Raw genomic sequence first — 57,671 nt, forward strand, 5'->3', positions numbered from 1 at the left:
GTTGAACCTGTCGTCGTGCGCGATCAGCTAAGCAATGAGCAACGCGAGTTACTGCTCTCACAAAAACAATCGAACCTTGCCGTGAACGACCTGTATAAATTGTGGGGCTACCGAGCTTCGGTACGCGATAACCTCTGCTTATCTGAGGCCCAATCGACCATGGTTTGTGAGAGGAAAATGGCGACTTGGCCGCTGTTGATGAAGCAAAATAGACCCGTGATCTTGGAGCTGAATTATCAAGGCGATATTGGTTATGTGATTCTCTACGCGGTAGGGAACGATAAAGTCGAAGTACTTAACGGTAAGCAGCGTTTGCGCCTCCCTCTCTCCTGGTTAAAACCGATGTGGCAGGGAAATATTATCGAGCTGTGGCAATCGCCGCTTAAAGAAACCTTGCGGTTAGATATGGAAGGGCCTGCTATAGAAGTTTTAGACCAGCTACTTGCTGAGGCGGTAAGCGAATTACCTTTAGGCACCTCCATTTTTGATTCAGAAATGAAAGAACGCGTCGAACTGTTTCAACGCTGGCAAGGCATTGGTGTTGACGGTATCGCGGGTCAGCGCACGCTAGAGCGATTACAGCAAAATGTGCAGCCTAACGCGCCAACTCTGGCAAGCATAGATAAGGAGGATGCGTAATGTCTTTAGCCAAGCATGCAAGCTTGCTGCTTTTGCCTATAGGTATTTCTGCCCTTGGCACTGCCTGGTATCTGGAAAAGCTGACTCCTAAAACTCAAGCTGCGACGCCTGTGGCTGTTGCCGTAGCGGAGGTTGTACAGCCGTTTGAGGTATTGGACTATCCAGATGTCAGCCAACTGGCGCAACTGCCAAGAGAGTGGCCTAGTGCGGAATTATCAGGTGATACGGGAAGCTACATGCCATCAGAAGAGTATGTCAGCAGCAATCAGGGCACTTCATCCCCGGTGGCACAAAATCAAGCCAGCGATGACGATTTAGACTTCACTTTGGATGATATCGATTTATCGTCACTGTCGCCGGATTTGGCAATGAAGGTGGAGAACGCACTGTCTAAGAGCGGAAGTTCAACGTCGCAGCGCTCAACGCCAGTTAACGATTTGGAGGGGAATGCCCAGCAGTGGCAGGGTCGTCTTCCAGCACTCAACTTACAAACGCACATGTACGCCAGTGATTCCCAACGGCGTTGGGTGAAAATCAATAATGTGGAATATCACCAAGGTGATGTGGTGGATGGTCAGGTCACACTGAAAGAGATTCAGCCACAAGCGGTGATTGTTGAGTTTCAGGGAGAACAGATCCGTATTCCGGCACTTTATGAGTGGGAAGGGTAACTCAGTCCAAATAAGCAAAAGGCCACAATCATGTGGCCTTTTTAGTATTCAATACGAGGGAGCGATTATGCCCAACCTGCTGGAGAACGCTTTTTGCGTGGCATTAGATGAGGCAAGACCAAACCAAACAGCAGGCCAAGACCTGCAACACCACCACCGTAGGTGAAGTACTTCAGCAGCATGTCATCTTTTTGCGTATCAAGTTTAGCGCGCAGCTCACGATTTTCTGTTTCAATCGAAGTCAGTTGGTCGCTGATCTCTGAATACTTGTTCTCAAGATCAGAGATTTGTTGATTACGTGTTTCTAGTGAGGTCACAAGGCCCGCTTTTTCTGTGTCTGAAGTCTGGCGAGCATTGGCCAGTTGTTCTTTCACTTCAGCAAGCTCTTTTTCAATACGAGGTAGGCGAATTGCCATGCTTTCTTTGTTAGTGACAAATTTGCTTTGCACCCAGCCAGTACGGCCGCGGGAGTCACGAACTTGTGTATAGCCGGTCTCTTTATTCGCGCTTAGTAGTTGTACTTGCGAACCTGCGTCGACACTACCAATAATTCGGTAAGTGTTGTTTGGACCTGAGTGCATAAAAGTGAATAGGTCATCAGAAATATAACGGTTTGCAGCTAGGGCCGTTGGCGCTGCTAGCAAAGTAAACAAAACCGTGATGATTAGTTTTTTCACAGTAAATCCCTTAACGATTTTTCTTGGATACAGCGTTGGCACCGAATTATTGGAGCCGGAATTAGACGAATAGTATGCAGTTTCAAACTTTGGTGCAACAAAGAAGGGAGGCAAAGCCTCCCTTTCTGTGCGTTTGGGTCAATAATGACAAAGCGCTTACATTCTATTGACGGATGTCTTAATTACGAAAACATTGCTTGAATGCCGTAGAAGAAGACCACTGCCAATAGTGCACCAGCTGGTAGAGTAACAATCCATGAAGCAACGATGTTACGAACCACACCTAGGTTTAGTGCTGCAATACCGCGAGCAAAACCTACACCCAGAACCGCACCAACCAGTGTTTGAGTGGTTGAAATTGGCAGACCTGTACCAGATGCCAGAACAACGGTACATGCCGTCGCTAGCTGCGCTGCAAAGCCACGGCTTGGTGTTAGTTCAGTAATACCTGTACCAACGGTTGCCATTACTTTGTGGCCCAGAGTCGCAAGGCCCACAACGATACCTATACCACCTAGTGGAAGAATCCACCATGCGATTGTGCTCTTAGATGTGATTTCACCCATGTGCTCAACAGTTGATACTACCGCTGAAAGAGGGCCAATCGCGTTTGCTACGTCGTTAGAACCGTGTGCAAATGCCATCGCACAAGCTGTGATAACCATTAGCACACTGAAGATGCCTTCAACACCTGAGAAGCTGTGGTCATCTTCGCGGTTAGCAAATTTCTTCTGAATGTAGAAGTAGCCGCCAGCCATTACAATTGCCGATACCGCAGCCGCCCACATCCAGGCTTCACCGTTGCTCAGGTGAAGACCAACGTGCTTAAGACCTTTTTTGATAGTAACCAGTGCAATCACCATTGTGGTGATAAACATGTAAACAGGCACAAAGCGTTTTGCATTAAATAGCGGATTTTCTGTATCAAAAATCAGGCGTTGTGCGCTGACAAAAATCACGTATGCAAAGAAGCCGGAGATAACTGGAGTAATGATCCAACTACCCACAATGCCCTGAACGCTGCCCCAGTCCACGGCTTCTGTACCTACAGATACGCACGCAAAACCGATGATCGCACCGATGATAGAGTGAGTGGTTGATACTGGCCAGCCCATGTAAGACGCTAGCAGTAGCCATGTGCCGGCAGCAAGTAGCGCAGACATCATACCGAAGACAAGAACGTCAGGCTGGTGAGCAAATAGAGATGTTTCGATAACACCTTTACGGATAGTGTCGGTTACTTCACCGCCTGCAAGATATGCACCCGCAAATTCAAAGATCATCGCAATGATGATAGCTTGTTTTACGGTTAGCGCTTTTGAACCTACCGATGTACCCATCGCATTGGCAACGTCGTTCGCGCCAATACCAATCGCCATCATGAAACCAAAAATCGCTGCAACAATAATCAGGACAGTGCCGTAGTTCGCAAGGATATCCATCGTAATACCTAGTTGTTTTATAACAAGCGGAACAAAATTTTACGCGCGCCAAATCGAAAGACGATGAAAACAGTCATCGTCCTTATGACACGTGTGTATTATGCTCTTCGTTATGTCGTTAACTTATGTTTTAAGATCGAGATAGCATGACTTCCAAACGAGCACCTACGCGCTGCGCTTGGTCGGCAATACCACCTACCCATTCAAGAATCTTATACAAGAACATGACATCGATAGGGTTCATGTCAGATTCAATCGCCATCAATTGTTGACGAAGTTCAATCTGCATAGCATCGGTATCATCTTCGATGACGTCTAACTGATGAATCATTTCAGCAACGAGTGTTACTTCACGGCCTTTAAAGCCTGTTTCTAATAGTTCATCAAGTTCATTAATTACCTTTTGCGCCTGATTAGCCGCGTCAAGACAACGTTGAACGTAAGCGAGGAAATTTGGCTGGAGAGCCTCAGGAATGACAAGTTGACGACCATATACACGGCCAGCAATGTCTTTCGCCAAGTTGGCAAGTTTGTCTTGTTGAGTCAGAAGCTCAAGCATGTCAGTACGGTCTACTGGCATAAACAAACCGCGAGGCAGTTTTAGACGGATTTCACGTTTCAGAACATCCGCTTCTTTCTCAAGGTGAGAAATTTGAGCACGGATCTCTGCTGCTTTTTCCCAGTCTCCCTTTGAAGAAACTTCAAAGAACTTCACCAGGTGTGAACAACATTCGTTGACACACACAACGTGGCGTTGCAAAGGCTTAATAGGGGACTTTGCAAATAACCCCATAATTGTATTTACTGGCATGGTCATTCAACCTAATAACTATAACCTAAAAAAAACATACACCATTTCTTTGGTCTTGGCGAAATGTTGAGCGATGGCTATAAAGGCGCGCATGTTAACGCATTAAATCGCTCTTTAAAACTGTTTTAGATCATCATTCGAGTGATATTTCTTTCTTGCCGTGTAAGAAAATACGCAATATCCTGTTTCTATCTGCTTTGAAAGGTATAGCTATGGAAACCGAAATAGAACTGAAGTTTTTTGTTTCTCCTGAATTTTCAGAAACTTTAAAGGGAAAAATTTCTGAGACAAAAGTACTTCAGCATAGTTGTCGTGACTTGGGTAACACCTACTTTGATACTGCCGATAAATGGTTAAGAAAGCATGACATTGGTTTAAGAATTCGCCGTTTTGATGATGTATTTGTTCAAACAGTGAAAACCGCAGGACGCGTCGTCGCTGGTTTACACCAAAGACCAGAATACAATGCTGAGCACACGAGCGATGAGCCCGATCTCACACTTCATCCTTCTGATATCTGGCCTGCTGGCAAAGATGTCGAGACCTTACAATCCGAACTCACTCCGTTATTTTCGACTAATTTCACTCGCGAGCAGTGGCTAATTGGTATGCCTGATGGCAGCCAGGTTGAAGTCGCCTTTGACCAAGGTATGGTTATCGCGAAAGGTGATGATGGAGAAGACAGACAAGAGCCGATTTGCGAAGTAGAACTGGAACTCAAATCTGGACAAACCGATGCTCTGTTTACATTGGCGCGTAGCTTTTGCGAGCAAGGTGGCATGCGTCTCGGGAATTTAAGCAAAGCGGCCAAAGGTTATCGCTTGGCAACCGGATATACGGGTGATGAGGTAAAACCGCTGGCTTTAGTCGACAGCAGCAGCACAGACACCGTGGAATATTGTCTGATCAACTCGTTAGAGCACGCGTTGTCCCACTGGCACTACCATGAGCAAATCTATTCTGAACGTGATTGTGTCGAAGCACTTCGCGAAATCAGCAATGCGCTTCGATTTATTCGCCAGACCTTAACCATATTTGGTGGCATTGTCCCACGTCGAGCCAGTGCGATTCTGCGTCAGGAACTAAAATGGTTGGAAGAAGAGCTTACATGGTTAGACGAACATGCTCACCTTGAAGAGTTACTGGATGACAAAGGTAACGTGTTGCGTAAGCTTGATGCCCGCAAGTTCTTGGTTTCGGAGCTAACCCAGCAACTGCAAGAACTCCCAAGCCGTGAAGAAGTGCTAGAGCTGTTAAGTTCGGCTCGTTACACCGGCTTATTGCTTGATCTGAGCCGTTGGATCCTTGCTCGCGGCTGGCAGCCATTTTTGGATGAAAAAGCACGAGAAAAAATGGCGAGCAACATCTTGCCATTTTCTGTCACGCAACTGGATCGTACTTGGGCTGAGCTGATGGAAGCGTTCCCCGCAGAGCGTGATTTGTCTGCACAGGATTATGTTGACCAGCGTTATCGCTTACTTCGCAATCTCTACACCGGAATCGGATTCGCGAGCCTGTACAACAGCGACGAGCGTAATAGCTTCCGTCTTCCATGGGCGGATCTGGTTCATGGTATCGATGATTTGTTGATGCTGAATCATTTGTTGCCGCTGGTGGACATGCTACAAGCCGATGAAAAAGAGCAGCTAGAACGATGGCTGCACCGTCAAGAGCGCTCTATCCTACATGCTATGGATCAAACCCGAGCCATCAGCGTTGAGACACAGCCTTACTGGCGAGAGTGATAGCACCTCATCAACTGCGTATTGCATGCAATTAGGGCCTCCAGGCCCTATTTTTCTTTTTGGCTCTGTTGCTCTTGTTGTCGCAGTTCAAGCTCATTTATCCGATTAAGGATCGTTTCCTGCTGTTCAACGAGTTTGTTCAACATATGCTCTGTATGCTTGGTTCGATGATCTTCTTTCTTCGTTGGAGCCGTCACGATTGACGTGACCAAACCAGAGATCATGCCGAAGATCCCCACACCACAAACAATGATCACTACGGCGAGAAATTTGCCACCACTGGTTACCGGATAATGGTCCCCATATCCTACGGTAGAGATAGTGACAAACACCCACCACAAAGCGTCGGCCCCTGTCCGAATATTGGCTGCAGGATCTTTAGCTTCAATGAACAGCATCGTGCTGGAGCCCAGAGTTATTAAAATCACCATTAGTAACAGAATGGAAGCAACGGTTGTTTCTCGGCGATTCTCCTTGAGTTGATGGAGAATGAATCTAGAAGAGCGCAGTACCAGTACCATGCGCAAAATATGGAAAACTCTGGCAAAGCGTAGTGGCTCGATCATTGGGATACTGGCCACAAAATCTATCCAGTGTAGTTTAAGGAAGTTCCACCGATTTGTGGCGCGGATCAAATCAATGGTCAGTTGTAAGAGAAAAATACTACAGATTATGAAGTCGAGACCGATAAGTACTTGACGGGTTTCGCGATCGATCGAAAAAAATAACAGACCTGAGGTTACAAATAATGCCAGAAAGGACAGGACTAATGACAAAAGTCCCATTGGGCGGGTGCTGTCTTTGATATCGTTGTTTTTCATACAAATCTCGAATTAATTCGCGTAACAGAATGACAAAAACTATATAAGACTCGGTGGAGAACTGACAATGGAAAAACTGGCATTTAAGCCGTGGGAAAGAGTCATATCCGACATTCGACTAGTACCAAAGATGGTCATGTTGATGGTCTTCAGTACTATTTTGATTGTGGCAAAGCAACTTTGGGATGCCAACACGTTTTACGATTCATTGTTGGCTGCGACGCAGAATACGGATATTGCTCAGCAGCATTATGAGGCCTACCTGACTCAGGTTGTTTGGCAGACAGCGTTGCTCATCATTGTCTTTGTTGTTTTGTTGTTAGCCGCAGCACGTGTCATGTTACGTCAAACTCAATACCTGAATGATGCGATAAAACTGATGGCGAGCAAAAACTTATCGGTACCATTTGGTATGGATTGTAAGGATGAATACGGAGACGTGGCACGCGAGCTGGAAAAAACACGTCGCCAATTACATGACGTAATCCAAATGCAAATCAACGCCTCAGATGAGCTCTCAGCGCTGACTGAAGTGATGACAATAAGCATGTCAGAAACCAAAGAGTCGGCTCAGGAAGAGTTCAATGAAATAGACCAGCTTGCGACCGCCATGAGTGAAATGTCTTCTACTGTTCAAACGGTGGCAGAACATGCCCAGCAGGCATCGATTCTCACTGAACAGGCGTCGTCTCAAGCGGTTTCTGGTCAACAATTCTTACAGAGCACTGTCGATAAGATGAGTGAACTTTCTAAGGATATTGCCTCTTCTGCTCAGGCTGTTAATCAGGTGGAAGAACGCGTGGAAGCGATTGGCAGTGTTGTAGGAACCATTCAGGGCATTTCTGAACAGACCAACCTATTGGCACTTAACGCCGCGATTGAAGCCGCACGAGCGGGTGAAGCGGGACGCGGTTTTGCGGTAGTCGCAGACGAAGTTCGCAACTTAGCACAGCGCACGCAACAGGCGACGATAGAGATTCAGGAAATGATTACTCACCTGCAAACCAGCGCAGAATCAGCCGTTGAACTGATGGAGAAAAGCGTGGTTGAGGCCGCGGAAGGCAATGAACTGGTCTCAAATGCTGGCACAGAGTTGGATGGCATTGTTACTCAAGTTACTCAAATCAATGACATGAACTTCCAAATCGCCACGGCTTCTGGTCAGCAAAGCAGTGTCGCAGAGGAAATGAGCCAAAACCTGACTAACGTAAGAGAGCTGGTTGAAGCATCTGTGATTGTGGTGACCGAGTTGCTGGAAACGTCTGAAACCATGCAAAATAACGCTGGAGAATTAGACAAGAAAATCAAGTCATTCAGTGTTTAATGCATATAGCTTTTGATAATACGCCCACAAACCTTTTGTGGGCGTTTTTATTTGCTGCAACTCTGGTATAACTTAAAGCTCATTCATCGTGCTTTTCACAAGGAAGAAAAATGCAGCTGCCTTCGTCTTTGATTTCTGTCGCTGAATCTGCCGTTCAAAATGCTCAGCAAGCTGGCTACTTTCAATTGTGGCCAAGTGAAATCGCAGAGCAATTTTACTATGTATCTGGCCTGAGCCAGTTCATAACCGAAACTATTCATCGAGATGAAAAGCTCGCTCAGGACTTGCCTGAGATGGTGGCGGAGCCAAGCCGACAAGCGTCTTACCGAACAAGACTCGCGGAGTTATTGGCAGATTGTCAGGATGAAGTGTCAGGCCATCGTGTATTACGTCAGTTCCGTAATCGTGAGATGGTTTATATTGCGTGGAAAGATTTCCTTCATGCCTGGACACTGGAAGAGTCACTGAGTCACCTTTCTCAACTGGCAGAGGCGCTGATCTTCGAAACTTACCAATGGCAATATCAGGCTTGTTGTAAAGAGTGGGGGACACCAACCAATGCTGAAGGTGAAGCTCAACCGATGCTAGTCATTGGTATGGGTAAGCTTGGTGGTGGCGAGCTGAACTTCTCTTCCGATATTGATCTTATTTTTACCTATCCAGATAACGGTGAAACTCAGGGTGCGCGCCGCAGCATTGCCAATGCGCAATTCTTTACCCGCCTTGGCCAGCGCATTATTAAAGCATTAGACCAGCAAACCTTTGATGGCTTCTGCTACCGCGTTGACATGCGTTTACGTCCATTTGGTGAAAGTGGTCCCTTGGTGATGAGCTATGCGGCGCTGGAAGACTATTATCAGGAACAAGGACGCGACTGGGAACGCTATGCAATGGTTAAAGCTCGTGTGATGGGATGCGAAATGTACCCACAGTATCAAGAGCTGCGTAAGATGTTGCGTCCATTTGTGTTCCGACGTTACATCGACTTCAGTGCGATTCAGTCCTTACGCCGTATGAAGTCGATGATAAGCAGCGAAGTGCGTCGTCGTGGGCTGAATAACAACATCAAGCTGGGTGCGGGCGGTATTCGTGAAATTGAATTTATCGCTCAGGTGTTCCAGCTTATCCGAGGCGGACGCGAGCCTTCTCTGCGCAATCGAGGCTTGCTGGAAACCCTGCGAGGGATTGAAGAACTTGCCTTGCTAACACCACAAGACGTACAAAGTCTGGAAGCTGCGTATAAGTATTTGCGTCAACTAGAGAACTTACTGCAAGCCATGGCGGATAAGCAAACGCAGACATTGCCAGATTGCGAGATTGAGCGCATGAAGCTGGCGACTGCAATGCGATTTGACTCCTGGGATGAGTTGATCACTCAGACTCAGCTGCACATGGGCAAGGTTCATCAGGTATTCGATTCTTTGATTGGCGATGACGAGGAAGATGAAGGCAGTAATGTTGCGCGCCATTTCCATGAGCTATGGGATATGGCGAAAAAGCAAGATGTACTAGAGCATATCCTGCAACAAGATATTCAGGTGGAAGATTTTTCCTCCTGCGCAAAAACCATTATCGATTTCAAGCAAGACATTGCCAAGAAAACACTGGGTCCACGCGGTCGAGAAGTGCTCAATAGACTGATGCCTAAAGTCTTCGATGCGGTTTTCGCGCATCCAGACGCTCAATTTGGTTTACCTCGAGTGCTGCATTTATTGCACAAAATCTGTACCCGAACCACGTACTTAGAGTTATTGGATGAACACCCGGCTGCTCTGGTGCAACTCGTGAGGTTGTGTACGGCAAGTCCGATGATTTCGGAGCAGTTATCGCGTTACCCAATCCTGCTTGATGAGCTGATTGATCCGCAGCAACTGTACAATCCTATTCCTTTAGACAGTTACCGAACCGAGCTGCGTGATTTTCTGGCGCGAATTCCAGAAGATGACATGGAGCAGCAGATGGAAGCACTGCGTCAATTCAAGCAAATTTGTATTCTGCGTATTGCAGCGGCAGACATTGCGGGTGCTTTGCCTGTCATGAAAGTGAGTGACCACTTAACTTATCTGGCAGAAGCCATCGTGGAAGCGGTTGTCAGTCAGGCCTGGTTGCAGGTGTCAGAAAAGTATGGTGAACCTACCCATGTTAAAGACCGTGAAGGCCGAGGGTTTGCGGTTATTGGCTATGGCAAAGTTGGCGGCTGGGAGCTGGGTTACAACTCTGATTTGGACATCGTATTTATGCATGACTGTCCGGTCAGTGTATACACTGATGGTAAGAAAGAAATCGATGGTCGCCAGTTCTATCTTCGTTTAGCACAGCGCATTATCCATATTTTCTCAACCCGCACCGCATCAGGGATTCTGTACGAAGTGGACACTCGCTTACGTCCGTCTGGAGCCTCGGGTTTACTGGTGAGTCCTACTGACGCATTTGACGAATATCAGCATCAGGAAGCCTGGACATGGGAACACCAAGCTTTGGTTCGTGCCCGAATGATCTATGGAGACGAACCTTTGGCTATCGCTTTCCATAACACTCGACATGATGTGCTGTGTAAATCGCGCGACCAAGCGACGCTCAAAAAAGAAGTCGTCGAGATGCGTGAAAAAATGCGTGATCATCTCGGAGGAAAGAAAGCCGGGCGTTTTATGCTTAAACAAGATGTTGGCGGCATCACCGACATTGAATTCCTGGCTCAGTATCTGGTGCTCAACTACAGCCATGATAAACCTAAACTCACGCGCTGGTGCGATAACGTACGAATTTTTGAAACGCTAATTGCACAACAGGTGATGGACGAAGACCAAGCGATGCAGCTGATAAACGCCTATACCTCCATGCGTAATGAGATACACCATAGAAACTTGCTCAATCTGGACGCTGATGTTGCCGAGAATAAATTTGTTGCGGAAAGAGAGTGGGTGAAACAGGCATGGAATCAGTGGTTCAGTTAAGGCGAGTTATTTAGCCACGCCAAGCGCTGTGGTAAACTCTGCACGATTTAATTTTTGGAGACCAATAATGAAACCAATTCTACCTGATTACAACAACGCTGGTGTGCTTATCATCGGTGATGTCATGCTAGATCGTTACTGGTATGGCCCAACTGGACGTATCTCACCGGAAGCGCCAGTTCCTGTTGTAAAAGTAGAAAACAATGAAGAGCGTCCGGGTGGTGCTGCAAACGTTGCGATGAACATCGCGTCATTGGGTGGTCACGCTCACATTGTTGGTCTGACAGGAATGGATGAACCTGCAAAAGTTCTGACAGAAAAACTCAGCTCGCTCAAAGTAAAATGTGACTTTGTGCCGCTGCCAGAGTACCCAACGATCACTAAGTTACGTGTAATGAGCCGCGGTCAGCAGTTGATTCGTCTGGACTTCGAAGACAAGTTCGAAAATACAGACCCAGAACCTGTGCTTACGCGCATGGATTCTGCTCTGCCAACTGTCAAAGCCGTGATCATGTCAGATTACGCAAAAGGCTCTCTTGAACATGTACAGGCGTACATTCAGAAAGCGCGCGCTGCCAACGTTCCTGTTTTCATCGATCCAAAAGGTGCCGACTTTGAACGCTACCGTGGTGCGACCCTTCTGACGCCAAATATGAAAGAGTTCGAAGATGTGGTTGGCAAAGTGAAATCTGATCAGGAGCTGGTGGAAAAAGCACTGGCGCTTGTGGAAGAGTTTGACTTTGATGCGCTGTTGGTTACCCGAAGTGAACATGGTATGACGTTAATTCGCCGAGGTGCGGAACCGTTCCATCTGCCAACACAAGCAAAAGAAGTGTATGACGTAACGGGTGCAGGCGACACCGTTATTTCTGTACTGGCGGCTTCAGTTGCTGCGGGTAAATCATTTGAAGAAGCGTGTGCTCTAGCGAATGCGGCTGCTGGCGTTGTGGTTGGTAAACTAGGAACATCAACCTTGTCTGAAATTGAACTGGCTGAAGCGGTACATGGTAGTAAAGATACCGACTTTGGTGTGATTTCAGAAAAAGCTTTGATCGAAGCGGTGAAGAAAGCACGTGCTAAAGGCGAGAAGGTTGTGATGACCAATGGCTGTTTTGACATTCTTCACGCAGGCCATGTGTCTTACTTAAACCATGCGGCTGAATTGGGCGATCGCCTTATTGTTGCTGTGAATACTGACGAGTCCGTTAAGCGTCTTAAAGGTCCTGGCCGTCCGGTAAACCCAACTGATCGTCGTATGGCAGTATTGGCTGGCTTAGGTGCGGTAGATTGGGTGGTGCCATTTAGTGAAGATACGCCGCAACGCTTGATCTCAGAAGTGCTGCCAAGCTTATTGGTCAAAGGCGGAGACTACAAACCAGAAGAGATTGCAGGTGGCAAAGAGGTGATTGCTGCTGGCGGTGAAGTTCGTGTACTGAACTTTGAAGATGGTTGTTCAACCAGTGAAATTATTAATGCGATTAAAGGTGGCAAAGGGTAAACCCTTTAACATCTAAATTAAATCGTAATGGAAAGGCTGCCTAGGGTGGCCTTTTTTGCATCTGCCTGCGATACCTAATCTTCCGCTTTTTTTACAGGCAAGAAAAACGCCAGTTGTTTAGCAACTGGCGTTTTGCTTGTCTTGTTTACTGATTAGTTTACAGCTTTCAGACCCGCATCGATATTCAGAATGTCTTGCTCATTCAGTGTGCCTACCGCCTGACGCAGTTGCAGACCACTGATGATGTAGTCGTAACGAGCATTAGATAGGTTGCGGTTTGCATCGTATAAACGGCGAGTCGCGTCCAGTACGTCAACAATCGTACGAGTACCTACATCAAAACCTGCTTCTGTCGCCTCTAGTGCAGAGCGAGCAGAAACTACAGATTGCTCGTAAGCTTTCAATGCACCGATTGATGCGTTGATGTTGTTGTTTTGCGCGCGAACATCTTTCACTACGCTACGGTACTGAGCTTCGAGATCTTCACTTGCAGCAACATAAGCGTACTCAGCTTGTTTAGTTTGCGAAGTTACGTTACCGCCTGTGTATAGAGGAACTGATAGGTTAATACCCACGCTCAATGCGTCAAGATCATAGTCTGCTGAACTCTGTCCACGGTCAGAATAGTTGTAACCACCGTCCAAGCTCAACGTTGGTAAGTGACCAGAACTAGCCAGGGAAATGTTGTCACGAGCGATATCCTGTGAAATGCGAGAAGACAGCAAACTTAGGTTTTGCTCTTTTGCAATTTCAATTAGGTCTTCAGCAGGGCTATCCGAGCGGCTTGCAGAGAAGCGAGCTGTATCAAGCACGTTCAGATTTTTGTGTTCCTGACCGGTGATTTCACGCAATGATTCGTAGCTGTTGATCAGATCGTTTTCTGCCAATACTTCATCAGCAAGTACTGCATCGTATTGAGCTTGTGCATCATGTACGTCGGTGATAGCAGAAAGGCCCACTTCAAAACGTTGTTTAGTTTGCTCAAGTTGGCGGCCAACAGCGGCTTTTTCGGCACGGACAAACACTAGGTTATCCTGAGCACGTAGTACTTCAAAGTAAGCTTGCGACACTCGAAGGATCAAACTTTGTTGTGTTGCCGCATAAGTTACGTCTGCCTGACGGGCTGTTTTCTCTGCCGTGTCTAACGTAATCCAAGATGCGCGGTTGTAAAGTTCTTGAGTGAAGTTGATACCAGCGGTCAGGTCATTCTTATCATAAGTCGTTTTACCCGCCGAATCGTAATCGATATCACCGCGGATCACATCGTAACCTGCTGTTAAGTTGATTTGTGGTAGAAGGGCACTACGGCTTGAGGTGATTGCTTCGAAAGCTTGGTCACGCTGTGCTGCTACGCTAAGCAATTGTGGATCGTTTTGTTTTGCTAAGTCGTAGATGTCAGCTAATGAGTCCGCATAAGCCGATACGCTTATGCTACCTAGCGCTGCACTGATAAAAAGTGGAAGCAATTTTTTCATTTTCTATTCCCGCGGTCAATAGATTGGTTAATTCTCAGTAGTTTAACTCAATTTGGACGATATTTACTCTAAACTTTGCATTTTTTTACACGTAATTATCCAGTTGTGCAATAAAAATTTGCACAATACTTAAAATAAATTATAACTATTATACAAAAAGTTGAGCCAAGTCCTTTGAGCAAGTGATTAACAATGAGTACACTACAAGATTCACTCAGAGAGGTGTTTAATGCAACAGTGTGACAAGCGACAAGACGAGTTTACTTCACAAGATGTGGAAATCATCTCGAAAGAGACCCTCTTCAAGGGCTTCTTTAAAATGGTGAAGTACCGTTTCAAACATCGGCTCTTTGCTGGTGGTTGGAGTGATGTTGTCGAGCGAGAAATGTTCGAACGTGGACACGCTGCGGCGATGTTGCCTTATGATCCAATAAAGGATCAGGTTGTTATCATTGAACAGATACGAGTTGGTGCATTAGAACACGATCATCCTTGGCAGCTTGAAATTGTTGCCGGCATGATTGATCGAGATGAGTCCGTTGAAGATGTGATCCGCCGCGAAGCTCACGAAGAGGCGGGGCTTGAGGTGGGGCGAGTGATTCCGATGACGTCTTACTATCCCTCTTCAGGCGGATGCTCAGAAAAGTTGGATATTTTTGTCGGAGAAGTCGATGCTTCTAAAGCGGAAGGCATTCATGGTTTAGACTATGAAGATGAAGATATTCGAGTTCACGTCATCAGCCGTGAAGAAGCATATCAATGGGTGAAAGATGGAAAACTTGAAAATGCTGCTTCAATTATTGCAGTGCAATGGTTGCAATTAAACCATCTTGAGTTGAAATCACAGTGGGTAAGCCCCCATAACGGTGGAGAGTAAGTAATGGCGCAGATAGCTGAAAAACAGCGATATCATGTTGATTTAGCGGGTCTAATGAGAACCTATGAGACCAATTACGCTAAATTAAATGCCCTGCTGCCTGTCTCTGCTGAGGTTGGTGACGTGCGCTGTTATCAAGCCGCGCATATGGTTTATCAATTGACCGTGAATGAAGTCACAAAATACACCACAGTTGTTGAGATATGTCAGAGTGATGAAACACCAGTGTTTCCTTTACCGACAATGTCTGTCAGGCTTTACCACGATGCGAGAGTAGCGGAAGTATGCTCAAGCGGAGACTTCTCTCGTATCAAAGCTAAATATGATTATCCCAACGACAAATTGATGCAACGAGATGAAAAGCATCAACTAAACACGTTCCTTGGTGAATGGCTGACGTTTTGTTTAAGAAGTGGAATCAGTAGAACACCACTTGCCTTCAATTGCTCGTCACGTCGCTAAAGGAAAATAACAAATAACAATATAGTGGACGAATCAGGTTTTCATTTTGCAATCATCTAGTGACAGCATCAAACTTTTACAAATCACGGATACTCATCTGTTTGAGGCAGATGAGGGAAGTTTGCTGAGCGTAAAAACGGCCGACAGCTTTTCTGCTGTGGTTGGTGAGGTTTTGCGCCGTGAAGTGGGGTTTGATTACATTTTAGCAACCGGGGATATTTCGCAAGATCACAGCGCGGGATCTTATCAACGATTCGCCGCAGGTATTGCGCCGCTCGAGAAAGATTGTTTCTGGCTGCCGGGCAATCATGACTACAAACCCAATATGGGCAGTGTACTTCCATCACAGCAGATCAAAGCGACGGAGCATGTGTTGCTTGGTGATAAGTGGCAAGTGATCCTGCTTGATTCTCAAGTAGTCGGCGTTCCGCACGGTCGTTTAAGCGATAAGCAGCTGACATTGCTTGAAGAAAAATTAGCCGAGTACCCTGAGCGTTATACGCTGGTATTATTGCATCACCACCCAATTCTTGTTGGTAGCGCGTGGCTAGACCAACACACTCTGAAAGATGCAGAAGCATTCTGGCAGATTGTCGAACGTTTTGATGGTGTTAAAGGGATTTTGTGCGGGCATGTTCATCAAGATATGAATGTGCTACATCAAGGTATTCGAGTCATGGCGACACCTTCTACGTGTGTGCAATTCAAGCCTAACTCAGATGACTTTGCATTAGATACCACTTCGCCAGGCTGGCGAGAATTAGAGCTGCATGCGACTGGCGAGATTACGACCCAGGTTAATCGATTGCCGGAAGGTCAGTTCCAACCAGATTTCTCCTCGAACGGATACTAATCCTGCCCGAACATTATGTTCGGGCTTTCTTTTTATGTGAGACTTTTATGATGAAACCTTCATTATTGCTGTACATCCACGGTTTTAATAGCTCACCACTCTCAATGAAAGCGAATCTGATGAGAGAGTATTGTCAGCAGCATCGCCCGGACATCAAAGTGATCATTCCGCAGTTGCCGTGTTTTCCGCAACTAGCCGCTCAACTGTTACTGGACATCGTCGAGCAATATCAAAATGATTACCGAATTGGATTAGTAGGCAGTTCGTTAGGAGGCTTTATGTCCACTTGGTTGAACAGCCAATTTGGATTCAAAGCTGTGGTGGTCAATCCGGCCGTCAAACCTTATGAGTTGCTAGTCGACTATTTAGGCGAACAAACTAACCCCTACACGAATGAAACTTATACACTTGAGACTTGCCATATTGACGAGTTGAAAGCTCTTGATGTACAAAGCATCGCATCGCCAGACGCGTTTTGGCTACTGCAGCAAACCGAAGACGAGGTTCTGGACTATCGCCAGGCGGTAAATAAGTTTGCGCAATCCAAGCAAACGGTAGAACAAGGCGGTGATCACAGTTTTGTAGGCTTTGAGCGTTATCCTGCAAAGATTATCGAATTTCTAGAACTGTAATGGATAGGAACGATTGGAATACGCTCATAGTTTTTGCTGATATATCCAACCGTTGCTTGACATAGGCGGTTTGCTTTCCGACTATATTTTGCTGAAAGATCTTAAGGGTCATAGACTCTGGCTGCTTTGTTATGTATCAGATTTACAAACATTTAAAGATACTAACAGGGTGGCTTTTTCGTTTCCTGAGAAAACACATTCTGAACTGTGTTTTGCAGGTAACAAATAAACTTTGAGAACAATTCCGTATTATGACTGAACAATATAATGCTGGGGCCATTGAAGTACTGAATGGCTTAGAGCCAGTACGTCGCCGACCAGGGATGTATACGGATACAGCGCGCCCGAACCACCTGGGCCAAGAAGTTATCGATAACAGTGTCGATGAAGCGCTAGCCGGACATGCCTCAAAAGTACAAGTCATCCTACATGCTGACCAATCACTTGAAGTGATCGATGATGGTCGAGGCATGCCTGTTGATATCCACCCAGAAGAGAAAGTCTCTGGTGTTGAGCTGATCTTATGTAAGCTTCACGCGGGTGGTAAATTCTCGAACAAAAACTACCAATTCTCCGGTGGTCTCCACGGGGTAGGTATTTCGGTAGTAAACGCGTTGTCTAAGCGTGTTGAAGTGACCGTTCGCCGTGATGGTCAGGTCTATGAGATTGCCTTTGAGCACGGTGATAAAGTTTCGGATCTAACCGTAACCGGCACATGTGGCCGCCGTAATCGTGGTACTAGTGTGCACTTCTGGCCAGAAGCGAAGTACTTTGACTCTGCAAACTTTTCTGTGACGCGCCTGGTCAATAACCTACGTGCGAAAGCGGTTCTTTGTCCGGGATTAGAAATCACGTTCACAGACAAAGTGAACAACAAAGACTACAAGTGGCACTACGAGGATGGTTTAAAAGACTATCTGGCTGAAGGCGTTAAAGGATACACCGTTCTGCCAGAAGAACCGTTTACTGGTGAATTCTCTGCAGAAACTGAAGCCGCAAACTGGGCTGTGATCTGGCAGCCAGAAGGCGGCGAGATGATCACAGAAAGTTACGTCAACCTGATCCCTACTGCTCAGGGCGGTACACACGTAAATGGCCTGCGCCAAGGTTTGCTGGACGCAATGCGTGAGTTCTGTGAATTCCGTAACTTGCTTCCACGTGGCGTCAAACTGACCGGTGATGATGTCTTTGACCGTTGTTCATACGTGCTATCGGTGAAAATCCAAGACCCACAATTTGCTGGCCAGACGAAAGAACGTCTTTCATCTCGTCAAACGGCGGCATTTGTTTCAGGCGTGGTGAAAGATGCCTTCAGTTTATGGCTGAACGAAAAGCCGCAACTGGCAGAGCAACTTGCTGAAGTTTGTATCGCTAACGCGCACCGTCGTATGCGTGCGAGCAAAAAAGTAGTGCGTAAGAAAGTTGCGTCAGGCCCTGCCTTGCCAGGTAAGTTAACCGACTGTTCTGTGCAAGACCTAAATCGTACCGAAATCTTCTTCGTGGAGGGTGACTCGGCGGGGGGCTCGGCAAAACAAGCACGTGATCGTGAGTTCCAGGCAGTGATGCCACTGCGCGGTAAAATCCTGAATACCTGGGAAGTGTCTGCTGACCAAGTTCTGGCGTCACAAGAAGTGCACGATATTTCCGTCGCTTTAGGGATCGATCCTGACAACGATAACCTCGACGGTCTTCGTTACGGCAAGATCTGTATTCTTGCCGATGCGGACTCGGATGGACTACACATCGCAACACTACTTTGTGCTTTGTTCACACGTCACTTCCGCGCACTGGTTGAAGCAGGCCATATCTATGTTGCCATGCCGCCACTGTACCGTATCGACTGCGGTAAAGAAGTGTTCTACGCGCTTGATGACGATGAAAAAGATGGCGTACTAGAGCGCTTGTCGAAGAAGAAAGCCAAAATCAACGTACAGCGATTCAAAGGTCTGGGTGAGATGAACCCATTACAGCTGCGTGAAACCACCATGGATCCGAATACGCGTCGTCTGGTTCAGTTAACCATTGACGACTCTGCGGCGACCATGGAAATGATGGACATGTTGCTTGGTAAGAAGCGTGCAGATGACCGTCGTTCTTGGTTACAAAACAACGGCGATTTGGCAGAGGTTTAACGAATGTCTACAGAAATTACTTACGATGGCGTTGAACAGTTGCCGATGCGCAAGTTCACCGAAGACGCTTATCTGAATTACTCGATGTACGTAATTATGGACCGCGCATTGCCATACATTGGCGATGGTTTGAAGCCGGTTCAACGACGTATCATCTACGCAATGTCGGAGCTAGGTCTCTCGGCATCTGCAAAATACAAGAAATCAGCACGTACCGTCGGTGACGTGTTGGGTAAATACCATCCGCACGGTGACTCTGCGTGTTACGAAGCGATGGTATTGATGGCGCAGCCGTTTTCTTACCGTTATCCACTGGTTGACGGTCAGGGTAACTGGGGTGCGCCGGACGATCCGAAATCCTTCGCAGCGATGCGTTATACCGAAGCGAAATTGTCTAAGTTTGCTGAAGTATTACTGGGTGAACTAGGTCAGGGCACGGTTGAATGGCAGCCTAACTTTGACGGCACGATGAAAGAGCCGCAAATGCTGCCAGCACGTCTGCCTCATATCCTGCTTAACGGCGTAACGGGTATCGCGGTTGGTATGGCGACGGATATTCCTCCGCATAACGTACGTGAGGTAGCTGACGCAACAATCCATCTGATTGATAACCCTAAAGCGGAACTGCCGGACGTAATGCAGTACGTGAAAGGCCCGGATTACCCAACGGAAGCTGAGATCATTTCCCCGCAAGCGGAAATTGAAAAGATCTATCGTAACGGACGCGGCAGTATCAAGATGCGTGCTGTCTGGCATAAAGAAGGTTCGGACATCGTCATCACGTCGATTCCGCACCAAGTGTCAGGCTCTAAGCTACTTGAGCAAATCGCAAACCAAATGCGTGCGAAGAAGCTACCAATGGTCGAAGATCTTCGTGATGAATCGGATCATGAGAACCCAACTCGTATCGTTATCGTTCCTCGTTCTAACCGAGTCGATTGCGATATGTTGATGAATCACTTGTTCGCTTCTACTGATCTAGAACGTAGCTACCGCGTTAACCTGAACATGATTGGCCTGGATAACCGTCCTCAGGTTAAAGGTCTGGTTCAGATTCTATCGGAGTGGATTGAGTTCCGTCGCACGACGGTTCGCCGACGTTTGCAATATCGCTTAGACAAAGTGATGGCTCGCCTGCACATCTTAGAAGGTTTGTTGGTTGCGTACCTGAACCTTGATGAAGTGATTGAGATCATCCGTACTGAAGACGATCCAAAAGCGGTGCTGATGGAGCGTTTTGGTATCACTGATATCCAAGCCGATGCGATTCTGGATACCAAACTTCGTCATCTTGCCAAACTGGAAGAGATGAAGATCCGTGGTGAGCAAGAAGAGCTGGAAAAAGAACGTGAGAAGCTAGAGCTGCTATTAGGTTCTGAGCGCCGTCTGAATACATTGCTGAAGAAAGAAATCAAAGCAGATGCAGAGAAATACGGCGATGATCGTCGCTCGCCACTAGTAGAGCGTGCAGAAGCTAAAGCGCTAACTGAACGTGACCTAGTGCCGAGTGAACCAATTACGGTTGTTCTGTCTGAAAAAGGCTGGATTCGTCACGCGAAAGGCCACGAAGTTGAAGCAGAAGGTCTGAATTACAAGTCTGGTGATAAATACTTGGCGCATGCCCGAGGTAAGAGTAACCAACCTGCCGTTTTCCTTGGTAGTGATGGTCGCAGCTACTCGCTTGAATCGCACTCTTTACCGTCTGCTCGTAGCCAGGGTGAGCCAATTACTGGTCGCCTGAACATCACCGCCGGTAGCAGCATTCGCCAAGTTATTATGGGTGAAGAAGATCAGCTATGGCTGGTGGGTTCTGACGCGGGTTACGGCTTTGTATGTAAAGGTTCCGATCTGTTGTCGAAGAACCGCAGCGGTAAAGCTCTGGTCACCTTACCTGCGAACTCTGAAGTGATGACGCCTAAAGAAGTTGAAGATTTAGACTCTGATGAAATTCTGGCGATCACTAACCAGGGACGTATGTTGTTGTTCCCAATTAAAGACCTGCCGCAATTAGCAAAAGGTAAAGGGAATAAGATCATCAACATTCCTGCGGCGAAAGCGAAAGATCGTGAAGAAGTATTATCTCATCTGATGGCTCTGCCACAGGGAGCTTCTCTGACACTTTATGCTGGCAAGCGTAAGCTGGGCTTAAAACCAACTGACTTGGATAACTTCCGTGGAGAGCGTGGCCGTCGAGGTAGTCTGCTGCCAAGAGGCTTACAGCGAGTGACTCGAATCGACGTTGAGCTCGGTGAGTCGAGCAACACTGAAGAATCGAGCGAAAGCGAATAAAACAAAAATCCCAGCCAGTGGCTGGGACTTTTTTATGCTTCTTGTTTGTCTTCAGCAATAGTGACTTTTAACGTTATCTCTTTGCCTTTACGAATAATGCCCACTTCAACAGTCGTACCGGGACGTAAATCGGTGACAATATCCATCACACTTTGTCGTCCCTGAACTTTATTGCCATCAATACTAATTATGATGTCTTGTTTCTCGAAGCCTGCTGCGCTAGCGGGACCATTAGGGTCGATACCGAGAACGACAATGCCACCGACATGTTGATTACCCAATAATCGAGCGGTGACCGCATTAATATCTTGACCATCAATGCCGATATAGCCACGGATCACACGGCCATCCGCAATGATCTTTTGCATGATCTTGCTTGCGAGTGGTGCCGGAATCGCGAATGAAATGCCGTAAGTTTCCAAATCGGTTGCTTGCTGGAAGGAGGCGGTATTAATTCCGACTAACTCACCCTGGGTATTAACCAATGCACCACCAGAGTTACCTTCGTTGATTGCCGCATCGGTTTGAATGAAGGCTTGTCGTCCGTCGCTGATAGAAGAACGTCCCGTTGCGGAGATTATACCAAAGGTCGTGGTTTGTCCTAAGTTGTATGGATTGCCAATGGCCAGTACCACATCACCAACTTGAGGTTTGTATTCTGAGTTCAGAGGTATCACGGGGAGATTGGTACCCTCAACACGCAGCACGGCGATATCGGTACGTTTGTCGGTACCGACAAGTTGTGCCGCGGCAGCTCTGCCATCTTGCAGTGCTACGACGATTTGGTCAGCCTGCGCAACAACATGGTAATTGGTAATGATGTAGCCTTTCTCACTGACAATCACACCAGATCCCAGCCCTTGTGTAGAAAGCTTGCTACGATCATTTTCTACATACTTGCGGCTGTAAATATTCACCACGGCTGGAGCGGCTTTTCTAACAGCCTGATTGAAAGAGAGTTCAAGAGAGGCGATGTTGCTTGGTTGTGGATCAAGCGCAGCTGGAATTACGTTATTACGTAAAGATGGAACCGCAAGTAGGACAACGGCGGCGGTTGCCAAGCCTAGAAAGACAGAACGTAATAAAAAGCTAAGCATATCCTCTCCATGTGTGAACGCCAAAGTGGCATAAGAATGTGAAGAATAGCATTACATTGAAAAATAACAAAAGGACAGCACGTGATTGTGCTGTCCTTTTAATTGTCCGACTAAAAGTTCGTCAAAGTATTAGAGCTCTGTCACCGAATGTTGTGTATCCAAAGCCCTTTTAATTAACCACCTTTGGGCCAATACTGTTATCGAATTACCAGATAAATGGTACGGTCTCCGCGCTGAATGTTGAGTGCGAGTACGCCTTTTTGCTTATCAACAATGGCTCGAAGTTCAGCAAGGTTTTTCACGCGCTGACGGTTCACTCCTATGATGATGTCACCTTCTTGCAACTGGTATTGAGCTGCAGGTGAGTTTTCAGTAACGCTTGTCACCTTCACACCTTGAACGGAGTCACTCGGGTTTGTGTTACTTAACTCAGCACCTTTTAGACCATCATGCAGGGTTTCTGCTTTCGCTTTGATATTGGTCGACTCACCAAGCGTCACATTAAAGGTTTCGTTTTTACCATCACGCACCACACCGAGCGTGATCTTTTTACCTGCACCTAATGTTGCGACTTTGGCACGTAGCTCAGAGAAGGTGTCAATCGACTTACCATTCACGGAAACGATGATATCACCTGCTTTCAAGCCCGCTTTATCAGCAGCGCTGTCAGGCACTACTTGACCAATAAATGCGCCTTTGCTGGACTCGTAGCCGAGTGCCTCTGCTAGCTCCGACGTGACTTCGCCGCCTTGAACACCCAACATACCGCGTTTCACTTCACCAAACTCTAAGATTTGCTCGGTAAGGTTTTTCATCATGTTGGAAGGAATCGCAAAGCCAATGCCGACGTTACCACCATTTGGACCCAAAATAGCGGTGTTGATGCCGATCAGCTCACCATTTAAGTTGACCAAGGCACCACCTGAGTTGCCGCTGTTAATCGCAGCATCGGTTTGAATGAAGTTCTCGAAGTTTTCAACATTCAAGCCGCTACGGCCAAGTGCGGAAACAATACCTGAAGTGACGGTTTGACCCAGACCAAACGGGTTACCAATCGCAACGGTAAAGTCACCGACGCGCAACTTGTCGGAGTCGGCAATTTTAATTTGTGTCAGGTTCTTTGCTTTTTCCAGTTTGAGCAGTGCCACATCGGCCATTTCGTCACCACCGACTAATTCGGCGTCATACTCTCGTCCGTCATATAAGCGTACTCGAATCTCATCCGCCCCTTTTATTACGTGATAGTTCGTTACGATATGACCTTTGTTCGCGTCAATGATGACACCTGACCCTAACCCACGGAACGGGCGCTCTCGCGTTTGTTCCATTGGAAAATCTGGGCCAAAGAAAAATTGAAATTGCTCGGGAATACGGCTGGTTTGCACCTGTTTGCCTTCTACCGCAATGCTGACTACCGCTGGGGTCACTTTATCCAGCATTGGAGCGAGGCTAGGTAGTTGCTGACCATCCATGCTGAGCGGCAAGGCTGCCGTCGCCTGGATTGGCGTGAAGATAGAACTCAAACTTAGAGATAGAACGGTCAGTGCAAGCAGTGGTTTTTTCATCCAATAACTCCTCTTGAAACATGTCTGCCAAAAAGAAATATCCTAACTATTAGTAATATAAGGTTCAGTTGGGATAATCAAAAGGGGTAGCAGTTCACAAATAAGTTAGAGATGGCTGTTTCAGAAAAGTTCAAAAAGGGCCGATGCAAAATGAGATTTGTATCGGCCTGATAGGGGAGATAAGAGGTGTTATGATGCTTTGGCGGTGACCGCTTCAGGTGCTGTAATTACTTCTTTCTCTTGATCTTTTAAAAGACCTGTTGCGCCATTGGCGTAGTCTTTAGGTTGTTCGTTGACATTTGGCTGATCTTCTTTGATCTGCTCTGAAGCCATCGCTGTCTTCTTATCAAACGGGTTATCTTGCTCAGGTAGATTAGGCAAAAGTTCTGAAGACGTCTTCGCTAGATGCTGATACAGCTTGGTGTAATCTTTACCTAGGGTATCCAACATTTCTGCGGTTTGGGCAAAGTGGTCAACGAGCTCTTGGCGTTGTTGCTCTAGTTCAAACTTCGCCGACTCTAATTCTTTCTGTACAGACTTCTGTTTTTTGTATTCAGGTGTGGTTAGTCGACTAATGACTACGCCTACGATTGTACCGACCAGCAAACCCACAATGGCATGAATCCAAGGCATAACTGCTCCTTATATTTGTTTTAACAAGTCTTTTACTACTTAGTTACACGCGGTGCTCGTCCATGTTACTATGGCTTGAACAGCCGATAAAGAAAAATAGCAGTATGTCTTCGGGGACTGATAACTAATTCTCTGTAATCAGACATTGCCCCCGAGGTGACACTTTCCTTTGTACCTCTAAAACGACTTAATGCGATGACACCACTACAACGATATCAAAAAGATATAGCAGAACATGGATTCCAGCGTGATGAAGCCCAACATCAGGCAGTAACTGCTTTGGATAAGCTCTACCACGCTATTGTCAATTTTCAGTCTGCACCTGTACCTCAACTTTCCAAATGGCAAAAACTCATGGGTAAAAAGGTTGAATTGCCTGAACCACCGAAAGGTTTGTATTTTTGGGGAGGGGTCGGTCGAGGTAAAACCTATTTGATGGATGCTTTTTTTGATGCGTTGCCAACAGAAAGAAAGATGCGAGTGCATTTTCATCGCTTTATGTACCGAGTACACGATGAACTGAAGCAACTGGGTGATGTTGAAAACCCATTATCGAAAGTGGCTGACAAGTTTAAAAAAGAAGCGGACGTGGTGTGCTTTGATGAATTCTTTGTCTCTGATATTACCGATGCAATGATTCTGGCTACATTGCTACAAGAAATGTTTAAGCGTCAGATGATCTTAGTTGCGACGTCGAATATTGAACCGCAAAATTTGTACCGTAATGGTTTACAGCGAGCGCGATTCTTGCCTGCAATCGATATGATTTTGGCTCGATGCGATGTTTTGAATGTCGACAGTGGAGTGGATTACCGTTTAAGAACGCTCGAGCAGGCAGAAATCTATCATCATCCTTTAGACGAACAAGCGACCATTAACCTGAATAAGTACTACCAGCAACTGACAGGTGAGCGGCAGCACGTGGCGCACCTGATAGAAATTAACCACCGCAATATCGAGGTTATCGAAGCCAGCGACGGTGTATTGCATGCTTCTTTTGCTCAGTTATGTCAAACGACGCGAAGCCAGAATGATTACATAGAACTCTCACGCATTTATCACACCGTATTGCTGGCTGATGTTGTGCAGATGAGCGGCAAAATAGACGACGCAGCGAGACGTTTTATTGCTCTGGTCGATGAGTTTTATGAGCGACATGTTAAGCTCATTATTTCTGCGGAAGTGCCGATGGATAGCTTGTATACTCAAGGCCAGCTTGAATTTGAATTTAAGCGCTGTCTATCTCGTTTAACTGAGATGCAGAGTCATGAGTATCTCGCAAGAGAGCATTTGGCTTAAATCTACTTGTTTCAAAAAAACTGAAGAAAAAATTAGTGATTTGGCGCAAAAAAAGGTGATTTTTTCTTCGGTCTTCTCTATAATCCTGCGACCCACCGTTACTGCAGACCTGATTATCGAAGTTATTTCGACAATGAAGGTCGAGAGTACCACCGACTCGAAGGGGTGATGACTGGGCTCTTAGACAGTGTGGGAGCACCAAAAGGGTGTTCCTTTAAAGTTTAAATTTTAATTAACGGGTTATTATTAGCATGAAAACTTTCGTTGCTAAACCAGAAACTGTAAAACGCGACTGGTACGTTGTAGACGCTGAAGGTAAAACTCTTGGCCGTCTAGCAAGTGAAATTGCATCTCGCCTACGTGGCAAACATAAAGCTGAATACACTCCTCACGTTGACGCTGGTGACTACATCATCGTTATCAACGCTGAGAAAGTTGCTGTAACTGGTAACAAAGCTAAAGACAAAGTGTACTACCGTCACTCTGAGTTCCCAGGTGGTCTAAAATCTATCACTTTTGAAAAGTTGATCGATCGTAAACCTGAGATGGTTCTTGAGCTTGCAGTTAAAGGCATGCTTCCACGTGGTCCTCTAGGCCGTGCTATGTACCGTAAGCTTAAAGTTTACGCAGGCGCTGAGCACAACCATGTTGCTCAACAACCACAAGTACTAGACATCTAATTGGGGATTTCGAAAATGGCAGAGAATCAATACTACGGCACTGGCCGTCGCAAAAGCTCAGCTGCGCGTGTTTTCATCAAACCAGGCAGCGGCAACATTGTAGTAAACAAGCGTAACCTTGACGAATACTTCGGTCGTCCAACAGCACGCATGGTTGTACAACAACCTCTAGAGCTAGTTGAACTAACTGACAAGCTAGACCTTTACGTAACAGTTAAAGGCGGCGGTATTTCTGGTCAAGCTGGTGCTATCCGTCACGGTATCACTCGCGCGCTTATGGAATACGATGAGTCTCTACGTCCTGCTCTACGTGCAGCTGGTTACGTTACTCGTGACGCTCGTTGCGTTGAACGTAAGAAAGTTGGTCTACGTAAAGCACGTCGTCGTCCACAGTTCTCTAAGCGTTAATTTCCTTACGGGAATTATGCTTTCCAGAGTTATTCTGGATACTGTGCACCAAAAGCTCGGCTATATGCCGAGCTTTTTGTTTTTTATACGGCTGAAAAATACGCCATTAATTTGATATTTTTATCCCGGACCTAACTTAATACCCACGCAATATTTAGCTGAGCCATTATTAAGTTTTTTCTTAATTTCATGTGCTACAAAATTTTAATAACTCTCGTCAGTAGTCCGGTTATTTTATTTCTTCTTCAGTAGACTTAATTTACTGAAAACAACCGATATAAAAGGGATAAACCTCGTTATTTCGTGTCTCTTCCTTTCGCTTTCTTGTTACAAATCACATCAAACATTTATTATTTTACTGCTTTTGTGACGACACGGGCGATTTGCCTCACAAATGTTACAAAAAGGTAGCTTTATCTTGTCAAAAAGTAGGGTTTTCTTTATCATTTCCTCCCAATAAATATAACGAAATTCATTATGTGTTAGCCATGCTCTTATAAGCGGAATAATAACGATCCAAGGGAGCAAATGGGAGAATGTTTGGATGAGCAACGCGCCTTTAAATAACGGTCGCAGGCGTTTTCTAACCGCTACAACGGCAGTTGTGGGTGGGTTAGGGGCAGCTGCCGTCGCCGTTCCTTTTATAAAATCATGGAATCCGAGTGCTAAAGCAAAAGCTGCTGGTGCACCGGTGGAAGTGGATATCAGTAAAATCGAACCGGGCCAATTGGTTCGTGTTGAGTGGCAGGGTAAACCTGTATGGATTGTACGCCGTACTCAGCAAGTGATAGATAACCTCAAAACTATCGACGATAAACTTCGTGATCCTAAGTCTGAAATGGAGCAGCAACCTGCTTACGCTCAGAATGAGTACCGCTCAATTAAGCCGGAGTTCTTTGTTGCAGTTGGTTTCTGTACTCACTTAGGCTGTTCACCTAGCTACCTGCCTGATTCTTTCTCAGAGCAAGTTCAGGGTGTGAAATCTGGCTTCTTCTGTCCATGTCATGGTTCTAAGTTTGATATGGCTGGCCGAGTGTTCCAGGGTGTTCCTGCGCCGTTGAACCTTGTGATTCCTAAGCACATGTATCTGAGTGACACGAAGCTCATAGTTGGTGTTGATGAGGGGGATGCATAATGCAAGCAATGTTAGACTGGGTAGAAAAACGTATTCCAGCCATGAATGCTTATAAAAAGCATTTATCTGAATACCCAATGCCGAAGAACTTCAACTTTTGGTACCTTTTTGGTTCTCTGGCTATGTTGGTTCTTGTTAACCAAATCCTAACGGGTATTTGGTTAACGATGAACTACGTTCCTTCTGGCGAAGGTGCATTTGCTTCTATCGAATACATCATGCGTGATGTTGAGTACGGTTGGTTGTTGCGATACATGCACTCTACCGGTGCTTCAGCATTCTTCGTGGTTGTATACCTGCACATGTTCCGTGGTCTGATCTACGGTTCGTACCAAAAGCCTCGTGAACTACTATGGATCTTCGGGATGTTGATCTTCTTGGTTCTTATGGCTGAAGCTTTCATGGGTTACCTACTACCATGGGGTCAGATGTCATACTGGGGTGCACAGGTAATCATTTCTCTATTTGGTGCGATTCCTGTTATTGGTGACGATTTAACACTTTGGATCCGTGGTGACTACATCATCTCTGGTGCAACGTTGAACCGTTTCTTCGCGCTTCACGTTATTGCGCTACCAATCGTACTGCTTCTGCTTATCGTACTTCACGTATTGGCACTGCACGAAGTTGGGTCAAACAACCCTGACGGTATCGAGACTAAACTACCGAAAGGCACTATGGGCGATGATTACCAAACGCAATTCAAGTTCCACGATTACTACTCGAAGAAATACGACATCATCGACTCTATTCCGTTCCACCCTTACGGTACGGTAAAAGATTTGGTGGGTGTAGCTGGTTTCTTGTTCTTCTTCTGTTACGTGTTGTTCTTCAACCCAGAAATGGGTGGTTACTTCCTTGAGCCGCCTAACTTTGAAGCAGCGAACCCGCTTAAGACACCTGCGCACATCGCGCCTGTATGGTACTTCACACCGTTCTACGCAATCTTGCGTGCGGTTCCAGACAAGCTGTTGGGCGTAATCCTGATGGGTGCTTCGATTGCAGTTCTGTTTGTACTACCGTGGTTAGACCGTTGTAAAGTGCGTTCTTACCGTTACCGTAGCAAACTTCATCTGTTGAATATTATCCAATTCACTATCAGCTTCATTGCGCTAGGTATTTTGGGTGCGTTACCTGCAACGCCAACATACACACTACTAGCACAAATCTTTAGTTTGGGTTACTTCATGTTCTTTGTACTGCTGTTCTTCTACAGCAAAAATGAAGCAACTAAACCATTACCAGAGAGGGTGACATTCAAATGAAGAAGTGGATTGTAATTCTATTTGCTATGTTGCCATCTCTAGCGATGGCAGCGGGGGCCAGTGTGCCGCTTGATAAAGCACACGTGGACCTGTCGGATAAAGCTTCGCTGCAAAACGGCGCGAAGTTATTCATGAACTACTGTTTCGGCTGTCACTCTACGCAGTACCAGCGTTATGAGCGTGTCGCAACAGATTTGGAAATTCCAACAGACTTAATGAAAGAGAACCTGATTTTCAATCCAGAAGCGAAAATCGGTGATCTGATGGTTAACTCTATGCCACCTAAGCAAGCGGCAAACTGGTTTGGTGCTCCACCGCCAGATTTGACTCTGGTTGCTCGAGTTCGTGGTGCGGATTGGTTATACACTTACTTACGTTCGTTCTATGTGGATCCATCACGTCCGTTTGGCGTAAACAACATTGTATTCCCAAGTGTTGGTATGCCACATGTACTTGAAGAACTACAAGGTATCCCAACACCAGTCTACGAGACTCACCACGTTGATGGTGAAGAAGTTAAAGTTGTTATTGGTGCTGAAACGGATGGTACTGGCGAACTAAGTACAGGCGAATACGACAAAGCTGTGGGTGATCTGGTTAACTTCCTGGTTTACTCTGGTGACCCGGTACAACTAGAGCGTCACGCAATTGGTTGGTGGGTGATGGGCTTCTTAGTCATCCTGACTATCATCGTTGTGTTGCTTAAGAAAGAGTATTGGCGTGATGTGCATTAATTGTGCTAAAATATCGTGCTAATTCCCAATTTTAATTGACTGTACAATGGAGGCTTAGCCTCCATTGTTTTTATTTGTAAGTGTACTGGAGGGCTCCATGGCTGTAGCTGCCAATAAACGTTCTGTGATGACTCTTTTCTCAAGTGCATCAGATTTGTATAGCCATCAGGTTCGCATTGTACTGGCTGAAAAAGGTGTAAGTGTTGAAGTTGAGCTTGTTGATGAAGCTAACCTTCCTGCTGAACTTATCGAGCTAAACCCATATAAATCAGTGCCAACTCTTGTGGATCGTGAGCTTGCGCTTTACGATTCAAAAATTATCATGGAGTACTTGGACGAGCGTTTTCCTCATCCACCTCTAATGCCGGTTTACCCTGTTGCCCGTGGTAACAGCCGTTTGATGATGTACCGTATCGAACGTAATTGGTACTCACTAGCTGAAAAAGTAATGAAAGGTAACGCTGAAGAATCAGAAAAAGCGCGTACGAAACTTCGTAACGATCTTCTGACTCTAGCACCAATCTTTGCTGAATATGAGTACTTCATGAGTGAAGAATTCAGCTTAATCGATTGTTACTTGGCACCATTGTTGTGGCGTTTACCTCAACTTGGTATTGAGCTTGTTGGTCCTGGCTCTAAAGAGATCAAGGTTTACATGAACCGCGTATTTGAACGTGATTCATTCCTTGCTTCTTTGACTGAAGCTGAACGTGAAATGCGTCTAGTTCGTTAAGCGATTTAGATACATTATGGATATTGCAAAAATGACTGCCCGCCGCCCGTATATGCTTCGAGCATTTTATGACTGGCTGGTAGACAATGACTTAACTCCTCATTTGGTTGTTGATGCAACCATGCCAGGTGTACGTGTACCTGTTGAGTTTATTCAAGATGGTCAGATTATCCTGAATATTGCCCCTCGTGCCGTTGGTAATCTTGAGTTGGGCAATGATGCGATTACTTTCCATGCTCGTTTTAGCGGTCGTCCGCACTCGGTAATTGTGCCTGTTTATGCGGTTCAAGCTATCTATGCACGTGAAAATGGTGCAGGTACGATGTTTGAACCTGAAGAGGCTTATACCAATATCGAAGAAGAAACGATGGAAGAAGAGCAATCTCCGTCGTTTACTACGGTTAGTGATGACGCTCAAGTTGCGGACTCGGAATCAGGTGACAGCGAAAGTGAAGCACCTCGTCCGAAAGGCAAACCAAGCTTAAGAGTTATTAAATAAAAAAAGCAGCGATTCCGCTGCTTTTTTATTGCTTGATACTTGAGTTGATGCTTTAGTAATCACTGAGTTATCGTGAACACTTCAACATTTTCTTCGTTATCTTCGTCTGTGTCACTTTGAATTGGCTGTGTACCATCGTTCGGTAAGTCAACTTCAACGGGCTCTGTCTTTCCGTACTGGAACCCATTAATGACTTGCTTTACACCAGAGACGTTACGTGCGATTTCTATTGCTCTCTGACTCTGTGCTTCTGTTACATAGCCAAACAGAAACACTTCACTATCTTCAGTAATCACTTTCACTTTAACAGCATTAAGCTGCTCATCAGTAAGCAGTGAGGATTTTACTTTCGTGGTGATCCAGCTGTCATTGCTGATTTGCGTCACTGTCAGCGGCTCTTTTTGCTTCATTTGGTTGTGAATCACTTTCACGCCAGTGATTGCACGGGTTCTTTTCTCAAGATCACTGATTAAGTCCTGAGTTGGAGCCTGACCCATCAGCACCACGGTACCATTGTATGAGCTGGCAAAAACACGAGCCTGGCCTTTGAATGGCTGTTTATTACCAATGGCGGCGACTTCAAACTCAATGTTGTTATCTTGCCAGATCTGTTTGGTAGTACGGGTGTCCGTGACGATATTGGCTGTCGTTGCGGCGCCAGCAATGAACAAACCCGCACAACCACTGAGATTAAACACGGTAAGTAAAAGGATGAGGCTACGTAGCATGATTCTGACTCTCAATCTGAGTTATTCTTCGTGAGCAGGGAAAAGTACTTGGTCTATAAGGTCACATAAGCAATGTAAGGTCACCATGTGAACCTCATGAATGCGTGCCGTACGATGAGACGGAATTCGAATCTCGACGTCATTTTCACCCAGTAACCCCGCCATTTCACCGCCGTCTTTGCCTGTCAGAGCAATAATGGTCATGTCGCGTGTTACCGCCGCTTCCATTGCTTTGATAATGTTCTTGCTATTACCGCTGGTCGACAGCGCCAGAAGAATATCACCCGGTTGGCCAAACGCTCGGACCTGCTTAGAGAAGATTTCCTGATAATGGTAGTCGTTAGCAACGGCTGTAAGGGTAGTATTATCAGCGGTCAGCGCCATCGCCGGAAGGCTTGGACGTTCTGTCTCAAAGCGATTTAAAAGGCAAGAGACAAACTGTTGTGAATTGGCGGCACTTCCACCGTTCCCACAGCATAGGATTTTATTACCATTAAGCAAACTCGAAACCATGGCTTGAGCCGCATGAGTAATAGCGTCTGGCAGTGCTTCAGCAGCTGCAATTTGAATTTGAATACTTTCTGTAAAGCTGTCTTTAATGCTATCTAGCATCGCTTATCCTTCAGATATTGCGTTTTGTATCCAGTTAATATCTCGGCCACTGTCATGAATGGCGATAACATCGAACCGGTAATCGATTGTATGTATGGACTGTTTTTGGCGGCTTAGCCAAATATTGGCGGTTTTTATCAGCTTACGCATTTTGGCGTGAGTGACCATTTCCGCTGCCGAGCCAAAACGATCGTTGTTGCGATATTTGACTTCGACGAAGACGATAGTTTCACCTTGTTGGAAGATTAAATCAATTTCGCCAACTTTTGTCAGAAAATTTTGCTCGACAAAGCGTAAACCCTGGCGAAGCAAGTATTGCTTGGCCAGGGTTTCATATTGATTACCTATCTGACGTTTACTGAAGAGCCCCACGCTCGGTCCAACTTAGCTCACGTTGTACAACACAGTTGTTGTCGAGGCTCAACACACCTGTCTGACCTCGTATCGATAGCCCCGGAACAAGCTTCATCTGAGGCAGTTCGCCAATCAACTTGTAGGCATCCATTCCGAGTGCTTTTAGACGGACTTCCATATTGGATTGTTCTGCCCACAGCTCTTTCATTTCAGCTGCAACCGTCGGATCTGGATCAATCAGTAGCGGGATGTCGCTGTAAATTATGCCAGTCAAATCATCGTACGTTGCGCCACCGCTATTACTACGAGAGTTAGAGAAGATTTGTGGTGGCTTGGCGTCCGGGTTAATCGCGACTTCGATAAATGGTTTAATCAAAGTCAGCTCTGAACTTCTTGCTACAATGTAAACCGCATCTACGTCGCGGCGGCTACGTGGCTGAGTTTCAAGTTTAATTTTCATCAGCGATTGCATCTGAGCGATACGCTGTTTACTTTCCTGCAGGCCGAATACGTCATTGATGTCTTTTTGCAGCTGGCGTTTATCACCAAAGTAGCTGGTTGCGACTTTGTTTGAGCTGTATTTATTCCACTCTTCATTAAACGCTTCAACTACTCGCTCGCCGTAACTGCCTTTAGGCGCAAGAATTAGCGGGAAATTGTAGCCTTGATTGAACAGGTATTTAGCTGCTTGAGCCACTTCTTGCTCTGGAGAAAGTGCCAGATAGCAGATATTACTGCCCGGTTGGATTTCTTCAGGAATGTTCAAAGCTAGGGCTGGAATCGTCGGGCCAGCTGCAGAGCCATCCATTGAAGTTTGCAGTAGTTCCACATTTTCTTTTTGTAGAGGGCCGACAACAAAATCAATATTCTCGTTGATTAGGCGCTGCTTGATTTGCTCGGGACTGTACGCGTGCGTATCAATCACGGTTAAGCTTGTGCTCTCGTCACGATTCTCATCATTCATCATCGCAAACATAAAGCCTTCACGGATCAGCTGTGCTTGAGGCGCAAATTTCCCCGTCAGCGGCAGTAGTAACGCAGTATTATTTGGCTTAACAATGTTGAGAGACAGAATATTTTGAATTTCTTCAGGCGTGTAAACCGCAGCCGGGTGTGAAGGGTTTTCAGTTAACCAACGATCCAGCGTATTTCTTAGCTGAGAAAGGTTACCCGACATGGCTTTAGAGTAAATCGCCAATTGCAACCAGCCACTCAAAACTTCTTCGTTTGGAGCGGTGCTTAGCGACGACAATTCTGCTTCTGAGTAGCTACCGAAGTTCATCCAAATACGGCTGGAAATCTCACGTTGCTCAGGAGACGAAGAGTAATGACCTAGCATGACCAGTTCACGGTTTGCTTCAAATGACTGGTTCAGGCTTTGGTAAGCGTCTGCACGTAACGCGTAGTAATCCTTCCATTGGTCGTTTGGTAGTTTCCACCAAGGCTTAAAGTTCAGTAGCTGAAGTAACTGAGAGTAATTGCCTTGCTTTTGCTGTATGGTCGCTCGCGCCAGTTGCCACTCTGCCTGTTGCACTTCTGACAACTGCTGGCGGGAAAGTCGCGTGATCAGCAGGTCAGCCTGATCAAATTGGTTGGCTTGAATTGCGGCTTTGGCTGCCATGATCAACCAGTCGTTTTGCACGCTGCCTTCCGAACTGTCAGCTTGAATCATGTAGCTCTGCACTGACTGGGTAGGCTCCAGTGTGACATCTACACCATCAGGTTGTCTCGGACCTGAAGAACAGGCGGCGAGTGTAATTGCTAGTGCAACAGGAGTGAGTATGCGTGGTACACTGAGTCTCTTATGGTTAATCATTGCCGTGAGTTCTCTATAATTTTGTACAAAATTGTCTTTATATTAATCGTTGAAGTGATGGTAAACAAATGACAGATAAAAATAATTTGCCGAATGAGGGGCCAACTCTCTATATCGTACCGACTCCAATCGGAAATTTAGCAGATATCACCCAACGTGCTATCGAAGTTCTGTCGAATGTGGACATCATTGCTGCTGAGGATACCCGACATACGGGTAAATTACTGTCTCACTTCAATATTCAAACCAAAACTTTTGCGTTGCATGATCACAACGAACAGCAAAAAGCACAGGTTTTGGTAGAAAAGCTACTTTCAGGCCAGTCCATCGCTCTGGTTTCTGACGCGGGTACACCTTTAATCAGCGATCCAGGATACCATCTGGTGACAAAATGTCGTCAAGCGGGCGTAAGAGTTGTGCCTCTTCCTGGTGCGTGTGCGGTTATTACGGCGTTAAGTGCTTCTGGTTTGCCGTCTGATCGCTTCAGTTTTGAAGGGTTTCTACCGCCTAAAAGCAAAGGACGTAAAGACAAGTTCTTAGAAATCGCATCAGTAGAACGTACCTGTATCTTTTATGAGTCGCCACATCGCATTTTAGACTCTCTACAAGATATGTTAGACGTTCTTGGCCCTGAACGAGAAGTTGTTTTGGCGCGAGAGTTGACCAAAACGTTTGAAACTATTCAAGGTATGCCGCTTGGAGAGTTAATCGAGTGGGTGAAAAGCGACGACAACCAACAGCGCGGCGAAATGGTGTTACTGATTCATGGCCATCGTGAAACGGCGGATGACTCTTTGCCTGATGACGCGTTGCGCACACTGGGTATTTTGACCAAAGAGTTGCCACTCAAAAAGGCGGCGGCGTTGGTGGCAGAAATCCATAACCTTAAAAAGAATGCTCTGTATAAGTGGGGTTTAGAGAACCTGGATTAATCAGGCGACCTCTGTCTAAATAGGTTTACCTAGCCAAATGGAATAGGGCTGATGATTTTCATTAGCCCTTTTTTTCTTCTGACCAGACGTCATGCTGGGCTTCGTTAGAGTAAAAAAGCACCACTTGAAGCATTCCTTACATCATATCTGTGATCTAACTAGACTCTGAAGTGAGAACTCTATACAATCCGCTCCGGAGCTGACTGGGTAGTCGCTGCTTTGTTGATGTCCTTCGGGAGACTGACGTTGAGGTCCTTCGGGAAACTGACGTTGACGTCCTTCGGGAGACTGACAAAGGGGAGGAAAGTCCGGGCTTCATAGAGCAAGGTGCCAGGTAACGCCTGGGGGGCGCAAGCCTACGACAAGTGCAGCAGAGAGAAGACCGCCGATGGCCCGTAAGGGATCAGGTAAGGGTGAAAGGGTGCGGTAAGAGCGCACCGGGCGACTAGTAATAGTTCGTAGCAGGGTAAACTCCACCTGAAGCAAGACCAAATAGGCCTCCACATTGCGTTGCTCGCGTAAGGAGGCGGGTAGGTTGCTCGAGCCAGTGAGTGATTGCTGGCCTAGACGAATGGCTACCGCCGCGCAAGCGGAACAGAACCCGGCTTATGTGTCGGCTCCAACTATTCGAGACCCATCATTACTTTATAGTAATGATGGGTTTTTTGCATTTTATTGACTCAGACTGCGTCATTACCAATAAACTTGGCGTTAAATCACGTCTAACTCTAGACTTGTGGTGGCGATGATGTGGGAAATCAGTACACTAGGAACTATTATTCACTCGCTGATTAAATCAGCATGAGAGAACAACACGTCCTAAAAATCGCTTCAAGATTATTCAACGAGAAAGCTATGACCGAAACCTTTCAACATATTTCCGTGTTATTAAATGAATCCATTGATGGCCTAGCTATCAAACCTGACGGTATCTATATCGATGGAACATTTGGCCGAGGCGGTCACAGCCGTACGATTTTATCTAAGCTAGGTGAAAACGGCCGACTTTACAGTATTGACCGCGACCCACAGGCAATCGCAGAAGCGGGTAAGATTGACGATCCTCGTTTTACCATTATTCATGGTCCATTCTCTGGCATGGCTGAATACGCACAAGACTACGATCTGGTTGGCAAAGTAGACGGTGTATTGCTGGATCTTGGCGTATCTTCTCCTCAACTAGATGACGCTGAGCGTGGTTTTAGCTTTATGAAAGATGGCCCACTGGACATGCGTATGGATCCAACCACGGGCATTCCGGTATCTCAGTGGCTAATGGAAGCGGATTTGGATGACATCACCTGGGTTATTCGCGAATTTGGTGAAGACAAACACGCCCGTCGTATTGCGCGCGCGATTGTGGAATACCGAGAAAACGAAGAAAACGAGCCAATGGTTCGTACAGGCCAGTTGGCGAAGCTAATTTCAGAAGCTGCGCCAAAAAGCTTTAAAGAGAAAAAACACCCTGCGACACGTGCATTTCAGGCATTCCGTATTTACATCAACAGTGAGTTAGAAGAGATCGACACGGCACTAAAAGGTGCGGCAAGTATTCTTGCTCCACAAGGGCGTCTGTCTGTAATCAGCTTCCATTCATTGGAAGACCGCATGGTTAAGCGCTTTATTCGCAAAGAAAGCAAAGGGCCGGAAGTTCCGCATGGTATTCCACTAACCGAAGCTCAAATCAAAGAGCTGGGCAGTGCGAACATGAAACCCATTGGCAAAGCGATTAAGCCAAGTAAACAAGAAATTGACATAAACCCTCGTTCACGCAGTTCAGTGTTAAGAATTGCTGAAAAGCTTTAATTATTATGACGAAATCCACTCCTAACCTTGCTAAGTTGATTGCCACGGACTTATTCACAGTTGGTCGTTGGCCATTATTGTTGTTGCTTCTTATTCTGGCATCAGCAATGGGAGTGGTATTTGCTACCCACCATGCGCGTCAAGCGATCACCGAAAAAGACCATACTCTGGTTGAGCGCGAGCGACTAGACAGCGAATGGCGCAACCTGATGTTGGAAGAAACCGCCCTGGCAGAACACAGTCGAGTTCAAGACCTTGCAAAAAAGGAGCTTGAAATGAAACGACCTGATGGCGATAAAGAAGTGGTTATCACACTAAAATGATTAGAAAGAAAACCAGTACCAAACAAGGAAATAAGCGGAAGGTTCCCGCAAAAACAAAAGCTGCAGTCGATGAGAAGAAAATCGAAAAAAAAGCGGCAAAAGTCGAGGTAGAAGAGTCATTTTTGATTCGTTGGCGTTTCCATCTGTTACTGTTTTTCGTCTTTTGTGCGTTTGCACTCCTCATTGGGCGTGTAGCGTACATTCAAATCATTGAGCCTGATAACCTGATCAAGCAAGGTGACCTTCGTTCTGTTCGAGTTAAGTCGATTCCTTCTGCACGAGGCATTATCTCTGATAGAAACGGAGAGCCTCTTGCCGTCAGTGTGCCTGTCGAAGCGGTTTGGGCCGATCCGGCGACCATCTTTAAAGAAAATGCGCTCAGTCAGACTCAAAGTTGGTACGCGCTGGCGGACGTTCTTGGCGTTGAGCGTCAAGGTCTTATTGACAAGATCAAGCGCAATGAAAAGCGTCGTTTCATTTACCTGCAGCGTCAGGTAAGTCCCGCCATGGCGAATTACATCCGTGAGTTGAAACTACCGGGCGTAGGGCTTAAATCTGAGTCGCGTCGTTATTATCCAGCAGGTGAGGTTAGTGCTCACTTAGTCGGGGTAACGGGCATCGATGGCCATGGCTTGGAAGGCGTAGAGCGCAGCTATGATGAATGGCTGACTGGCCAAGAAGGTAAAAAAACCATCCGTAAAGACCGTTATGGTCGAGTGGTAGAGAATATAGCCTGGCAGGACAAGCAAGAAGGCAAGTCGTTGCAATTGACGATTGACCAGCGTTTACAAGCCATTGCTTATCGTGCCATTAAACAGTCTGTGGCCGACCACCGTGCAACCTCTGGCTCTGTTGTGATGTTGGACGTAAAAACGGGGGCGGTACTGGCGATGGTTAACGCGCCATCGTACAACCCGAATAATCGTAGTGATTGGCAAAGTTACAAAATGCGTAACCGCGTGATTACCGACTCGATGGAGCCGGGTTCGACTATTAAGCCGTTTGTGATTCTGGCTGCGTTAGAAAATGGCATCGCAGATACTGACACCATCGTTGATACAGGGAACGGTGTGCTTCGATTGGGTGGAAGCCGGGTAAAAGATGTCTCTCCCGTAGGTAAAGCCAGCCTGGAGATGATCCTGAAAAAATCCAGTAACGTCGGTGTGACTAAACTGGCGATGCAAATGCCTGTTGAAGCGCTACTGGGCTTATACAGTTCGGTCGGTTTTGGTGAGCTTTCTGGCTTGAATCTGGTGGGTGAAGTAACGGGTATTTTCCCTAGTCGTTCGCGTTGGTCACCAATTGAAAGAGCGACCATTTCTTTCGGCTATGGTCTTTCCATTACACCAATTCAGCTTGCTCACGCGTACGCGACGCTGGGTAATCTTGGTAAATACGAGCCGATACATATTATAAAAAGTAACGACAACAATATGTCTCGCCAGGTCGTTAGCCCTGAGCATGCGCGTCAGGTACTTAATATGCTGGAAACGGTAACTCAGCAAGGTGGCTCCGCTCGACGTGCGGCCGTGCCGGGCTATCGAATCGGGGCAAAAACGGGTACTTCTCGTAAAGCTTCTGCGGGTGGATACAGTGATGAGTACATTACTTACACCGCAGGTCTCGCCCCCGTTAGTGACCCTAAAATCGCACTCGTTGTGATCGTCAATGAGCCGCAAGGTGATGATTACTACGGTGGTTCTGTGGCATCTCCGGTCTTTTCTGAAATTATGAAAGGGGCGCTACAGATCCTGAACGTGGCACCAGATGAAAATAAATTCCAGCAGTAAGCAAAGTTAGCTTACTGCCAAATAACTTGAGTAAACCTGAGCCAAAGCTCGGAGAACAAATATGACTAAAGCCATCAGTATGGACGCATTGCTGTCCTCTTGGGTTGATTGCCCAAGTTTAGCGTCCGTTCTTGTCTCTGAACTGGAACTCGACAGCCGAAGAGTTCAACCCGGTACCACTTTTGTTGCGATTGTCGGGCACGTCGTGGATGGAAGGAAGTTTATTCCGGCGGCAATTCAGCAAGGTGCGAATGCAGTTATTGCACAAGCCTGTGAGAACAAAACGCATGGCACCATAGAGTGGGTTGATGACATTCCGGTTATTTATTTGAGTGCTTTGGATAAGTGTCTGTCTGAAATGGCAGGTCAACTTTATCGCTATCCAACAATGGATCTTATTGGTGTTACAGGAACCAATGGCAAGACCACCATCACACAACTGATTGCGCAGTGGATTGAACTCATCGGTTCGAAAGCGGCCGTGATGGGGACGACAGGAAATGGTTTCTTAGATAATTTGCAAGCAGCAGCGAACACCACCGGCAACGCGGTGGAAATTCAACATACGCTTGCGTCATTAGCTGAGCAGGGCGCGAAGTACACGGCGCTGGAAGTTTCTTCTCATGGCTTAGTGCAAGGACGAGTGAAAGCTCTGTCATTTTCGGCTGGCGTGTTTACCAATCTGAGCCGAGATCACCTCGACTATCATGGCACGATGGAAGATTACGCGAGCGCTAAATTTAGCCTCTTTACCCAGCACCAGTGTGAAAAAGCCATTATTAACGTTGATGATGAAGTCGGTGCAGCTTGGGCTAAAGATCTTCCAAATCCGATTGCAGTTTCTTTAGTGCCGACAACTGAGTTTACAAACGCATTATGGGCCAGCAACGTCACGTATGCAGAATCTGGTATTACTATCGATTTTGACGGTATGTTTGGCAGCGGCACCTTATACGCACCTTTGATTGGGGAGTTCAACGCGGCTAACTTGATGTTAGCGTTTGCGACTTTGCTAAGCTTAGGTTTTGACAAACAAGCGCTTTTGGCGACGGCGAATCAATTGCAGCCGGTATTAGGTCGAATGGAACTGTTCCAGACAGATAACCGAGCCAAAGTTGTGGTTGATTACGCGCACACCCCGGATGCATTAGAAAAAGCGTTGCAGGCGCTGCGTGTGCATTGTGACGGTCAGCTCTGGGCGATCGTCGGATGTGGCGGAGATCGTGATCCAGGTAAACGTCCAATGATGGCTGAAATTGCAGAGCGTTTGGGTGATAAGGTTGTGTTAACGGACGACAACCCGCGCAGCGAAAGCCCTGAACTCATCATTAAAGATATGCTGGCTGGATTATCGAAACCTGACGAGGCGATTATTCAGCACGACCGTTTCAAGGCTCTGTCATATGCGCTCGACAATGCGTCAGCCCAAGACATTATCTTGCTGGCAGGTAAAGGCCACGAAGACTATCAAATTCGTAATGGCGAGACGATCCATTATTCGGATAGAGAATCTGCAATGCAGCTATTAGGACTGTCATCATGATTAAAGTAACTTTATCTCAACTTGCAGAAATTACGGATGGTGAATTAGTCGGTGAAGACATCACTATTGCGGCGGTTTCAACCGATACGAGAACAATCGAGAGTGGTTCCCTGTTTGTTGCATTAGTGGGTGAACGATTTGACGCGCATGACTTCTGCCAGCAGGCAGTTGACGCTGGAGCAGGTGCTCTGCTGGTGCAAAAACGTCTCGATGTGGATGTCCCACAAGTGGTGGTCACTGACAGCAAAATTGCTTTGGGTGAAATCGCAGCCTGGGTTCACCAATCTTGGCAAACGCCAACGGTAGCTATTACGGGTAGCTGTGGTAAAACCACAGTAAAAGAAATGGTGGCGAGTATTCTTCAGTTGAAAGGTCAGGTGTTGTTTACGGCTGGTAACTTCAACAACGATATCGGTGTGCCATTAACGTTATTGCGTTCGCAAGCCGACGATGACTATGCCGTCATTGAGCTGGGCGCTAACCATATCGGTGAAATTGCCTATACCACTCAATTGGTGAAACCGGATATCGCGCTGGTCAACAATGTTGCAGCGGCACACCTCGAAGGATTTGGTTCCATTGAAGGCGTTAAGCAAGCGAAAGGTGAAATCTATCAGGGCTTATCAGCTGGCGGAGTCGCAATTGTTAACCTGGATAGTCAGGGTGATGCGTTGTGGCAATCAGTCCTTGCCGATAAGAAGGTGATCACTTTTTCGCAAAGTAACACTCAAGCTGATTTCTATGCTTCCGATATAGCAATGAATGAAGAAGGTAAAGCCAGCTTCACTCTGCACCTAGCCGAAGATGGACAAGAAATTGAACTATCGCTGGGTATTATTGGTCAACACAATGTTGCGAATGCGATTGCGGCTGCAATTATTACCCTAAAAATGGGTGCCTCGCTTGAAGAAATTCAATCTGGCCTGCTGAATCTTAATAAGGTTAAAGGCCGAGTAGACGTTGAGCAACTGAGTCAATCTGTCAAGCTGATTGATGACAGCTATAATGCCAGTGTTCCCGCGATGAAAGCCGCAGTGGACTTATTGGCTGCTTTCAAGGGACAACGTTGGTTGATTTTAGGCAATATGGCTGAATTGGGCGAGGAAAGTCTTGCACTTCATCGTCAAGTCGGGGAACATGCTGCCCCACAAAAATTTGAACACGTTCTCACGTATGGGGCGGACGCAAAGGTAATCAGTGACCTGTGCGACGGCACCCACTTTGAGACACATCAAGATATGATTGACTACATCAAGCAGCATCTAGACCAAACCGTTTCTGAAAACCACACTATGTTGGTTAAAGGAGCGAACGGTGCTCGTATGTTTGAAGTCGCTGCTGCTTTGAAGGAGTATTTTTAATGATTATCTGGCTTGCCGAGCTGCTACAGCCATATTTTTCTTTTTTTCGCTTGTTTGAATACCTGTCTTTTCGAGCAATATTAAGTGTATTAACTGCCTTAGGCCTGTCACTTTGGATGGGACCTATCATGATCAAGCGTTTGCAAATGCTGCAAATCGGTCAGGTAGTACGTAACGAAGGCCCTGAATCCCACTTTAGTAAACGTGGTACGCCGACCATGGGCGGTATCATGATTTTGGCTGCAATTTCTATCACCATTCTGCTTTGGGCCGATTTATCAAACCCTTATGTCTGGGCGGTACTTGCAGTCCTACTCGGCTATGGTGCTGTCGGATTTGTCGACGATTATCGCAAGGTAGTGCGTAAGAATACCGATGGTTTGATCGCGCGCTGGAAATACTTTTGGCAGTCGTTAATTGCATTTGTGGTGGCGTTCGCGCTTTACGCTTACGGCAAAGATACTGCTGCAACTCAACTTGTGGTGCCTTTCTTTAAAGATGTCATGCCGCAAATGGGCATGTTGTACATTATCTTCACTTATTTTGTGATTGTCGGTACGAGTAACGCGGTAAACCTGACTGATGGTCTGGATGGCTTGGCGATTATGCCAACGGTTCTGGTAGCAGCAGGCTTTGCAGTTATTTCTTGGGCGACAGGTAACGTTAACTTCTCTGAATACCTGCATATCCCTTACCTTCCTCACGCTTCTGAACTTGTAGTCGTCTGTACGGCGATTGTTGGTGCTGGTCTTGGCTTTTTGTGGTTCAACACTTACCCAGCGCAAGTATTCATGGGCGATGTAGGCTCACTTGCTTTGGGCGGTGCGCTAGGTACCATCGCAGTATTGGTTCGTCAGGAATTTGTACTGGTTATCATGGGTGGTGTATTTGTGATGGAAACCCTGTCGGTTATTCTTCAGGTGGGTTCTTACAAACTACGTGGTCAGCGTATTTTCCGCATGGCACCTATCCATCACCACTATGAACTTAAAGGTTGGCCAGAGCCTCGTGTTATCGTGCGTTTCTGGATTATTTCTATTGTTCTTGTTCTGATTGGTCTAGCAACACTGAAGGTGCGTTAATCGCGCCTTCTCAGACAAGAGTTACAGTGTGAACAAATATGGAACGTTGGCAAAACATACATAGTGTTATCGTCGTAGGGCTCGGTATTACCGGGCTCTCTGTCGTTAAACACCTAAGAAAATATCAGCCACAGCTGGTGGTTAAAGTCATTGATACTCGAGCTAATCCTCCGGGGGCTGAACGCCTTCCTGAAGGGGTTGAACTGCACAGCGGTGGCTGGAATACCGTGTGGCTTGCAGAGGCTGACTTGGTGGTGACGAACCCTGGTATCGCGCTTGCGACGCCTGAAATTCAGTCTGTACTAGGCCTGGGAACCCCTGTTGTCGGAGATATTGAACTGTTTGCTTGGGCAGTCACTAAGCCCGTCGTTGCAATTACCGGCTCAAACGGAAAAAGCACGGTAACAGATTTGACTGGCGTAATGGCAAAAGCTGCTGGGTTAAGCGTTGGTGTTGGCGGCAATATTGGTGTTCCTGCACTCGATCTACTTGATCAAGAGGCAGACTTGTATGTGCTTGAACTTTCTAGCTTCCAGCTGGAAACCACGTCTAGCCTCAAGTTAAAAGCGGCAGCGTTTCTGAATCTTTCTGAAGATCATATGGATCGCTATGAAAGCATGGCCGACTACCGATCAGCAAAATTGCGTATTTTTAATCATGCTGAGCTTGCGGTAGTGAATCGAGATGATCAGGAGACCTTCCCTGATCATGACATGCCAGTGGTTACCTTTGGTGGTGATGAGCAAGCATTTGGTTTAGAAACCGATGGTGAGAAAACCTGGTTACTTGATCACGGCCAGCGCGTGATTGCCAGTGATGAACTCAAGCTTGTCGGTAAGCACAATTTAGCGAACGTACTGGTTGTATTGGCACTGCTTAAGACTGCGGGTGTTGATTGTCACAACACATTGAATACACTAAAAAATTACACCGGACTGACACACCGTTGCCAGGTTGTTGAAGATAATCAAGGTGTTAAATGGGTCAATGATTCCAAGGCAACCAATATTGCGAGCACGATGGCGGCACTATCGGGGTTGGAGCTGACTGGCAAGTTGTATCTACTGGTTGGTGGCGTTGGTAAAGGTGCAGATTTCACTCCATTAGAACCGATTTTCGCGACGCTCAAATTACAGTTGTGCTGCTTTGGTAAAGATGGTGATGAGTTTTTACCATTGCATCCATCTGCGACTCGTTTCGATACGATGGAAGATGTGATTCAGCAAATATCTTCACAGTTAAAAGCGGGTGATATGGTGATGCTGTCTCCTGCATGTGCTAGCTTTGATCAATTCGACAACTTTATGGCACGAGGTGATGCATTCGCCGCGCTTGCTAAAAAATACGCATAACAATTGAAGGTCACTCGTTTCGTGAGTTTAGGTAACGTTAAACACAACATCAGTAATTGGCTCAGGCAACCTGCGCCAGAGGCACTGTTTGATCGCCAATTGGTGTGGATTGCGTTGGGGTTGATGTTGACGGGATTGATCATGGTAACGTCGGCCTCTTTTCCTATCAGCTCACGACTGACTGATCAGCCTTTCCACTTTATGTTCCGTCACGCCACCTTTCTTGTGCTTGCGTTGATCACATCAGCGGTGATTCTCCAAGTTCCTTTAGAAGAGTGGTTCAAGCGCAGTCACTATTTGCTTTGGCTCTCTTTTACTTTGCTTATCATCGTGTTGCTAGCGGGTAAGTCTGTAAATGGTGCCTCTCGATGGATCCCTCTGGGGCTGTTTAACCTGCAGCCTGCCGAGGTCGCGAAGCTGGCCCTGTTTATCTTTATGTCTGGCTATTTAGTCCGAAAACAAGACGAAGTGCGTCAAACCTTCTTTGGCGGCTTTATGAAGCCAATCATGGTGTTTGCATTTTTTGCCGTACTATTGTTGGGACAGCCAGACTTGGGAACGGTTGTGGTAATGCTGGTGACCTTATTCGGCATGTTGTTTATTGCGGGCGCAAAGTTAACCCAGTTTCTCGCACTGATGGTCGCTGGTATCGGCGCCGTCGTCGGTTTGATTCTGGTCGAGCCTTACCGTATGCGACGCGTAACGTCATTTCTCGATCCTTGGGAAGACCCGTTCGGCAGTGGCTATCAGCTGACTCAATCATTGATGGCGTTTGGTCGTGGTGAATGGTTTGGCCAAGGGCTGGGTAACTCCATTCAGAAACTCGAATACCTACCAGAAGCGCACACTGACTTCGTGTTTGCCGTATTGGCCGAAGAACTTGGTTTTGTCGGCGTTGTACTGGTGCTGATGTTGATATTTAGTCTGGTACTGAAAGCCGTTTACATTGGTAAGCGTGCTTTTGAAGATGGCGAAATCTTTGGTGGTTACCTCGCGTTCGGTATTGGCATTTGGTTTGCCTTCCAGACACTGGTTAACGTCGGCGCTGCCGCAGGTATCGTACCAACCAAAGGTTTGACCCTCCCGCTAATCAGTTATGGTGGTTCCAGTCTGATTATTATGTCCGTTGCAGTATCCATATTGCTGCGTATCGATCACGAATGCCGCTTGAAACGCGAGCAACAACAATCAGAACAACAAACTAATGAAGAAAACTAAACGTTTGATGGTGATGGCTGGTGGTACTGGCGGTCACGTATTTCCGGGGCTTGCTGTTGCTAAGCAATTGCAGGAACAAGGTTGGGAGATTCGCTGGTTAGGTACGGCGGATCGAATGGAAGCGGATTTGGTACCAAAACATGGTATTGAAATCGACTTCATTAAAGTGAAAGGTTTGCGTGGTCAGGGCGTTAAGCGTCTTCTGGCGGCGCCATTCCAAATTATCAATGCCATTATGCAAGCGCGTACTCACATGAAACAGTGGCAACCGGATGCGGTTTTGGGCATGGGTGGTTACGTGAGTGGACCTGGTGGCGTTGCGGCTTGGTTAAGTGGTATTCCAGTTGTTCTACATGAACAAAATGCCGTTGCAGGTTTGACTAACCAATGGCTGTCTAAGATCGCTAAAAAAGTATTTCAGGCTTTTCCTGGTGCTTTCCCAAAAGCTGAGGTTGTCGGTAATCCTGTACGTGAAGATGTGACTCAACTGGCTGAACCAGCACTTCGTATGCAAGGCCGCCAAGGACCGATTCGGATTTTGGTCATGGGTGGTAGCCAAGGCGCTCGTATTCTTAACCAAACGTTACCTGAGGTTATGGCTAACTTAGGTGAAGACTACTGTATTCGTCATCAAGCGGGTAAAGGATCAGCACAAGAGGTGCAAGCCGCGTATCAGAAACACAATGTGGTTAATGCTGAAGTGACCGAATTTATTGATGATGTGGCTGAAGCGTATGCATGGGCAGACCTGTTAGTGTGTCGCTCAGGCGCTTTGACGGTATCTGAAGTTTCTGCTGCTGGTGTCGGCGCTATTTTCGTACCGTTTATGCACAAAGACCGCCAACAGGCACTCAATGCGGATCATTTAGTCGAATGCGGAGCGGCGAAAATGATTGAACAACCAGTGTTTACGGTTGAGTCACTCACTGAGCAAATCCAGCAGTTAGATCGCAAAACTTTACTAGAGATGGCTCAGCATGCACGTGGCGCCGCTAAACTGGACGCCGACAAAACTGTCGCACAAGCCATCGTCGCTTTGACTGAAAAGCGTTAATGAATTATCGAGAATAGAAACAGATGACTATTGAACATACACAAGACTTAGCTCAGATTCGCGCCATGGTTCCAGAAATGCGTCGCGTGAAATCAATCCACTTCATCGGTATTGGTGGTGCTGGGATGAGCGGCATTGCTGAGGTGCTCCTAAACGAAGGTTATCAAATTACCGGTTCTGATCTTGCAAAGAATGCGGTAACTGAACGATTAGCCGCTAAAGGCGCAACCATCTATATCGGGCATCAGGCAAGCAATGTTGAGCAAGCAAGTGTGGTTGTTGTTTCTACAGCTATCAACGAAGAAAACCCAGAAGTGATGGCGGCTCGTGAGCTACGTATTCCTATTGTTCGTCGCGCAGAGATGCTGGCCGAGTTGATGCGTTTTCGTCATGGCATTGCTGTGGCTGGTACACATGGCAAAACCACAACCACGGCACTTGTGACGCAAATTTATTCAGAAGCGGGTCTTGATCCAACGTTTGTCAACGGTGGCTTGGTGAAAAGTGCGGGTACCAACGCACGTCTTGGCTCTAGCCGTATTCTTATTGCAGAAGCGGATGAAAGCGATGCGTCATTCCTGCACCTTCAGCCAATGGTGAGCATTGTTACCAACATCGAAGCCGATCATATGGATACTTACGGTGGTGACTTTGAAACCCTGAAGCAAACCTTCATCGACTTTCTGCATAATCTTCCATTTTATGGTCAAGCGATTGTTTGTATTGATGACCCTGTCGTTCGCGAGTTAATTCCGCGTATTAGCCGTCAGGTGATTACCTATGGTTTCTCTGAAGACGCGGACGTACGTATCGAGAATTACCGCCAAGAAGGCCAGCAAGGTAAATTTACGGTGGTTCGTAAAGGCAGAGCCGATCTTGATATCACTCTTAATATTCCGGGTCGTCATAATGCACTCAACGCATCAGCTGCAATCGCAGTTGCAACGGAAGATGACATTGAAGATGACGCGATCCTGAAAGCAATGGCGGGAACGCAAGGTACGGGACGTCGCTTTGATCACCTTGGTGAATTTGATACGGGCAACGGCCATGCGATGCTGGTGGACGATTACGGTCACCACCCAACGGAAGTCGGCGTAACGATCAATGCAGCGCGCAGCGGTTGGCAAGACAAGCGTTTGGTAATGATTTTCCAACCGCACCGCTACAGCCGAACCCGTGATTTGTATGATGATTTTGCTAACGTACTTGAGCAGGTCGACGTGCTGATTATGTTGGACGTTTATTCTGCAGGTGAAAAGCCTATTGCAGGCGCAGATGGACGCGCATTATGCCGCACAATTCGCAGTAGAGGTAAGCTAGATCCAATTTTTGTTCCAGAAATCGAGCAATTACCGTCAGTTTTGGCTAACGTTATACAAGACGGAGACCTAATTTTAACTCAAGGTGCTGGTGATGTTGGTAAAGTAGCTAAACAGCTGGCAGCTCTTGAGCTAAATGTTAATAAAATGATGGGATAAGCTGAAATTCGTTGTGAGCTTTAAGATAAAGACCTAGATCTCGATTTTGCGCCAACAACGTTGTGATTTATTGTTATCAGTGTTTGATAGTTTATTAGAGCTCAGTATAATCTCAAGGTTAAAGTCATTGCTTTTGTTAGTGTGTTATTAACGTGAGCAAGGTAGACGACAAAGGTCAGGAAACGAAGACGTTGTTGAATATTGCACTAAATGAAGAGCGACTGAACACGGATAATAATCGTGGTCGCAAAAATAAAATCTTAGGTGCGCTATTTTTTGTCGTAGTTTTGACTTTAATTAGTTCTGTTTTGTACTCGGCGATCAGTTGGATGTGGGATGACCAAAGACTTCCTCTATCCAAAATAGTGCTCCAGGGAGAGTTGGAGTATATCAAAGCTGATGATGTTCAAACTGCATTCAGCAGAATTGACCACATTGGTACGTTTATGTCACAAGACATCGATGTATTACAGCAAAGTGTTGAAGCCTTGCCATGGGTTGCTCATGCAGCAATTCGAAAGCAATGGCCAGATACAGTAAAAGTTTTTTTGACAGAGCATCATCCTGAAGCCATTTGGAATGGCAACGAGTTGTTGGATAAAAACGGCTTGGTATTCGACGGGGATGTTGGTCTGGTAAAGGAAGATAAAGTTAAGCTGTATGGACCTAAAGATAGCGGACCTGAGGTTTTACAAACCTACCGTGATTTGAGTCCTAAGTTTCAGCAACTAGGTTTAGCGATATCGTCTCTGGTATTAAATGAGCGACGAGCTTGGCAAATCATCCTTGAAAACGGTATTCGATTAGAGCTCGGTAAAGAGTCTCTTCTTGAGCGTATAGAGCGTTTTTTCTCACTCTATAACAAGCTCGGTAGTGACACGCAAAGAATCAGTTATATCGATCTCAGGTACGATACAGGAGCTGCAGTCGGTTGGTTTCCTGAAGAAGAGTTAGAAGAGAGTACAGATGACTAAGGCCGCAGACGACAACATTATTGTTGGTCTTGATATAGGCACTGCAACCGTATCAGCTCTAGTGGGCGAAATTTTACCAGATGGCCAAATTAATATAATTGGTGCGGGTAGTAGCCCTTCGCGCGGCATGGACAAAGGTGGCGTGAATGACTTGGAGTCGGTTGTAAAATCAGTACAACGCGCAATTGATCAAGCTGAGTTAATGGCCGAGTGCCAAATCAGCCGAGTATTCATTTCGTTGTCTGGTAAGCATATCGCAAGCCGAATCGAAAAAGGTATGGGTACGATATCTGATGAGGAAGTTTCTCAAGAGGATATGGACAGAGCTATCCATACTGCAAAATCAATTAAAATCGGTGATGAACAGCGAATCCTCCATGTGATTCCACAAGAGTTTACCATCGACTACCAGGAAGGGATTAAAAACCCGCTTGGTCTCTCTGGGGTAAGAATGGAAGTGAGTGTCCATCTTATCACCTGCCATAATGACATGGCGCGCAATATCATTAAGGCGGTAGAACGTTGCGGCCTTAAGGTAGAGCAACTTGTATTTTCTGGGCTTGCTGCAAGTAATGCAGTAATTACCGAGGATGAAAGAGAGCTTGGAGTTTGTGTGGTCGATATTGGCGCAGGCACGATGGATGTTGCAATCTGGACGGGTGGTGCGCTACGTCACACAGAAGTATTTTCGTACGCGGGAAATGCGGTAACAAGCGATATTGCTTTTGCTTTTGGTACGCCAGTAAGCGATGCTGAAGAAATAAAAGTAAAATATGGCTGTGCTTTAAGTGAACTGGTCAGTAAGGATGACACGGTTAACGTTCCAAGCGTAGGTGGGCGACCTTCACGTAGTCTGCAACGTCAAACATTGTCAGAAGTGATTGAGCCACGCTACTCTGAGCTTATGGGACTGGTTAACCAAACGATCGATACCGTTCAGGCAAAATTACGCGCAGAGGGCATTAAGCACCATCTGGCAGCCGGTGTAGTACTGACTGGCGGCGCTGCGCAAATGGACGGGGTCGTCGAATGTGCGGAACGCGTATTCCGCAACCAAGTAAGGGTCGGCAAACCGCTCGAAGTCAGCGGCTTAACTGACTATGTAAAAGAGCCGTACCATTCTACGGCAGTTGGATTACTTCATTACGCAAGAGACATGCAGTCCAGCGACGATAGCGATTACAATGAACCTAAACGCTCATCTGTTACTGGCTTTTTCGGTAAATTGCGTAACTGGATACAAAAAGAGTTTTAACCTGAGTTGCAGGATAAACGGAGACAACACATGTTTGAACCGATGATGGAAATGTCTGACGATGCAGTAATCAAGGTCGTTGGAGTTGGTGGCGGCGGTGGTAACGCTGTTGAACACATGGTGCGTGAATCCATCGAAGGTGTGGAATTCATCAGCGTTAACACTGATGCGCAAGCACTTCGTAAGACAAGCGTTGGCAATGTTATTCAGATTGGTGGTGATATCACCAAAGGTCTGGGTGCAGGTGCGAATCCACAGGTCGGCCGTGAGGCAGCTCTCGAAGATAGAGACAGAATTAAAGATTCCATAACTGGTGCCGATATGGTTTTTATCGCAGCAGGTATGGGTGGTGGTACAGGTACTGGTGCAGCTCCTGTTATCGCTGAAGTAGCCAAAGAGCTAGGCATTCTTACTGTTGCAGTGGTAACTAAACCATTCAGCTTTGAAGGTAAGAAGCGTTTGGCGTTTGCTGAACAAGGTATCGATGAGCTTTCTAAACACGTTGACTCATTGATTACGATTCCAAACGAAAAGCTACTTAAAGTTCTTGGTCGTGGCGTGACGTTGCTAGAAGCGTTTGCAAGTGCGAATGATGTTCTTAAAAATGCAGTACAAGGTATTGCGGAACTAATTACTCGTCCTGGTATGATCAACGTCGACTTTGCTGACGTACGTACTGTTATGTCTGAAATGGGTCACGCAATGATGGGTAGCGGTATCGCGAAAGGCGAAGACCGCGCTGAAGAAGCGGCTGAAATGGCAATTTCTAGTCCACTTCTGGAAGACATCGATCTAGCTGGTGCACGTGGTGTTCTTGTTAACATTACTGCTGGCTTGGATATGCGTCTTGACGAGTTTGAGACAGTGGGTAATACAGTTAAAGCATTTGCTTCTGACAATGCAACTGTGGTTATCGGTACTTCTCTAGACCCAGATATGACGGATGAAATCCGCGTAACTGTTGTAGCGACAGGTATTGGTAACGAGAGAAAACCAGATATCACCCTTGTTGCTGGTGGTAAAGCGAAAGTAGCACCAACAGCACAAGCTCAGCCACAACAACAAGCAATGGCAACTCAAGCTGAAGAGAAGCCGGCACAAACTCTGCAACCTCAAGTGCAAGAGAAGCCACAGGTAACTCCTCAGCCGACAAATACAGCGTCTTCTGCTCCTGCTTCGTCGAGCCAAAGCTCTGCGGCACCAAAGCAAGAGAAAGAGAGCGGTTATTTAGATATTCCGGCATTCTTGCGTCGCCAGGCTGATTAATCTTTAACCCATAAATTTGACATGGTTCAAAATTATGGTAGCATTCACGGTCGACGTTACAGACGACCGTGTTTTGTAGCACACTTTAGAGAGGCAAGCAGATGATCAGACAACGTACTCTGAAAGAAATAGTGAAAACAACTGGTGTGGGTCTCCACTCTGGTCGTAAAGTCACGCTTACTCTGCGCCCGGCTGCTGCAAATACAGGTATCATTTACCGTCGTACAGATGTAAATCCACCTGTAGATTTTCCAGCTGATCCTGCGTCTGTGCGTGACACTATGCTATGTACTGCATTAGTTAACGACGAAGGCGTGCGTATTTCAACAGTTGAGCACTTGAATGCTGCGCTCGCTGGTATGGGTATCGACAACATTGTTGTTGAAGTAGACGCTCCTGAAATTCCAATTATGGATGGTAGCGCAAGCCCATTTGTATACTTGCTTCAACAAGCAGGTATCGAAATGCAAAATGCTCCAAAGCGTTTTATCCGCATTAAAAAACCAGTTCGTTTCGAAGATGGCGATAAGTGGGCAGAGTTTGTTCCATTTAACGGCTTCCGTATGGACTTCGAGATTGAATTTAACCACCCTGCAATTGAGTCTGACGAGCAGCGCCTGTTGTTTGACTTCTCATCTAAAGGGTTTGTTCGCGAGATTTCTCGTGCACGTACGTTTGGTTTTATGCGTGATATTGAATATCTACAGTCTCAGAACTTAGTTTTGGGTGGTAGCTTTGATAACGCTATCGTACTGGATGATTACCGAATTCTTAATGAAGAAGGTCTGCGTTTTGACAATGAGTTCGTTACTCATAAAGTATTGGACGCAATTGGTGACCTTTACATGTGTGGACACCCAATTATTGGTGAGTTCCGTGCATTCAAATCAGGTCACGGTCTAAACAACCAACTTCTACGTGCTGTTCTGGCTGATCAGGAAGCATGGGAATGGACAACATTCGAAGAAGAAGCGGGTTCTCCAGTCGCATTTGCAGAGCCAAATATGGTATTAGCATAAGCTTAAACTGAATTTAAAAAAACCAGGTCTCGACCTGGTTTTTTTCTATCCAAAATTCAATCTTTTCAGCGCATTATTACTTTGACTTATCAGCCATGTCAGCCAGCCTTTTCAGGCGCTCTTGAATTTTAGGTGGCGCCATATCCGCAATAATCATTAATGATTTGGCCGCTGACTCAGTTAACGGCGGTCGCTTGGGTCTATCGTCTTGCTCGTACCGGTTGCGATAAAGGGATGGATTAATTCGGACATCCACGCTGATCAACTTTGCATAGCCTTGAGTTCGGAGTTTATTGAGGATCATTAGGCGATCGTAGTCGATCTTCATTTTGATGGCAGCGCTAGACACATCGATCAATAGATGACCGTTACGGACATTAGCAACTCGGCAATGATCAGCCGTGCCTTTAGGCAAGATATCCTGTAAGGCTTTGTTGAGCTGCAAGATTTCTCCAGCATGCTCTTGAATCTTCTTAAACTGAGATTCAGCAATAACATCCTCTGTTGAGGTTGGTCGATGATCACGCATAGGTAAAATCTAATTTTGTGGATATACCGCTATTCTAGAGCAGCTTTCTATCTAGGTATAGTTTACATTAGCGTCTTTATTACAATTGGTTTGGACGCCGCATAATGAAAGCAAATTGATAGATTTGGAGAGTTACAATTAAAAATTTGGCTAATCTATCACCACTTTCAATAAAATTTACAGAGTGCTTCAAACAAATAGGTCTATTTATGGTTGTATCGATTAAAAATCCTTACACTAAGCCCCAATGTTTCTAAATTTAGCCTTGAAATATGGATGTTTGGACTCAATATCATTTGTTAAATGATTTATATCAGTATTCTTAGTACCAAACTGGCAGAGACTGAAGGCATTACGAGTAGATCGGGAACGGTCTGATGAAAGAGAGATTCACGAAAAATGATAACTAAGCTACTGACAAAAGTTATTGGCAGTCGCAACGATCGAACACTGCGCCGCCTTAGAAAAATTGTAAAAGAAATTAATAACTACGAGCCGACATTTGAAGCTCTATCTGATGAAGAACTAAAAGCAAAGACTGTTGAATTCCGCGAGCGTCTGGACAAAGGTGAAACTCTCGATCAACTCCTTCCAGAAGCGTTTGCTACCGTTCGTGAAGCGTCTAAGCGTGTTTACGGCATGCGTCACTTCGATGTACAGCTTATTGGTGGTATGGTCCTGAATGCAGGTCAAATCGCGGAAATGCGTACAGGTGAAGGTAAAACTTTAACTGCAACTCTTCCAGCTTACCTAAACGCACTAGCGGGTAAAGGCGTTCATGTTGTAACCGTGAACGATTACTTGGCTAAACGTGACGCAGAGACAAACCGTCCATTATTTGAATTCTTAGGTATGAGCGTTGGCATCAACGTGCCAAACATGCCACCTCAAGAGAAAAAAGAAGCGTACCAAGCTGACATCCTTTACGGAACCAACAACGAGTTTGGCTTTGATTACCTTCGTGACAACATGGCTTTCCGCAATGAAGACCGCGTACAGCGCGAGCGCTTCTTTGCCGTAGTCGATGAGGTTGACTCAATCCTTATCGATGAAGCTCGTACGCCTCTTATCATTTCTGGTCCTGCTGAAGACAGCTCTGAGCTATACACTCGAATCAACTTGCTGATTCCACATCTTGAGAGACAAGATCAAGAAGATTCAGAAGAATACCGTGGTGATGGCCACTACACGTTAGACGAAAAATCGAAACAAGTTTACCTGACTGAAACGGGTCAAGAGTTTGTCGAAGAGCTTCTGGTTAAGAACGGTTTGATGGAAGAGGGCGATACGCTTTACTCTCCAACCAATATCAGCCTACTTCACCACGTGAACGCAGCGCTGCGAGCTCATGTACTGTTTGAACGCAATGTTGATTACATCGTTACTGAAGACGGTGAAGTTGTCATCGTTGATGAACACACTGGTCGTACTATGCCAGGCCGTCGTTGGTCTGAAGGTTTGCACCAAGCTGTAGAAGCGAAAGAAGGCGTTAAGATTCAGAACGAAAACCAAACGCTGGCATCTATTACATTCCAGAACTATTTCCGTCTGTACGAGAAATTGTCAGGTATGACAGGTACTGCCGACACTGAAGCGTTTGAGTTCCAGTCTATCTATGGTTTGGAAACGGTTGTTATTCCAACCAACAAACCAATGATTCGTAATGATATGCCGGATGTGGTGTACCGTACAGAAGCTGAAAAGTTTGCCGCAATCATTGAAGATATCAAAGATCGCGTAGCAAAAGGCCAGCCAACACTAGTAGGTACAGTATCAATCGAGAAATCTGAACTGCTATCTAATGCACTTAAGAAAGCTAAGATTAAACACAACGTACTGAACGCTAAATTCCACGAGAAAGAAGCAGAGATCGTTGCTGAAGCAGGTATGCCGGGCGCTGTGACTATCGCTACAAACATGGCGGGTCGTGGTACCGATATCGTGCTTGGTGGTAGCTGGCAATCTAAAGTTGAAACGTTAGAAAATCCGACTCAAGAGCAAATCGACGCGATTAAAGCGGATTGGAAAGTCGTACACGATAAAGTGTTGGAAGCGGGTGGTCTGCACATCATCGGTACAGAGCGCCACGAATCTCGTCGTATCGATAACCAGCTACGTGGTCGTTCTGGTCGTCAGGGTGATGCAGGTTCTTCACGTTTCTACCTATCAATGGAAGATTCACTGCTGCGCATCTTCACTTCAGACCGCATGGCAAGTTTGATCCAAAGTGGTATGGAAGAAGGCGAAGCGATCGAATCTAAAATGCTTTCTCGCTCGATTGAAAAAGCGCAGCGTAAAGTGGAAGGTCGTAACTTCGATATCCGTAAACAGCTACTTGAATACGATGACGTTGCGAACGATCAGCGTAAAGTCGTTTACGAGCTACGTGATGAGTTGATGAGCGTTGACGATATCAGCGACATGATCGAGCAGAACCGCGAAGACGTGATGACGGCGATCATTGATGAATACATTCCACCACAATCTCTGGAAGATATGTGGGATGTTGAAGGTCTGCAAGAACGCCTGAAAGCGGACTTCGATCTGGACGCACCAATTAAGCAATGGCTTGAAGAAGATGACAAACTTTACGAAGAAGCTCTTCGTGAAAAGATCATTTCACTGGCTGTTGAAGTCTACAAAGCGAAAGAAGAAGTCGTTGGTGAGCAAGTACTGCGTAACTTCGAAAAATCTGTCATGCTACAGACGTTGGATACGCTTTGGAAAGAACACTTGGCAGCAATGGATCACTTGCGTCAAGGTATCCACCTACGTGGTTACGCACAGAAGAACCCGAAACAAGAGTACAAGCGTGAATCGTTTGAGTTGTTCGAAGGTTTGCTAGATGCGTTGAAATCTGATGTTATCACTGTTCTATCTCGTGTACGTGTTCAACAGCAAGAAGAAGTTGAGCGTATGGAAGAGCAACGTCGTGCGCAAGCAGAAGAAGCGGCGCGCCGTGCACAAGCTCAACATGCAGCTGCAGAAAACCAGCTTGCTGATGGTGAAGAATCTGAAGGCGCACACCAACCTGTCGTTCGTGATGAGCGCAAAGTAGGTCGTAATGAGCCTTGTCCATGTGGCAGCGGTAAAAAGTACAAACAGTGCCACGGAAAAATTGACTAACAGAGTTTAGTCACATATTGATAAAGAGTCGCTTAGGCGGCTCTTTTTTTAAGTAAATTTTATTGCTCCCCATAGTGCCACCTTAATGCAGGGCGGGAAGCAGTTCATTTTTAGGAAACGTTCTCCATGAAAAGAATTCACATCGTTGCGGCGATCATTTTTAACCAGGATAAATCGCAGATCTTCATTACTAAACGTCCTGACGATAAACATAAAGGCGGATTTTGGGAGTTTCCTGGTGGAAAAGTAGAGCCGGAAGAGTCTGTGGAGCAGGCGATGATTCGTGAGCTGGAAGAAGAAGTCGGGATCAACGTGACAGAACAGTCTTTGTTTGAGCACCTTGAGTACGACTATCCAGACAAATCTCTGAAATTCGATTTTATCTCCGTCACTTCTTTTGAAAATGAACCATACGGTAAAGAAGGTCAGGAAGGGCGCTGGGTTGATATCAAGAGCTTGCCTGAATATGCATTTCCGGAAGCCAATGTGCCAATCCTTGAGCGTGTTGTACAAGAGTTTTCTTCATAGTTTCGACATTAATCATCTTGTGGTTCGCAAGGTATGTTGTTAGTTTAAAAAGATTGAGCGAAACGAGAGAAACGAGTATAGGTCTCGTTATCCAGAGAAGGAGATAAAACGCAATGGTTCGTATTGCAATCGCAGGAGCAGCTGGCCGCATGGGTCGCAACTTGGTTAAGGC

51 protein-coding genes and 1 other RNA gene (2 of these 52 running past the window's edge) are annotated in these 57,671 nt (G+C 46.2%); 39 read left to right on the forward strand and 13 right to left on the reverse strand.

The annotated features are described in order from the left end of the window. Together DBX26_RS01930 and DBX26_RS01935 are read left to right on the forward strand one after the other, a co-directional pair. Positions 1-639: the 3' portion of an ExeA family protein gene (locus DBX26_RS01930; protein ID WP_118117689.1), read on the forward strand. Its footprint begins 1,011 nt before the window's first position; 639 of the gene's 1,650 nt are visible here — the last part of the coding sequence; its start codon lies beyond the left edge, outside the window; its stop codon occupies positions 637-639. Further along, positions 639-1,310, forward strand: a complete 672-nt coding sequence (locus DBX26_RS01935) for a general secretion pathway protein GspB (RefSeq protein ID WP_118117690.1) — start codon at positions 639-641, stop codon at positions 1,308-1,310. The genes DBX26_RS01930 and DBX26_RS01935 overlap by 1 nt, the downstream gene beginning before the upstream one ends. Positions 1,311-1,375: 65 nt before the next feature. On the opposite strand, the gene DBX26_RS01940 is transcribed toward DBX26_RS01935, so the two are convergent. The 3 genes from DBX26_RS01940 to DBX26_RS01950 form a co-directional block, all read right to left on the reverse strand. Next, on the reverse strand, positions 1,376-1,987 hold the full coding sequence (locus DBX26_RS01940) for a TIGR04211 family SH3 domain-containing protein (protein ID WP_020335871.1): 612 nt from the start codon (positions 1,985-1,987) through the stop codon (positions 1,376-1,378). A gap of 182 nt (positions 1,988-2,169) precedes the next feature. Further along, positions 2,170-3,429 carry an inorganic phosphate transporter gene (locus DBX26_RS01945; RefSeq protein ID WP_014230764.1) on the reverse strand — a complete coding sequence of 420 codons (1,260 nt, stop codon included), beginning with the start codon at positions 3,427-3,429 and terminating at the stop codon, positions 2,170-2,172. Between the two features lie 130 nt (positions 3,430-3,559). Further along, a complete protein-coding gene (locus DBX26_RS01950; RefSeq protein WP_014230765.1) occupies positions 3,560-4,240 on the reverse strand; it encodes a TIGR00153 family protein in 681 nt (226 codons plus the stop codon). A 212-nt stretch (positions 4,241-4,452) separates the two neighbouring features. On the opposite strand from DBX26_RS01950, the gene DBX26_RS01955 reads away from it, so the two are divergent. Beyond that, positions 4,453-5,985, forward strand: a complete 1,533-nt coding sequence (locus DBX26_RS01955) for an inorganic triphosphatase (protein WP_118117692.1) — start codon at positions 4,453-4,455, stop codon at positions 5,983-5,985. Between the two features lie 47 nt (positions 5,986-6,032). On the opposite strand, the gene DBX26_RS01960 is transcribed toward DBX26_RS01955, so the two are convergent. After that, on the reverse strand, positions 6,033-6,806 hold the full coding sequence (locus tag DBX26_RS01960; protein WP_014230767.1) for an ion transporter: 774 nt from the start codon (positions 6,804-6,806) through the stop codon (positions 6,033-6,035). Between the two features lie 67 nt (positions 6,807-6,873). Between DBX26_RS01960 and DBX26_RS01965 the strand changes: the two genes are divergently transcribed. The 3 genes from DBX26_RS01965 to hldE all read left to right on the forward strand — a co-directional run bounded on the left by DBX26_RS01965 (position 6,874) and on the right by hldE (position 12,582). Next, the gene (locus tag DBX26_RS01965) at positions 6,874-8,130 is read left to right on the forward strand and encodes a methyl-accepting chemotaxis protein (RefSeq protein ID WP_065299110.1); all 1,257 of its coding nucleotides are present in this window, start codon (positions 6,874-6,876) and stop codon (positions 8,128-8,130) included. A 110-nt stretch (positions 8,131-8,240) separates the two neighbouring features. After that, a complete protein-coding gene (gene glnE / locus DBX26_RS01970; RefSeq protein WP_065299111.1) occupies positions 8,241-11,084 on the forward strand; it encodes a bifunctional [glutamate--ammonia ligase]-adenylyl-L-tyrosine phosphorylase/[glutamate--ammonia-ligase] adenylyltransferase in 2,844 nt (947 codons plus the stop codon). 67 nt (positions 11,085-11,151) lie between these two features. Beyond that, positions 11,152-12,582, forward strand: a complete 1,431-nt coding sequence (hldE, locus tag DBX26_RS01975) for a bifunctional D-glycero-beta-D-manno-heptose-7-phosphate kinase/D-glycero-beta-D-manno-heptose 1-phosphate adenylyltransferase HldE (RefSeq protein ID WP_014230770.1) — start codon at positions 11,152-11,154, stop codon at positions 12,580-12,582. Positions 12,583-12,734: 152 nt separating this feature from the next. On the opposite strand, the gene tolC is transcribed toward hldE, so the two are convergent. Then, a complete protein-coding gene (gene tolC / locus DBX26_RS01980; protein ID WP_118117694.1) occupies positions 12,735-14,057 on the reverse strand; it encodes an outer membrane channel protein TolC in 1,323 nt (440 codons plus the stop codon). A gap of 229 nt (positions 14,058-14,286) precedes the next feature. On the opposite strand from tolC, the gene nudF reads away from it, so the two are divergent. From nudF to parC, 6 genes are all read left to right on the forward strand, one after another. After that, positions 14,287-14,934 (forward strand): ADP-ribose diphosphatase, encoded by a 648-nt coding sequence (gene nudF, locus DBX26_RS01985; protein ID WP_014230772.1) that lies wholly within the window; start codon positions 14,287-14,289, stop codon positions 14,932-14,934. Positions 14,935-14,937: 3 nt separating this feature from the next. Then, positions 14,938-15,396, forward strand: coding sequence for a DUF1249 family protein (locus tag DBX26_RS01990; RefSeq protein ID WP_014230773.1), 459 nt, complete (start codon positions 14,938-14,940; stop codon positions 15,394-15,396). A gap of 46 nt (positions 15,397-15,442) precedes the next feature. Next, entirely contained in the window at positions 15,443-16,249 is an 807-nt protein-coding gene (cpdA, locus tag DBX26_RS01995; protein ID WP_118117697.1) for a 3',5'-cyclic-AMP phosphodiesterase, read from the forward strand. A gap of 47 nt (positions 16,250-16,296) precedes the next feature. Then, positions 16,297-16,881, forward strand: coding sequence for an esterase YqiA (yqiA, locus tag DBX26_RS02000; protein WP_014230775.1), 585 nt, complete (start codon positions 16,297-16,299; stop codon positions 16,879-16,881). Positions 16,882-17,132: 251 nt separating this feature from the next. Continuing rightward, positions 17,133-19,013, forward strand: coding sequence for a DNA topoisomerase IV subunit B (parE, locus tag DBX26_RS02005; RefSeq protein WP_020335874.1), 1,881 nt, complete (start codon positions 17,133-17,135; stop codon positions 19,011-19,013). 3 nt (positions 19,014-19,016) lie between these two features. Next, positions 19,017-21,302: a DNA topoisomerase IV subunit A gene (parC, locus tag DBX26_RS02010; protein WP_014230777.1), complete on the forward strand. Its 2,286-nt coding sequence runs from the start codon at positions 19,017-19,019 to the stop codon at positions 21,300-21,302. Between the two features lie 32 nt (positions 21,303-21,334). Here parC and degS read toward each other — a convergent pair whose 3' ends face one another. The 3 genes from degS to zapG form a co-directional block, all read right to left on the reverse strand. After that, entirely contained in the window at positions 21,335-22,399 is a 1,065-nt protein-coding gene (gene degS / locus DBX26_RS02015; RefSeq protein WP_014230778.1) for an outer membrane-stress sensor serine endopeptidase DegS, read from the reverse strand. Between the two features lie 197 nt (positions 22,400-22,596). Further along, positions 22,597-23,964 carry a DegQ family serine endoprotease gene (locus DBX26_RS02020; RefSeq protein WP_118117699.1) on the reverse strand — a complete coding sequence of 456 codons (1,368 nt, stop codon included), beginning with the start codon at positions 23,962-23,964 and terminating at the stop codon, positions 22,597-22,599. A 189-nt stretch (positions 23,965-24,153) separates the two neighbouring features. Beyond that, positions 24,154-24,597 carry a Z-ring associated protein ZapG gene (gene zapG, locus DBX26_RS02025; RefSeq protein ID WP_014230780.1) on the reverse strand — a complete coding sequence of 148 codons (444 nt, stop codon included), beginning with the start codon at positions 24,595-24,597 and terminating at the stop codon, positions 24,154-24,156. Positions 24,598-24,792: 195 nt separating this feature from the next. On the opposite strand from zapG, the gene zapE reads away from it, so the two are divergent. From zapE to sspB, 8 genes are all read left to right on the forward strand, one after another. After that, a complete protein-coding gene (gene zapE / locus DBX26_RS02035) occupies positions 24,793-25,896 on the forward strand; it encodes a cell division protein ZapE (protein WP_118117701.1) in 1,104 nt (367 codons plus the stop codon). 251 nt (positions 25,897-26,147) lie between these two features. After that, on the forward strand, positions 26,148-26,576 hold the full coding sequence (gene rplM, locus DBX26_RS02045; protein WP_005396465.1) for a 50S ribosomal protein L13: 429 nt from the start codon (positions 26,148-26,150) through the stop codon (positions 26,574-26,576). A gap of 15 nt (positions 26,577-26,591) precedes the next feature. Further along, positions 26,592-26,984, forward strand: a complete 393-nt coding sequence (gene rpsI / locus DBX26_RS02050) for a 30S ribosomal protein S9 (protein ID WP_014230782.1) — start codon at positions 26,592-26,594, stop codon at positions 26,982-26,984. 544 nt (positions 26,985-27,528) lie between these two features. Further along, a complete protein-coding gene (gene petA / locus DBX26_RS02055) occupies positions 27,529-28,119 on the forward strand; it encodes a ubiquinol-cytochrome c reductase iron-sulfur subunit (protein ID WP_014230783.1) in 591 nt (196 codons plus the stop codon). Next, complete coding sequence (locus tag DBX26_RS02060) at positions 28,119-29,384, forward strand: cytochrome bc complex cytochrome b subunit (protein ID WP_014230784.1); 1,266 nt, start codon at positions 28,119-28,121, stop codon at positions 29,382-29,384. The genes petA and DBX26_RS02060 overlap by 1 nt, the downstream gene beginning before the upstream one ends. Continuing rightward, positions 29,381-30,118, forward strand: coding sequence for a cytochrome c1 (locus DBX26_RS02065; RefSeq protein WP_118117703.1), 738 nt, complete (start codon positions 29,381-29,383; stop codon positions 30,116-30,118). The genes DBX26_RS02060 and DBX26_RS02065 overlap by 4 nt, the downstream gene beginning before the upstream one ends. Positions 30,119-30,215: 97 nt before the next feature. After that, on the forward strand, positions 30,216-30,851 hold the full coding sequence (gene sspA / locus DBX26_RS02070; protein ID WP_014230786.1) for a stringent starvation protein SspA: 636 nt from the start codon (positions 30,216-30,218) through the stop codon (positions 30,849-30,851). A gap of 16 nt (positions 30,852-30,867) precedes the next feature. After that, on the forward strand, positions 30,868-31,350 hold the full coding sequence (gene sspB, locus DBX26_RS02075; RefSeq protein ID WP_020335877.1) for a ClpXP protease specificity-enhancing factor: 483 nt from the start codon (positions 30,868-30,870) through the stop codon (positions 31,348-31,350). A gap of 59 nt (positions 31,351-31,409) precedes the next feature. Here sspB and DBX26_RS02080 read toward each other — a convergent pair whose 3' ends face one another. The 4 genes from DBX26_RS02080 to DBX26_RS02095 are packed head-to-tail and all read right to left on the reverse strand — an operon-like array spanning position 31,410 to position 34,860. Next, positions 31,410-32,078 (reverse strand): BON domain-containing protein, encoded by a 669-nt coding sequence (locus DBX26_RS02080; protein ID WP_014230788.1) that lies wholly within the window; start codon positions 32,076-32,078, stop codon positions 31,410-31,412. A 21-nt stretch (positions 32,079-32,099) separates the two neighbouring features. Then, positions 32,100-32,690, reverse strand: a complete 591-nt coding sequence (locus tag DBX26_RS02085) for a phosphoheptose isomerase (RefSeq protein WP_014230789.1) — start codon at positions 32,688-32,690, stop codon at positions 32,100-32,102. 3 nt (positions 32,691-32,693) lie between these two features. Then, entirely contained in the window at positions 32,694-33,062 is a 369-nt protein-coding gene (locus DBX26_RS02090) for a YraN family protein (protein WP_020335879.1), read from the reverse strand. Continuing rightward, complete coding sequence (locus tag DBX26_RS02095) at positions 33,046-34,860, reverse strand: penicillin-binding protein activator (protein ID WP_065299119.1); 1,815 nt, start codon at positions 34,858-34,860, stop codon at positions 33,046-33,048. The genes DBX26_RS02090 and DBX26_RS02095 overlap by 17 nt, the downstream gene beginning before the upstream one ends. 68 nt (positions 34,861-34,928) lie before the next feature. Between DBX26_RS02095 and rsmI the strand changes: the two genes are divergently transcribed. From rsmI to lpxC, 16 genes are all read left to right on the forward strand, one after another. Next, the gene (gene rsmI / locus DBX26_RS02100) at positions 34,929-35,792 is read left to right on the forward strand and encodes a 16S rRNA (cytidine(1402)-2'-O)-methyltransferase (RefSeq protein ID WP_065296338.1); all 864 of its coding nucleotides are present in this window, start codon (positions 34,929-34,931) and stop codon (positions 35,790-35,792) included. Between the two features lie 195 nt (positions 35,793-35,987). Beyond that, an RNA gene (gene rnpB, locus DBX26_RS02105) (RNase P RNA component class A) lies at positions 35,988-36,417 on the forward strand. A gap of 230 nt (positions 36,418-36,647) precedes the next feature. Beyond that, on the forward strand, positions 36,648-37,598 hold the full coding sequence (gene rsmH / locus DBX26_RS02110; RefSeq protein ID WP_014230794.1) for a 16S rRNA (cytosine(1402)-N(4))-methyltransferase RsmH: 951 nt from the start codon (positions 36,648-36,650) through the stop codon (positions 37,596-37,598). A gap of 5 nt (positions 37,599-37,603) precedes the next feature. Further along, positions 37,604-37,921: a cell division protein FtsL gene (gene ftsL, locus DBX26_RS02115; protein WP_020335883.1), complete on the forward strand. Its 318-nt coding sequence runs from the start codon at positions 37,604-37,606 to the stop codon at positions 37,919-37,921. Then, positions 37,918-39,711 carry a peptidoglycan glycosyltransferase FtsI gene (locus DBX26_RS02120; RefSeq protein ID WP_020335884.1) on the forward strand — a complete coding sequence of 598 codons (1,794 nt, stop codon included), beginning with the start codon at positions 37,918-37,920 and terminating at the stop codon, positions 39,709-39,711. Before ftsL ends, DBX26_RS02120 begins: the two co-directional genes overlap by 4 nt. Before the next feature lie 61 nt (positions 39,712-39,772). Next, positions 39,773-41,254 (forward strand): UDP-N-acetylmuramoyl-L-alanyl-D-glutamate--2,6-diaminopimelate ligase, encoded by a 1,482-nt coding sequence (gene murE / locus DBX26_RS02125; protein ID WP_118117704.1) that lies wholly within the window; start codon positions 39,773-39,775, stop codon positions 41,252-41,254. Further along, complete coding sequence (gene murF / locus DBX26_RS02130) at positions 41,251-42,615, forward strand: UDP-N-acetylmuramoyl-tripeptide--D-alanyl-D-alanine ligase (protein ID WP_118117706.1); 1,365 nt, start codon at positions 41,251-41,253, stop codon at positions 42,613-42,615. Before murE ends, murF begins: the two co-directional genes overlap by 4 nt. Next, complete coding sequence (mraY, locus tag DBX26_RS02135) at positions 42,615-43,697, forward strand: phospho-N-acetylmuramoyl-pentapeptide-transferase (protein WP_014230799.1); 1,083 nt, start codon at positions 42,615-42,617, stop codon at positions 43,695-43,697. Before murF ends, mraY begins: the two co-directional genes overlap by 1 nt. A gap of 38 nt (positions 43,698-43,735) precedes the next feature. Continuing rightward, the gene (gene murD / locus DBX26_RS02140) at positions 43,736-45,049 is read left to right on the forward strand and encodes a UDP-N-acetylmuramoyl-L-alanine--D-glutamate ligase (RefSeq protein WP_118117708.1); all 1,314 of its coding nucleotides are present in this window, start codon (positions 43,736-43,738) and stop codon (positions 45,047-45,049) included. 21 nt (positions 45,050-45,070) lie between these two features. Continuing rightward, positions 45,071-46,267: a cell division protein FtsW gene (gene ftsW / locus DBX26_RS02145; RefSeq protein ID WP_014230801.1), complete on the forward strand. Its 1,197-nt coding sequence runs from the start codon at positions 45,071-45,073 to the stop codon at positions 46,265-46,267. Beyond that, positions 46,254-47,321 carry an undecaprenyldiphospho-muramoylpentapeptide beta-N-acetylglucosaminyltransferase gene (murG, locus tag DBX26_RS02150; RefSeq protein WP_118117710.1) on the forward strand — a complete coding sequence of 356 codons (1,068 nt, stop codon included), beginning with the start codon at positions 46,254-46,256 and terminating at the stop codon, positions 47,319-47,321. Before ftsW ends, murG begins: the two co-directional genes overlap by 14 nt. A gap of 23 nt (positions 47,322-47,344) precedes the next feature. After that, complete coding sequence (murC, locus tag DBX26_RS02155; RefSeq protein WP_065296343.1) at positions 47,345-48,802, forward strand: UDP-N-acetylmuramate--L-alanine ligase; 1,458 nt, start codon at positions 47,345-47,347, stop codon at positions 48,800-48,802. 191 nt (positions 48,803-48,993) lie between these two features. Beyond that, positions 48,994-49,776 carry a cell division protein FtsQ/DivIB gene (locus DBX26_RS02160; RefSeq protein ID WP_024372778.1) on the forward strand — a complete coding sequence of 261 codons (783 nt, stop codon included), beginning with the start codon at positions 48,994-48,996 and terminating at the stop codon, positions 49,774-49,776. Continuing rightward, positions 49,769-51,031 (forward strand): cell division protein FtsA, encoded by a 1,263-nt coding sequence (ftsA, locus tag DBX26_RS02165; RefSeq protein WP_014230805.1) that lies wholly within the window; start codon positions 49,769-49,771, stop codon positions 51,029-51,031. The genes DBX26_RS02160 and ftsA overlap by 8 nt, the downstream gene beginning before the upstream one ends. Before the next feature lie 30 nt (positions 51,032-51,061). Further along, positions 51,062-52,297, forward strand: coding sequence for a cell division protein FtsZ (ftsZ, locus tag DBX26_RS02170; RefSeq protein ID WP_014230806.1), 1,236 nt, complete (start codon positions 51,062-51,064; stop codon positions 52,295-52,297). Positions 52,298-52,398: 101 nt separating this feature from the next. Next, a complete protein-coding gene (lpxC, locus tag DBX26_RS02175; RefSeq protein WP_014230807.1) occupies positions 52,399-53,316 on the forward strand; it encodes a UDP-3-O-acyl-N-acetylglucosamine deacetylase in 918 nt (305 codons plus the stop codon). Between the two features lie 76 nt (positions 53,317-53,392). Here the strand turns inward: lpxC and DBX26_RS02180 are convergent, their stop codons facing one another. After that, positions 53,393-53,845 (reverse strand): DUF721 domain-containing protein, encoded by a 453-nt coding sequence (locus DBX26_RS02180; RefSeq protein ID WP_014230808.1) that lies wholly within the window; start codon positions 53,843-53,845, stop codon positions 53,393-53,395. A gap of 399 nt (positions 53,846-54,244) precedes the next feature. On the opposite strand from DBX26_RS02180, the gene secA reads away from it, so the two are divergent. The 3 genes from secA to dapB all read left to right on the forward strand — a co-directional run. Beyond that, on the forward strand, positions 54,245-56,971 hold the full coding sequence (gene secA / locus DBX26_RS02185; RefSeq protein ID WP_014230809.1) for a preprotein translocase subunit SecA: 2,727 nt from the start codon (positions 54,245-54,247) through the stop codon (positions 56,969-56,971). 126 nt (positions 56,972-57,097) lie between these two features. After that, a complete protein-coding gene (gene mutT, locus DBX26_RS02190; protein ID WP_014230810.1) occupies positions 57,098-57,499 on the forward strand; it encodes an 8-oxo-dGTP diphosphatase MutT in 402 nt (133 codons plus the stop codon). Positions 57,500-57,612: 113 nt separating this feature from the next. Then, on the forward strand, positions 57,613-57,671 hold the start of the coding sequence (gene dapB, locus DBX26_RS02195) for a 4-hydroxy-tetrahydrodipicolinate reductase (RefSeq protein ID WP_014230811.1). Its footprint extends 751 nt past the window's final position; the window shows 59 of its 810 coding nt (coding positions 1-59); it begins with the start codon at positions 57,613-57,615; its stop codon lies off the right edge, out of view.

The organism is Vibrio sp. dhg (genome assembly GCF_003443775.1).
Taxonomy (GTDB): Bacteria; Pseudomonadota; Gammaproteobacteria; order Enterobacterales; family Vibrionaceae; genus Vibrio; species Vibrio natriegens.

Bases quoted from the DNA above. Each gene is read 5' to 3' on its own strand.
- parE (WP_020335874.1), top strand. From the start codon at position 17,133: ATGACTGAACAATATAATGCTGGGGCCATTGAAGTACTGAATGGCTTA.
- sspA (WP_014230786.1), top strand. From the start codon at position 30,216: ATGGCTGTAGCTGCCAATAAACGTTCTGTGATGACTCTTTTCTCAAGT.
- DBX26_RS02085 (WP_014230789.1), bottom strand. From the start codon at position 32,690: ATGCTAGATAGCATTAAAGACAGCTTTACAGAAAGTATTCAAATTCAA.
- zapG (WP_014230780.1), bottom strand. From the start codon at position 24,597: ATGCCTTGGATTCATGCCATTGTGGGTTTGCTGGTCGGTACAATCGTA.
- DBX26_RS02060 (WP_014230784.1), top strand. From the start codon at position 28,119: ATGCAAGCAATGTTAGACTGGGTAGAAAAACGTATTCCAGCCATGAAT.
- parC (WP_014230777.1), top strand. From the start codon at position 19,017: ATGTCTACAGAAATTACTTACGATGGCGTTGAACAGTTGCCGATGCGC.
- degS (WP_014230778.1), bottom strand. From the start codon at position 22,399: ATGCTTAGCTTTTTATTACGTTCTGTCTTTCTAGGCTTGGCAACCGCC.
- DBX26_RS01960 (WP_014230767.1), bottom strand. From the start codon at position 6,806: ATGAAAAACAACGATATCAAAGACAGCACCCGCCCAATGGGACTTTTG.
- murD (WP_118117708.1), top strand. From the start codon at position 43,736: ATGGAACGTTGGCAAAACATACATAGTGTTATCGTCGTAGGGCTCGGT.
- DBX26_RS02095 (WP_065299119.1), bottom strand. From the start codon at position 34,860: ATGATTAACCATAAGAGACTCAGTGTACCACGCATACTCACTCCTGTT.
- DBX26_RS01945 (WP_014230764.1), bottom strand. From the start codon at position 3,429: ATGGATATCCTTGCGAACTACGGCACTGTCCTGATTATTGTTGCAGCG.
- DBX26_RS02080 (WP_014230788.1), bottom strand. From the start codon at position 32,078: ATGCTACGTAGCCTCATCCTTTTACTTACCGTGTTTAATCTCAGTGGT.
- DBX26_RS01935 (WP_118117690.1), top strand. From the start codon at position 639: ATGTCTTTAGCCAAGCATGCAAGCTTGCTGCTTTTGCCTATAGGTATT.
- rsmI (WP_065296338.1), top strand. From the start codon at position 34,929: ATGACAGATAAAAATAATTTGCCGAATGAGGGGCCAACTCTCTATATC.
- ftsA (WP_014230805.1), top strand. From the start codon at position 49,769: ATGACTAAGGCCGCAGACGACAACATTATTGTTGGTCTTGATATAGGC.
- murG (WP_118117710.1), top strand. From the start codon at position 46,254: ATGAAGAAAACTAAACGTTTGATGGTGATGGCTGGTGGTACTGGCGGT.
- tolC (WP_118117694.1), bottom strand. From the start codon at position 14,057: ATGAAAAAATTGCTTCCACTTTTTATCAGTGCAGCGCTAGGTAGCATA.
- rsmH (WP_014230794.1), top strand. From the start codon at position 36,648: ATGACCGAAACCTTTCAACATATTTCCGTGTTATTAAATGAATCCATT.
- DBX26_RS01990 (WP_014230773.1), top strand. From the start codon at position 14,938: ATGGCGCAGATAGCTGAAAAACAGCGATATCATGTTGATTTAGCGGGT.
- DBX26_RS02020 (WP_118117699.1), bottom strand. From the start codon at position 23,964: ATGAAAAAACCACTGCTTGCACTGACCGTTCTATCTCTAAGTTTGAGT.
- DBX26_RS01965 (WP_065299110.1), top strand. From the start codon at position 6,874: ATGGAAAAACTGGCATTTAAGCCGTGGGAAAGAGTCATATCCGACATT.
- secA (WP_014230809.1), top strand. From the start codon at position 54,245: ATGATAACTAAGCTACTGACAAAAGTTATTGGCAGTCGCAACGATCGA.
- zapE (WP_118117701.1), top strand. From the start codon at position 24,793: ATGACACCACTACAACGATATCAAAAAGATATAGCAGAACATGGATTC.
- mutT (WP_014230810.1), top strand. From the start codon at position 57,098: ATGAAAAGAATTCACATCGTTGCGGCGATCATTTTTAACCAGGATAAA.
- DBX26_RS02180 (WP_014230808.1), bottom strand. From the start codon at position 53,845: ATGCGTGATCATCGACCAACCTCAACAGAGGATGTTATTGCTGAATCT.
- ftsZ (WP_014230806.1), top strand. From the start codon at position 51,062: ATGTTTGAACCGATGATGGAAATGTCTGACGATGCAGTAATCAAGGTC.
- yqiA (WP_014230775.1), top strand. From the start codon at position 16,297: ATGATGAAACCTTCATTATTGCTGTACATCCACGGTTTTAATAGCTCA.
- DBX26_RS02065 (WP_118117703.1), top strand. From the start codon at position 29,381: ATGAAGAAGTGGATTGTAATTCTATTTGCTATGTTGCCATCTCTAGCG.
- rplM (WP_005396465.1), top strand. From the start codon at position 26,148: ATGAAAACTTTCGTTGCTAAACCAGAAACTGTAAAACGCGACTGGTAC.
- petA (WP_014230783.1), top strand. From the start codon at position 27,529: ATGAGCAACGCGCCTTTAAATAACGGTCGCAGGCGTTTTCTAACCGCT.
- DBX26_RS01955 (WP_118117692.1), top strand. From the start codon at position 4,453: ATGGAAACCGAAATAGAACTGAAGTTTTTTGTTTCTCCTGAATTTTCA.
- murF (WP_118117706.1), top strand. From the start codon at position 41,251: ATGATTAAAGTAACTTTATCTCAACTTGCAGAAATTACGGATGGTGAA.
- ftsL (WP_020335883.1), top strand. From the start codon at position 37,604: ATGACGAAATCCACTCCTAACCTTGCTAAGTTGATTGCCACGGACTTA.
- lpxC (WP_014230807.1), top strand. From the start codon at position 52,399: ATGATCAGACAACGTACTCTGAAAGAAATAGTGAAAACAACTGGTGTG.
- DBX26_RS01950 (WP_014230765.1), bottom strand. From the start codon at position 4,240: ATGCCAGTAAATACAATTATGGGGTTATTTGCAAAGTCCCCTATTAAG.
- rpsI (WP_014230782.1), top strand. From the start codon at position 26,592: ATGGCAGAGAATCAATACTACGGCACTGGCCGTCGCAAAAGCTCAGCT.
- hldE (WP_014230770.1), top strand. From the start codon at position 11,152: ATGAAACCAATTCTACCTGATTACAACAACGCTGGTGTGCTTATCATC.
- murE (WP_118117704.1), top strand. From the start codon at position 39,773: ATGACTAAAGCCATCAGTATGGACGCATTGCTGTCCTCTTGGGTTGAT.
- murC (WP_065296343.1), top strand. From the start codon at position 47,345: ATGACTATTGAACATACACAAGACTTAGCTCAGATTCGCGCCATGGTT.
- DBX26_RS02120 (WP_020335884.1), top strand. From the start codon at position 37,918: ATGATTAGAAAGAAAACCAGTACCAAACAAGGAAATAAGCGGAAGGTT.
- sspB (WP_020335877.1), top strand. From the start codon at position 30,868: ATGGATATTGCAAAAATGACTGCCCGCCGCCCGTATATGCTTCGAGCA.
- glnE (WP_065299111.1), top strand. From the start codon at position 8,241: ATGCAGCTGCCTTCGTCTTTGATTTCTGTCGCTGAATCTGCCGTTCAA.
- nudF (WP_014230772.1), top strand. From the start codon at position 14,287: ATGCAACAGTGTGACAAGCGACAAGACGAGTTTACTTCACAAGATGTG.
- mraY (WP_014230799.1), top strand. From the start codon at position 42,615: ATGATTATCTGGCTTGCCGAGCTGCTACAGCCATATTTTTCTTTTTTT.